At 72.2% G+C, this 57489-nt stretch carries 48 protein-coding genes (2 of these 48 running past the window's edge); 21 read left to right on the forward strand and 27 right to left on the reverse strand.

All coding sequences use genetic code 11. From position 1 onward, the window contains the following. From ACFC1R_RS12695 to ACFC1R_RS12735, 9 genes are all read right to left on the reverse strand, one after another. On the reverse strand, positions 1-3164 hold the 5' portion of the coding sequence (locus tag ACFC1R_RS12695; protein WP_375937100.1) for an SDR family NAD(P)-dependent oxidoreductase. The gene continues 7582 nt to the left of window position 1, outside the view; 3164 of the gene's 10746 nt are visible here — the first part of the coding sequence; its start codon is at positions 3162-3164; the stop codon falls past the left edge of the window. Positions 3165-3312: 148 nt separating this feature from the next. After that, on the reverse strand, positions 3313-4602 hold the full coding sequence (locus ACFC1R_RS12700) for a methylaspartate mutase (RefSeq protein WP_375937103.1): 1290 nt from the start codon (positions 4600-4602) through the stop codon (positions 3313-3315). Next, positions 4599-5063: a cobalamin B12-binding domain-containing protein gene (locus tag ACFC1R_RS12705; protein WP_375937106.1), complete on the reverse strand. Its 465-nt coding sequence runs from the start codon at positions 5061-5063 to the stop codon at positions 4599-4601. Before ACFC1R_RS12705 ends, ACFC1R_RS12700 begins: the two co-directional genes overlap by 4 nt. Then, positions 5063-6301, reverse strand: coding sequence for a type III PLP-dependent enzyme (locus ACFC1R_RS12710; protein WP_375937108.1), 1239 nt, complete (start codon positions 6299-6301; stop codon positions 5063-5065). Before ACFC1R_RS12710 ends, ACFC1R_RS12705 begins: the two co-directional genes overlap by 1 nt. Further along, on the reverse strand, positions 6298-7842 hold the full coding sequence (locus tag ACFC1R_RS12715) for an AMP-binding protein (protein ID WP_375937111.1): 1545 nt from the start codon (positions 7840-7842) through the stop codon (positions 6298-6300). Before ACFC1R_RS12715 ends, ACFC1R_RS12710 begins: the two co-directional genes overlap by 4 nt. Positions 7843-7873: 31 nt before the next feature. Further along, positions 7874-9400: an amino acid adenylation domain-containing protein gene (locus ACFC1R_RS12720; protein WP_375937114.1), complete on the reverse strand. Its 1527-nt coding sequence runs from the start codon at positions 9398-9400 to the stop codon at positions 7874-7876. A 30-nt stretch (positions 9401-9430) separates the two neighbouring features. Further along, positions 9431-9682: a phosphopantetheine-binding protein gene (locus ACFC1R_RS12725; protein ID WP_375937117.1), complete on the reverse strand. Its 252-nt coding sequence runs from the start codon at positions 9680-9682 to the stop codon at positions 9431-9433. Between the two features lie 54 nt (positions 9683-9736). After that, a complete protein-coding gene (locus ACFC1R_RS12730) occupies positions 9737-10672 on the reverse strand; it encodes an ACP S-malonyltransferase (protein WP_375937120.1) in 936 nt (311 codons plus the stop codon). Continuing rightward, positions 10669-11607: a proline iminopeptidase-family hydrolase gene (locus tag ACFC1R_RS12735; protein ID WP_375937123.1), complete on the reverse strand. Its 939-nt coding sequence runs from the start codon at positions 11605-11607 to the stop codon at positions 10669-10671. Before ACFC1R_RS12735 ends, ACFC1R_RS12730 begins: the two co-directional genes overlap by 4 nt. A gap of 329 nt (positions 11608-11936) precedes the next feature. Between ACFC1R_RS12735 and ACFC1R_RS12740 the strand changes: the two genes are divergently transcribed. From ACFC1R_RS12740 to ACFC1R_RS12750, 3 genes are read left to right on the forward strand one after another with little or no spacing between them, the layout of a single operon-like run. Then, positions 11937-13166 (forward strand): cytochrome P450, encoded by a 1230-nt coding sequence (locus ACFC1R_RS12740; RefSeq protein WP_375937125.1) that lies wholly within the window; start codon positions 11937-11939, stop codon positions 13164-13166. A gap of 50 nt (positions 13167-13216) precedes the next feature. Then, complete coding sequence (locus tag ACFC1R_RS12745; protein WP_375937128.1) at positions 13217-14449, forward strand: cytochrome P450; 1233 nt, start codon at positions 13217-13219, stop codon at positions 14447-14449. A gap of 41 nt (positions 14450-14490) precedes the next feature. Next, on the forward strand, positions 14491-14682 hold the full coding sequence (locus tag ACFC1R_RS12750; RefSeq protein ID WP_375937131.1) for a ferredoxin: 192 nt from the start codon (positions 14491-14493) through the stop codon (positions 14680-14682). A 111-nt stretch (positions 14683-14793) separates the two neighbouring features. On the opposite strand, the gene ACFC1R_RS12755 is transcribed toward ACFC1R_RS12750, so the two are convergent. The 3 genes from ACFC1R_RS12755 to ACFC1R_RS12765 all read right to left on the reverse strand — a co-directional run bounded on the left by ACFC1R_RS12755 (position 14794) and on the right by ACFC1R_RS12765 (position 16569). Further along, complete coding sequence (locus tag ACFC1R_RS12755; RefSeq protein ID WP_375937134.1) at positions 14794-15867, reverse strand: ADP-ribosylglycohydrolase family protein; 1074 nt, start codon at positions 15865-15867, stop codon at positions 14794-14796. A 149-nt stretch (positions 15868-16016) separates the two neighbouring features. After that, positions 16017-16184, reverse strand: coding sequence for a hypothetical protein (locus tag ACFC1R_RS12760; RefSeq protein ID WP_375937137.1), 168 nt, complete (start codon positions 16182-16184; stop codon positions 16017-16019). 28 nt (positions 16185-16212) lie between these two features. Then, complete coding sequence (locus tag ACFC1R_RS12765; protein ID WP_375937140.1) at positions 16213-16569, reverse strand: PRC-barrel domain-containing protein; 357 nt, start codon at positions 16567-16569, stop codon at positions 16213-16215. A gap of 373 nt (positions 16570-16942) precedes the next feature. Between ACFC1R_RS12765 and ACFC1R_RS12770 the strand changes: the two genes are divergently transcribed. Continuing rightward, positions 16943-17746 (forward strand): maleylpyruvate isomerase family mycothiol-dependent enzyme, encoded by an 804-nt coding sequence (locus ACFC1R_RS12770; protein ID WP_375937143.1) that lies wholly within the window; start codon positions 16943-16945, stop codon positions 17744-17746. 211 nt (positions 17747-17957) lie between these two features. On the opposite strand, the gene ACFC1R_RS12775 is transcribed toward ACFC1R_RS12770, so the two are convergent. The 8 genes from ACFC1R_RS12775 to moeZ all read right to left on the reverse strand — a co-directional run bounded on the left by ACFC1R_RS12775 (position 17958) and on the right by moeZ (position 25621). Continuing rightward, on the reverse strand, positions 17958-18626 hold the full coding sequence (locus tag ACFC1R_RS12775) for an enoyl-CoA hydratase-related protein (protein WP_375937145.1): 669 nt from the start codon (positions 18624-18626) through the stop codon (positions 17958-17960). 9 nt (positions 18627-18635) lie between these two features. Further along, positions 18636-20267, reverse strand: coding sequence for an AMP-binding protein (locus ACFC1R_RS12780; protein WP_375937148.1), 1632 nt, complete (start codon positions 20265-20267; stop codon positions 18636-18638). Between the two features lie 79 nt (positions 20268-20346). Beyond that, on the reverse strand, positions 20347-20766 hold the full coding sequence (locus ACFC1R_RS12785) for an acyl-CoA thioesterase (RefSeq protein WP_375937151.1): 420 nt from the start codon (positions 20764-20766) through the stop codon (positions 20347-20349). Beyond that, complete coding sequence (locus ACFC1R_RS12790) at positions 20720-21196, reverse strand: holo-ACP synthase (RefSeq protein WP_375937154.1); 477 nt, start codon at positions 21194-21196, stop codon at positions 20720-20722. Before ACFC1R_RS12790 ends, ACFC1R_RS12785 begins: the two co-directional genes overlap by 47 nt. Continuing rightward, positions 21172-22122: a ferritin-like domain-containing protein gene (locus ACFC1R_RS12795; RefSeq protein WP_375937157.1), complete on the reverse strand. Its 951-nt coding sequence runs from the start codon at positions 22120-22122 to the stop codon at positions 21172-21174. The genes ACFC1R_RS12790 and ACFC1R_RS12795 overlap by 25 nt, the downstream gene beginning before the upstream one ends. After that, positions 22119-22412 carry a hypothetical protein gene (locus ACFC1R_RS12800; protein WP_375937160.1) on the reverse strand — a complete coding sequence of 98 codons (294 nt, stop codon included), beginning with the start codon at positions 22410-22412 and terminating at the stop codon, positions 22119-22121. The genes ACFC1R_RS12795 and ACFC1R_RS12800 overlap by 4 nt, the downstream gene beginning before the upstream one ends. 575 nt (positions 22413-22987) lie before the next feature. After that, positions 22988-24409, reverse strand: a complete 1422-nt coding sequence (locus ACFC1R_RS12805) for an MFS transporter (RefSeq protein WP_375937163.1) — start codon at positions 24407-24409, stop codon at positions 22988-22990. A 30-nt stretch (positions 24410-24439) separates the two neighbouring features. Beyond that, the gene (gene moeZ, locus ACFC1R_RS12810; protein WP_375937166.1) at positions 24440-25621 is read right to left on the reverse strand and encodes an adenylyltransferase/sulfurtransferase MoeZ; all 1182 of its coding nucleotides are present in this window, start codon (positions 25619-25621) and stop codon (positions 24440-24442) included. A gap of 433 nt (positions 25622-26054) precedes the next feature. Here moeZ and ACFC1R_RS12815 point away from each other — a divergent pair, with 433 nt between their 5' ends. From ACFC1R_RS12815 to ACFC1R_RS12830, 4 genes are read left to right on the forward strand one after another with little or no spacing between them, the layout of a single operon-like run. Then, complete coding sequence (locus ACFC1R_RS12815) at positions 26055-27779, forward strand: fatty acyl-AMP ligase (protein ID WP_375937169.1); 1725 nt, start codon at positions 26055-26057, stop codon at positions 27777-27779. A gap of 49 nt (positions 27780-27828) precedes the next feature. After that, the gene (locus ACFC1R_RS12820; protein WP_045304901.1) at positions 27829-28095 is read left to right on the forward strand and encodes a MoaD/ThiS family protein; all 267 of its coding nucleotides are present in this window, start codon (positions 27829-27831) and stop codon (positions 28093-28095) included. A gap of 6 nt (positions 28096-28101) precedes the next feature. After that, entirely contained in the window at positions 28102-28932 is an 831-nt protein-coding gene (locus tag ACFC1R_RS12825; RefSeq protein ID WP_375937172.1) for an acyl-CoA thioesterase, read from the forward strand. Beyond that, entirely contained in the window at positions 28929-30674 is a 1746-nt protein-coding gene (locus ACFC1R_RS12830) for an acyl-CoA dehydrogenase family protein (RefSeq protein WP_375937175.1), read from the forward strand. Before ACFC1R_RS12825 ends, ACFC1R_RS12830 begins: the two co-directional genes overlap by 4 nt. Here ACFC1R_RS12830 and ACFC1R_RS12835 read toward each other — a convergent pair. Further along, positions 30671-30859 carry a hypothetical protein gene (locus ACFC1R_RS12835; protein ID WP_375937178.1) on the reverse strand — a complete coding sequence of 63 codons (189 nt, stop codon included), beginning with the start codon at positions 30857-30859 and terminating at the stop codon, positions 30671-30673. The genes ACFC1R_RS12830 and ACFC1R_RS12835 overlap by 4 nt on opposite strands. Between ACFC1R_RS12835 and ACFC1R_RS12840 the strand changes: the two genes are divergently transcribed. The 4 genes from ACFC1R_RS12840 (at position 30777) to ACFC1R_RS12855 (ending at position 35910) form a co-directional block, all read left to right on the forward strand. Further along, positions 30777-30980: an acyl carrier protein gene (locus ACFC1R_RS12840; protein ID WP_375937256.1), complete on the forward strand. Its 204-nt coding sequence runs from the start codon at positions 30777-30779 to the stop codon at positions 30978-30980. The two genes, ACFC1R_RS12835 and ACFC1R_RS12840, sit on opposite strands and share 83 nt — an antisense overlap. Then, entirely contained in the window at positions 30977-33415 is a 2439-nt protein-coding gene (locus ACFC1R_RS12845; RefSeq protein WP_375937181.1) for an acyl-CoA dehydrogenase family protein, read from the forward strand. Before ACFC1R_RS12840 ends, ACFC1R_RS12845 begins: the two co-directional genes overlap by 4 nt. 876 nt (positions 33416-34291) lie before the next feature. Continuing rightward, positions 34292-34954, forward strand: a complete 663-nt coding sequence (locus ACFC1R_RS12850; RefSeq protein WP_375937184.1) for an LmbU family transcriptional regulator — start codon at positions 34292-34294, stop codon at positions 34952-34954. A gap of 305 nt (positions 34955-35259) precedes the next feature. Continuing rightward, positions 35260-35910, forward strand: coding sequence for an FMN-binding negative transcriptional regulator (locus ACFC1R_RS12855; protein WP_375937187.1), 651 nt, complete (start codon positions 35260-35262; stop codon positions 35908-35910). A gap of 304 nt (positions 35911-36214) precedes the next feature. On the opposite strand, the gene ddaH is transcribed toward ACFC1R_RS12855, so the two are convergent. Continuing rightward, a complete protein-coding gene (gene ddaH, locus ACFC1R_RS12860; RefSeq protein ID WP_375937190.1) occupies positions 36215-37075 on the reverse strand; it encodes a dimethylargininase in 861 nt (286 codons plus the stop codon). A 129-nt stretch (positions 37076-37204) separates the two neighbouring features. After that, positions 37205-37432, reverse strand: coding sequence for a hypothetical protein (locus tag ACFC1R_RS12865; protein WP_375937192.1), 228 nt, complete (start codon positions 37430-37432; stop codon positions 37205-37207). Positions 37433-38134: 702 nt separating this feature from the next. On the opposite strand from ACFC1R_RS12865, the gene ACFC1R_RS12870 reads away from it, so the two are divergent. From ACFC1R_RS12870 to ACFC1R_RS12890, 5 genes are read left to right on the forward strand one after another with little or no spacing between them, the layout of a single operon-like run. Continuing rightward, a complete protein-coding gene (locus tag ACFC1R_RS12870) occupies positions 38135-39571 on the forward strand; it encodes a DUF6002 family protein (RefSeq protein ID WP_375937195.1) in 1437 nt (478 codons plus the stop codon). Positions 39572-39601: 30 nt separating this feature from the next. After that, the gene (locus ACFC1R_RS12875) at positions 39602-40825 is read left to right on the forward strand and encodes a hypothetical protein (RefSeq protein ID WP_375937198.1); all 1224 of its coding nucleotides are present in this window, start codon (positions 39602-39604) and stop codon (positions 40823-40825) included. Continuing rightward, on the forward strand, positions 40825-41700 hold the full coding sequence (locus ACFC1R_RS12880; protein WP_375937259.1) for an LLM class flavin-dependent oxidoreductase: 876 nt from the start codon (positions 40825-40827) through the stop codon (positions 41698-41700). Before ACFC1R_RS12875 ends, ACFC1R_RS12880 begins: the two co-directional genes overlap by 1 nt. Before the next feature lie 42 nt (positions 41701-41742). Continuing rightward, a complete protein-coding gene (asnB, locus tag ACFC1R_RS12885) occupies positions 41743-43569 on the forward strand; it encodes an asparagine synthase (glutamine-hydrolyzing) (RefSeq protein WP_375937201.1) in 1827 nt (608 codons plus the stop codon). Continuing rightward, positions 43566-45230 (forward strand): DUF885 family protein, encoded by a 1665-nt coding sequence (locus tag ACFC1R_RS12890; protein WP_375937204.1) that lies wholly within the window; start codon positions 43566-43568, stop codon positions 45228-45230. The genes asnB and ACFC1R_RS12890 overlap by 4 nt, the downstream gene beginning before the upstream one ends. 49 nt (positions 45231-45279) lie before the next feature. Here ACFC1R_RS12890 and ACFC1R_RS12895 read toward each other — a convergent pair whose 3' ends face one another. From ACFC1R_RS12895 to ACFC1R_RS12910, 4 genes are read right to left on the reverse strand one after another with little or no spacing between them, the layout of a single operon-like run. Beyond that, on the reverse strand, positions 45280-47055 hold the full coding sequence (locus tag ACFC1R_RS12895) for an amino acid adenylation domain-containing protein (protein WP_375937207.1): 1776 nt from the start codon (positions 47053-47055) through the stop codon (positions 45280-45282). Beyond that, positions 47042-48403 carry a lysine N(6)-hydroxylase/L-ornithine N(5)-oxygenase family protein gene (locus ACFC1R_RS12900; protein ID WP_375937210.1) on the reverse strand — a complete coding sequence of 454 codons (1362 nt, stop codon included), beginning with the start codon at positions 48401-48403 and terminating at the stop codon, positions 47042-47044. The genes ACFC1R_RS12895 and ACFC1R_RS12900 overlap by 14 nt, the downstream gene beginning before the upstream one ends. 39 nt (positions 48404-48442) lie before the next feature. Next, positions 48443-50212 (reverse strand): amino acid adenylation domain-containing protein, encoded by a 1770-nt coding sequence (locus ACFC1R_RS12905; protein WP_375937213.1) that lies wholly within the window; start codon positions 50210-50212, stop codon positions 48443-48445. Next, positions 50209-51384 (reverse strand): cytochrome P450, encoded by a 1176-nt coding sequence (locus tag ACFC1R_RS12910; RefSeq protein WP_375937216.1) that lies wholly within the window; start codon positions 51382-51384, stop codon positions 50209-50211. The genes ACFC1R_RS12905 and ACFC1R_RS12910 overlap by 4 nt, the downstream gene beginning before the upstream one ends. A 561-nt stretch (positions 51385-51945) precedes the next feature. Here ACFC1R_RS12910 and ACFC1R_RS12915 point away from each other — a divergent pair. The 4 genes in view from ACFC1R_RS12915 to ACFC1R_RS12930 are tightly spaced (at most 36 nt apart) and all read left to right on the forward strand, a layout consistent with a single transcriptional unit that may run on beyond the window. After that, complete coding sequence (locus ACFC1R_RS12915) at positions 51946-53409, forward strand: condensation domain-containing protein (protein WP_375937219.1); 1464 nt, start codon at positions 51946-51948, stop codon at positions 53407-53409. Continuing rightward, entirely contained in the window at positions 53406-54632 is a 1227-nt protein-coding gene (locus tag ACFC1R_RS12920) for an MFS transporter (RefSeq protein WP_375937222.1), read from the forward strand. The genes ACFC1R_RS12915 and ACFC1R_RS12920 overlap by 4 nt, the downstream gene beginning before the upstream one ends. After that, on the forward strand, positions 54629-54811 hold the full coding sequence (locus ACFC1R_RS12925; RefSeq protein ID WP_375937225.1) for an MbtH family protein: 183 nt from the start codon (positions 54629-54631) through the stop codon (positions 54809-54811). Before ACFC1R_RS12920 ends, ACFC1R_RS12925 begins: the two co-directional genes overlap by 4 nt. 36 nt (positions 54812-54847) lie before the next feature. Then, a protein-coding gene (locus ACFC1R_RS12930) for an amino acid adenylation domain-containing protein (protein WP_375937228.1) crosses the window boundary here: on the forward strand, positions 54848-57489 show its start. Its footprint extends 6853 nt past the window's final position; the window shows 2642 of its 9495 coding nt (coding positions 1-2642); its start codon is at positions 54848-54850; the stop codon falls past the right edge of the window.

Consider the following 57489-nt stretch of genomic DNA (forward strand, 5'->3'; position numbering starts at 1 on the left):
ATGAACGCGGTGCCGGGGAAGAGCACCCGTCCGGAGATGACGTGGTCGGCCAGCCAGGGCTGGGTCCGCAGGGAGAGGCGCCCGGTCAGCACCACGCCGTCGGCGCCGACCGCCACCACCGCGCCCAGCAGCGGGTGTGCGGCCGGGAGCTGGCCGAGGTCGAAGGCGTCCGAGCGGGCCGATCCGGCCTCCAGCCAGAACCGCCTGCGCTGGAAGGGGTAGGTCGGCAGGTCGATCCGGCGGGCGCCGCGCCCGGCGTGGAAGCGGCTCCAGTCGACCGGGACACCCGCCGTGTACGCCGCGGCCAGCGCCGAGACGGCCTGGTGCGGCTCGGGCCGCTCCCGGCGCAGCAGCGGGGCGAAGAGGGCATCGGGGTGCTCGGCGGACTCCTGGCCCATCGCACAGAGCACACCGTCCGGGCCGATCTCCAGGAAGGTCCGCACCCCGGCGGTCTCCAGACCGCGCACGGCGTCCGCGAAGCGCACCTGCGCGGCGACGTGCCCGACCCAGTACTCGGCCGTGGCCAGCTCGTCCGCGCACAGCTCGCCGGTCACCGTGGACACGATCGGGATCTTCGGCCTGGCGTAGTCCAGTACCCGGGCGATCCGGCGGAACTCCGCCAGCATCGGCTCCATCAGCGGCGAGTGGAAGGCGTGGCTGACCCGCAGCCGCTTGGTCCGGTACCCCTGCGCGGCCAGCACCCCGGCGATCCGCAGCACCTCGTCCTCGGCGCCGGACAGCACCACCGAGGTGGGCCCGTTGACCGCCGCGACGGCGACCCGCCCGGTGAGCAGCGGCACCACGTCGGCCTCGGCCGCCTGCACCGCGACCATCGCGCCGCCCTCCGGCAGCGCCTGCATCAGCCGGCCCCGGGCGGCCACCAGGATCGCGGCGTCCTCCAGCGAGAGCACCCCGGCCACGTGCGCGGCGGCGAGCTCACCGATGGAGTGCCCGGCCAGGTAGTCGGGCCGCAGGCCCCAGCTCTCGGTGAGCCGGAACAGGGCGACCTCGATCGCGAACAGGGCCGGCTGGGCGTACTCGGTCCGGTGCAGCAGCTCGGCCTGCGGCGAGCCCTCCGGCGCGGACAGCACCTCGCCCAGCGGCAGGTCGAGCTGCATGTCCAGGTAGGCGCAGACGTCCTCCAGCGCGTCCGCGAACACCGGGAAGGCGGCGGCGAGTTCGCGCCCCATGGCGAGGCGCTGGCTGCCCTGGCCGGTGAACAGGAAGGCGAGCTTCCCGGGGCCCGCCAGACCGGTGGGGGCGGTCTGGGCGGCGATCGCCGCCAGCCCGGCCCGCAGGCCCTCGTGGTCGTCGGCGACGATCGCGGCACGGTTGGGCAGGTCGGCCCGGGTGGTGGACAGCGAGTAGGCCAGGTCGGCGAGTTCGACCCCGGCGTCGAGCAGCGGGAGCAGGTCCGCCGCCCGGTCGCCGAGCGCCTGCTCGCCGCGCGCCGACAGCACGAACGGCAGCGTCCCGGCGGCGCCGGGCCGCTCACCGTCGTCGGTGTCGGCGGGCTCGTCGGCGACGTGCTCCAGGAGCATGTGCGCGTTGGTGCCGCTGACCCCGAAGGACGACACCCCGGCCCGGCGCGGCCGCCCGGTCTCGGGCCACGGCCTGCCCTCGGTGAGCAGCTCGACCGCTCCCGCCGACCAGTCGACGTGCGGACTCGGGGCGTCGACGTGCAGTGTCTTCGGCAGGTAGCCGTTGCACATGCTCAGCACCATCTTGATCACGCCGGCCACACCGGCGGCGCCCTGGGTGTGGCCCAGGTTCGACTTCGCCGAGCCGAGCAGCAGCGGCGCGCCCTCGGGACGCGCCTGGCCGTACGTCGCGATCAGCGCGCCGGCCTCGATCGGGTCGCCGAGTGTGGTGCCGGTGCCGTGCGCGTCGACCGCGTCCACGTCGGCGGCCGTCAGGCCCGCGTTCGCCAGGGCCTGGCGGATCAGCCGCTGCTGCGAGGTGCCGCTCGGTGCGGTGAGTCCGTTGCTGGCGCCGTCCTGGTTGATCGCCGAACCGCGCACGACGGCCAGCACCCGGTGGTTGTTGCGCCGCGCCTCCGACAGCCGCATGAGGACCAGGACGCCCACGCCCTCGGCGAAGCCCGTACCGTCCGCCGCCGCCGCGAAGGCCTTGCAGCGGCCGTCCGGGGCCAGGCCGCGCTGGCGGCTGAACGCGGTGAACACGCCCGGGCCGCCCATCACCGCGACGCCGCCGGCCAGCGCCATCGAGGACTCGCCCGCGCGCAGCGACTGGCAGGCCAGGTGGATGGCGACCAGGGAGGCCGAGCAGGCGGTGTCGACCGTGACCGCCGGACCGACCGCGCCGAGCACGTACGCGACCCGCCCGGAGATGACGCTCGGCGCGTTGCCGGTCATCAGGTAGGCGTCGAGGCCGTCGGGGGCCTCGTACAGCCGGGGGCCGTACTCCTGGACCTCGGCGCCGAAGAACATCCCGGCCTCGGTGCCGCGCAGGCCGGCCGGGTCGATCCCGGCGTGCTCCAGCGCCTCCCAGGCGGTCTCCAGCACCAGGCGCTGCTGCGGGTCCATGGCCAGCGCCTCGCGCGGGCTGATCCCGAAGAAGTCGGCGTCGAACTCCGTTGCGGTGGCGAGGAACCCGCCGCTGCGGACATAGCTCTTGCCGGGTGCCTCGGGGTCCTCGTCGAAGATCCCGGCCAGGTCCCAGCCGCGGTCGTCGGGGAAGCCGGAGAGCACCTCGCCGCCGTCGGCCAGCAGCCGCCACAGGTCGTCCGGCGAGTCCACGCCGCCCGGGAACCGGCAGCCGATGCCCACGATCGCGATCGGCTCGTCCGCGGCGTTGGCCCGGGAGACCGGGGCCGGCTCGGCGGCAACCGTACCGAGCGCTCCGGCGAGCAGCCGCTCGACCAGCGCGGCGGGCGTCGGGCAGTCGTAGACCAGCGTGACCGGCAGGTCGAGGCCGGTCGCCGCGGCGAGGCGGCCCTGCAGGTCGACCGAGGCCAGTGAGTCGAAGCCCAGTTCGGTGAAGGGGAGCGTGGTGTCCAATGTCTCGGCCGCGTCGGGGCGCGCCGCCTTCAGCGCCGCCACCGCAGTGGTGTGTACGAGGTCGAGAACCAACCTCCGGTGCTCCGACGGCGCGGCGGCGGCCAGCAGCCGGGCCAGTGCTGAATCGGAACTGGACTCATTCATCCGCGCATCTCCACTTTCGGCCGAGACCTCTTACTTAGAACAGCGGTGCCTCAGAACAGCGGTGCCCCGAGGCAGCGGCGCCCCGCAGCGGCGGTGCCCCGAGGCGGCGGCGCCGGCCGGACCGTGACGCCGAAGAACGGCTGCGCCCTCAGCCGGCCCCGTGGTCGAGCACCTTGGTGCCCGGTCCGCCGGAGACCGCTCCGGAGTCGAACTTCCGGCGGACGTAGGACAGCGACTCCAGCAGTTCGCCGGAGGTGACGGTGTGGGACTCGCCGGCCTCGACCACCCCGGCCAGCGGCAGCCTGCCGATGTCCGCCCAGCGCAGCCGCCCCTGTGCGTCGAGGTAGCTCCTGGTCCGCCCCTGGTTGTCCGGGTGCAGGCAGTAGGGGATGTCCAGGTACCCGCGCTGGAACGCCAGCAGCATGGCCCGGCCGACGTCGGGGGCCAGGTTCAGCACGGCCGCGACCAGCGCCGCGGCCTCCGCGTAGGTCTGCGAGTCGCCCTCCGCGGCGCCGGTCCGCCCGGTTGCGGCCGCCGTCGCCGCCGCGTACTCCAGCGCGCTGACGTTCTCCTCCGTCGTCGGGATCCGGACGGACTCGGCGACCGTCTTCACGATCAGCCGCTCGGAACCGGTCGACGCGGCGAGTTCGGCCGCCCGGCCGAGCAGCCCGTACGCGCCCTCCGGCGTGGTGGGGTAGACCCCCATGTACGCGTAGACGACGACGTGCCAGTCCGCCTCCGGCAGCAGTTCCGCGCAGAGCCGGCGCAGCGCGAACACGGCCTCCACGTCCTGCTGCTGGTGCGTCTGCTGGGCGTAGCTGGCCGAGATGCTGCGCAGGCCGTGCTGGTAGAAGAAGAGCGCCTCCAGCGCGCTGATCGCCACCAGCTGGCTCGGCGGGCAGAGCTGGCCGAGCATGCAGCCGCCGAAGGTCTCCAGGTGCGGCTCCCGGCCCAGTTCGCGCAGCCGGACGAACAGGTCGCACGAGCGCGACCAGTTGTCCACCGACTCGTGCAGCGGAATCCGCCCGTACGGCAGGCAGTACGAGACCGGGCCGCCCTCCGAGGCGTCGAGACCCACCGTCATCAGTGCCCGGAAGATGTCCATCGGGGCGGCCGAACCGTGCCGGACCTGTACCGGGAAGTCGTCGCCGCGGATCCCCTCCAGCACCCGCTCGGTGGTGGCCACGTCATGGCTGACGATCGGGTAGCCGTTGAGCGACACCCCTTCCAGCAGGGCGAGGCCGGCCGACTCCAGGTCGCCGACCCGGGTGTAGCTGTCCAGGGTGATGGTGCCGACCGTCCGCCCGGCGGCGGCCTTGGTCGCCTGCAGTCCGGCCCGCATCCGGTCCGGCTCGCTCATGCCCATCCGGGGCTGGACCACGAGTTCGCCCGCCCGGTGGACCCGGCGGACGAACTCCCCGAACCCCGTCCCGATCACGTCAGTACCCGTTGCGGGAGCGAGTCGAGCAGCCGCTGGAAGGAGGCGATCCCCTCCGCTCCGTCGTCGAAGACCGCGTCGTAGCCGGCGTTGACCAGTTCGGCGAGCTGCTCGGCGCTCTGGCCCCCCGAGATCCCCAGCTTCCCGCCGATGACCGCCGGGACCGCCGCCAGCTCCGCGCGCTCGCGCAGCTTGCTGATCATCCGGATGCCGTCCTGGTAGCCGTGTCCGTTGACGCTGCTCACCACCAGCAGGGCCGGCCGGCGGGCCAGGCTCTCGGCGATCAGCAGCTCCGCCGGCACGCAGGGACCGAGGTTCACCACCTCGAAGCCCATCTCCTCCAGCAACAGCTGCAGGAAGACCAGGTTCCAGGTGTGCGAGTCCGACGTCCCCCCGGCGACGATGACACTCGCCCCCCGGTCGGCGACGGCGGGCGCCTCCTTCTTGGCCGGCAGGCTCATCACAGCTCCCGGCCGTGCTCGTAGGCGCGCACGTGCTGGATCCGGGAGACCGAGACGAGCTCCTCGCCCCGCACCACGATCTCGGTCGGGGCCGGCCGGCCGAGGAACATCAGCAGGCTGGCGGTCGGGCCGTAGGCGCCGGCGTTGGGGATGCTGACGGTGTCCCCCGGCGCCAGTGCGGGCAGCTCCACGTCCCGCCCGAGCACGTCGCCGGGCGTGCACAGCGGGCCGACCAGGCTGGCGATCTGCTCGTGCGGCACCCCGTCGTCGTACGGGCGCACCGAGACCGGGAGGATCCGCCCGAGGCCCGACATCCCGCCGAAGGTATTGATGCCGCCGTCGAGGATCACGAATCGGCGGCCGCGGCTCTCCTTGAGGTTGACCACGCCGACCATCAGCGTGCCGCTGTCGCCGACCAGGTAGCGCCCCGACTCGCAGGCGATCCGCGGCTCGCCGCCGCGCCAGCCGGGGAAGTGCTCGTCCAGCGAACCCGCCAGCGCCGCACGGAGGTTGCCGTACACCGGCCGCTCGCCGGTCACCGCGTAGGGCGCCGAGAAGCCGCCGCCGATGTCGACGAAGCGGAACCGCACGCCGAGCTGCTCCTGCAGCTGCGCGGCCAGGCCGATGGTGTGCTGGAACTCGGCGATCAGGCTCGCCTCGTCCTTGGCGTTGCTGAGCGGGAAGAAGTGCGCGCCCGCCACCTCGGCCCCGGGCACGTCGAGCAGCTCGTCCCTGAGCTCGGGCAGCGTCTCGCTGTCGAACCCGAACTGGGAGGGCAGGCCGGTCATCCGGATGCTGGAGGTCGCGCTGGCGCTGGCGCTGTTCACCCGCAGCAGGCAGTCGGCGACCACGCCCAACCGGGTGGCGACCGCGCCGACGTTGCGCAGGTCGCCGGGCGACTCGACGGAGAACAGCCGGACGCCGGCGGCCAGCGCCTCGGCCAGCTCTCCCTCGGTCTTGCCGGGGCCGGTGTACAGGATGTCCGCCGCGTCGAAGCCGGCCGCCAGGACGGCCGCGAGCTCACCGGTGGAACTGATCTCGGCCCGGCAGCGCCGGCCCTCGCCGCTGCGCATCTCGCGCAGCAGCTCCGGGTGCGGGTTCGCCTTCGCCGCGTAGAACAGCTCGACCTCGTCGGGCAGCGCGGAGAACAGGTCCTGCCGGGCGGCGGCGATGCGGTCGAGGTCGTAGACGTACGACGGGGTGCCGAAACGCTTGGCGAGCTCGGCGTAGCCGATCACGGGGTGGTCCCTTCGAAGAGTAGTGCGAGCTTCCGGCGCTCGTGCTTGCCGTGCAGGGTGAGCGGCAGCTCGTCGACCACCCGGCACAGGCCCGGCACCTTGGCCGGCTCCAGCCGCAGCGACAGCTCCCGCAGCACGGTGTGCGGCGCCAGGTCGCCCTCGACGCACACCGCCAGGTCGCGGTCCTCGGTCGGCGGCAGCACCGCGGCGGCCTGGACACCGGGGATGTCCATCGCGGCCGCCTCGATCTCGATCGTGCTCATCCGCACGCCCTTGCGCTTGAACATGTCGTCCCGGCGGCCCTCGTAGTAGAGGAAGCCGTCCTCGTCCACGCTCCCGAAGTCACCGGTGTGCAGGCGCCGTTGCCCGCTGACCGGGTCCACCCGGAAGGCCTTCGCGGTGAGCTCGGGCGCCCGCCAGTAGCCGGGCATCACGTGCGGGCCCTCGACCACGATCTCGCCGCTCTCACCGGTGGGCAGCTCGTGGCCGGCCTCGTCCAGGATGAGCACCCTGGTGCCCGGCAGCGGCCGGCCGACCGAGGTGGGCTTGCGGTCCTCGAACTCCGGCGGCAGCACGGAGATCCGCTTGCACTCGGTCTGGCCGAACTGGCGGATCACCTCGGCCCCGGGGAACGCCGAGCGCAGCGCGTCGACCGTCGTCTTCGGCAGCGCGGCACCGGTGTTGGTGAACATCCGGACCCGCGAGGGCCGCCCCGGCTCGTGCTGCCGGGGTTCACGCTCGGCCAGCGCGCAGATCATCGCGGCCAGCGACGGCACGATCGGCACCACGGTCGCCCCCGACTCGCGGATCCGCTTCAGCAGCACCAGGTCCGAGTCGCCGTCGGCCAGGACCAGTTCCGAGCGGCCGAGCGCGGCCAGCAGGATCTTGTAGAGCCCGTAGTCCCAGGAGATCGGGAACCGGCAGAACACCACGTCGTCGGGCCGGTAGCCGAGTTCGAGGTTGATCGCCTTCGAGGCGAAGACCATCTGGCCGTGCGGGCAGATGACGCCCTTCGGCGCGGCGGTGCTGCCGGAGGTGTAGACCAGCACCGCGACGTCGTCGGCGGTGACCTCCACCGCGTCGGCCCGCGCGCCGGCGGCGTGCAGGTCCGTCACCTCGCGCCAGACCTCGCCCAGGCCGAGCACCGGGACCGGCGAGAAGTCGCCGAGCCGCGCCACCGCGGCGTCGGCCGCGACCACCAGCCGGGGTTCGGCGTTGGCGAGCACCGAGCGCAGGTGGTACTCCTTCATGCCCGGGTTCACCGGCACGAGGACCGCACCGCGCCGGGCGGTCCCGTAGAACAGCGCCACCAGCTCGCGGGTGCTCGGCAGTTGCACCAGCAGCCGGTCGCCGGGACCCACCCCGCGCGCGTCCAGCCAGGCTTCGACGGCCCGGCTGTACTCGCCGAGCTCCCGGTAGGTCCACCGCCCATCCCGGTCGGCGACCGCGACGGCCCCGGGCGCGGCGTCCGCCGTCGCCTCGTCCAGCACCTCGTGCACCAGCACGGCGGAGCGGACCTCCGGTATCGAGTTACGACTCACTGCGCCCCCACAGTCCTTTTCATCAGAGCCCTCAATCGGTTGTCGTCGCGGCCTGGAGTGCGAGCTGCTTGCGGTCGATCTTCCGGTTCGAGTTGAGCGGGAACTCGGCGAGGTGGTGGTACCGCTTCGGGACGATCGCGACCGGCAGCACCCGGCGCACGTCGCGGGCGAGCTGGACCAGCGGGACCACCTCGCCGGTGTAGAACACCACCAGCTCCACCGAGCGGTCGGCCGCGACCGCCACGGTGACCGCGTCCTGCACGCCGGGGCAGGTCCGCACCGCGGCGTCCACCTCCGCGAGCTCCACCCGCACCCCGTGCACCTGGACCTGGGCGTCGTCCCGGCCCAGGTAGTCCAGCGCACCGTCGGCCGACCGCCGGACCCGGTCCCCGGTGCGGTAGAAGCGCCAGCCGTTCCGCTCGAAGAACCGGCCCTCGTCGTCGCCGGCGTCGAGGTAGCCGGCGGTCAACTGGGGTCCGGCGATGCACAGTTCGCCCTCGGTCTGACTCTCCTCGCCCGCGCGGTCGAGCAGCAGGACCCGGTGGCCGCCGTGCACGGAGCCGATCGGCACCATGCCGTTGAGCCCGTCCTCGCCCGTCCACCGGTGCGCGGCGACGGTGATCGTCAGCTCGGTCGGCCCGTACAGGTTCTCCAGCACCGAGCCGGCCGCCGCGTCCTGCCAGTCCCGGGCGTCCTGGCAGCTCAGCGCCTCGCCGGCGAAGAAGCTCCAGCGCAGTGACGGCATGGCGCCGGGTCGCAGGCCGCCCATCCGCCGGACCAGCGCGATCGCACTGGGGGTGGAGAACCAGACGGTCAGCCCCTTCGCGGCGACGAACTCCGGCATGTCCCGGTACGCCTGCGGCGGCGGCACGGTCAGCGTGCCGCCGGAGCCCCAGGCGCAGAATAGGTCGAACACCGCGCAGTCGAAGTTGAGGTCGAAGTTCTGCGAGAACACGTCCTCGGGACCGAAGTCGTACCGCTCGTCCAGCAGGCCGAAGTAGTGGTGGGTGTTGGCGTGGGTGACCGGGACGCCCTTGGGCCGCCCGGTCGAGCCCGAGGTGAACAGGACGTAGGCGACGTCCTCGCCCCGTACCGGCACCGGCGCCGACAGCGCGTGGGCCGGGTCCACCGGCACGGCCGGCATCGGCTGACCGCCCGGCGGGAACAGCACCGGCAGGTCGACACCGGCCTGCCGGAGCCCGGCGAGCACCGGCAGCGAGTCGTCGTCGGCGATCAGCGCGCCGACCCCGCTCGCCTCGATCATCTGCCGGGTCCGGGCGGCGGGAAAGGCCGGCTGCAGCGGGACCATGGTGATCCCGGTGTACAGCCCGGCCAGGACCGCCACGTACGCCGAGGCGCCCTTGCCCGCCAGCACGCCGACCGCCGTCGGCCGCGACGGCAGCCCCGCCAGCAGCGAGCCCGCCAGCAGCAGCGCGCGCTCGTGCAGTTCCCGGTAGGTCAGTTCGATCCCGCCGGCCCAGAGCGCCGGCCGGTCCGCCGACTTGGCGAGTCCGCGCAGAAAACGCCCGGACAGCGCGACGTCCACGGTGTCGTCCATCGTGGTGGCCCTCCGTGTCCCTCGGTCCCGTCAGGCCGAGGCGCCCGGCAGCAGGCTCTGCACGGTCTTCCAGAGCACGCCCGGGGTCTCGAAGGTCTCGAGGGTCAGCGCGTCGTCGAGGAACCGCACGTCGTAGGCGTTCTCCAGGGTTCCCAGCAGCTCGATCGTGCCGAGCGAGTCCAGCCCGAGCTCACGCAGCCGGGTGTCGTCCTCCAGCCGCTCGCCCGGGGGCAGGAAGGGGAGGAACTTGCGCAGGGTCTCTTCGAACGTCTCGTCCCACATGATGACTCCATTCGTCGGGTGTGCTCGGACGGCGCAGGGGTCGGCGCCGGGTGCTCAGGCGGCGGCGGACCGGCGCCGGGGCGCCATCGCAAGCCGCGGGTTGGCCGGGATGACCTCGAAGTTGCTCGTCGTGCAGGGGACTCGGCCGAACAGGCTGTCCGGTCCCGCGACGCAGACCCGCTGGACGCCGAACCGCTTGAGCCCGGCCACCGCGTCCGGCCAGCGCAGCGGGCGGACGATGCTGTCCAGCAGCATGGTGCGGATGCCGTCGGCCGAGGTCAGCAGCGCGCCGTCCTGGTCGGCCACCACCGGCAGCTTCGGGTCGGTGAACTCCAGCGTGGACAGCACCTCGCGCTCGGCCTTGTCCCGCAGTCCGGCGAACGCGGGCGAGTGCAGCGGCGGGCGCATGGTGTACAGCGACATCCCGCCGATCGCGCGCAGCCGTTGCTGTACCCACTCGACGCGGCTCTCGCGCAGCGAGAGCATGTAGAAGCCCTCGTCGATGTAGCAGGAGATGTCGTGCCACTCGCCCTGCTCGTCCAGGTCGGCGAGGATCTCGGAGAGCCTGGCCTCGGGGGTGCGGACGAAGGAGAGCGTCACGATGTCGGTGTGCTCGTGGCTGAAGTACTCGTCCATGCAGCGCGCCAGCTCGGCGGTCATCCGCACGGCCTCGTGCACCGGCAGGGACTCGACGAAGGCGATCGCCGCCTTCTCGCCGAAGCTCGGCCCCAGGACCGCCGCCGGCTCGATGCCGAGGCTGTCCTGCGCCCAGCGGGCGGAGGCCAGGCAGTTCACCAGGAACGCGACCTGCGCCGCCTCCGAGTAGTCGCCCTCGGCCTCCCGGAACGCGTCGACCAGGGAGTAGCCGAGGACCTCGTCGGCGACCGCGACCAGTTCCCTGGCGTGCCGGTTCACCACCATGAACCGGCCGACGTCGGTGAAGGCGGACGGGCCCATGCCCGGGAAGACGACTGCGGTCTTGTTCGTCATGACTGGACACGCCCTTCCGCTGCGGGCTTCGCGAGCCCTGCCAGGTCCTTCAGAAAGGTGACCATCACCTCGGTGAACCGTTCCGGTTCCTCCAGGTGCGGACAGTGACTGGAGTTCTCGAAGGTCTCCCAGCGCACGTCGGGGATGCGGTCGAAGTAGGGCTGCATGGTCACCGGGGTGGCCTCGTCGTACCGGCCCCCGATCAGCAGCGTCGGCGTCCGGATGCTGTCCAGCTCGTCGATGATCGACCAGTCCTTCAGGGTGCCGATCACGTGGAACTCGTTCGGCCCGTTCATCGTGTAGTAGACGGTCGGGTCGTTGTAGATCTCCATGAACGAGGACAGGAAGTCCCGCGGCCACGGCAGGACCCGGCAGACGTGCCGGTCGTAGAAGACCCGCATCGCGGCCAGGTACTCGGGCGAGTCGAAGGTGCCGGCCGCCTCGTGCCGCAGCAGGGTCTGCTGCACGTCCGGCGGCAGCTGCGCCCGCAGCACCGCCATCTCGCTGAGCCACAACGGGTACGAGGCGGGCGAGTTGGCCACCACCAGGCCGCGCAGCCCGGCCGGCCCGGCAGTCGCGTGCCTGGCGGCGAGCAGACCGCCCCACGACTGCCCGAACAGCACGTAGTCCCCGGCGATGCCGAGTTCGGTGAGCAGGTTCTCCAGCTCGGCGGCGAAGAGGTCCACCGTCCAGAAGTCGGCGCCCTTGTCGGGCAGATGCGTCGAGCCGCCGTTGCCGAGCTGGTCGTAGTGCACCACCGGCCAGCCGTGCTCGGCGAGTCGGGACATCGACAGCAGGTAGTCGTGGGTGCTGCCGGGGCCGCCGTGCACCACCACGACGGCGGGCCGGCCCGCGTGCAGGTCGCCGGTGACCCGGTACCAGGTCCGGTACTCCCCGAACGGGACGGTTCCCTTGGTGCTGGGGTCCAGGGGCACGGTAACCACCTCAGTCGGCAGACATGTTCGGGGTGCACGGGGTCGTGATCCGGTCCGACGCTAACCCGCTGCGACGGCCCCGCTGGACCCCTAACGGCCCCTAGCCCGGCAGGGGTTGCGACCGACCCGGGGGCCGGCCGGGCCGGAAATTCCGGCCTGCCGGACGACTAGGGGTCGCCAGGGGTGTGATCCGGCGATCGGGGTGCCTAACGTCCGAACAGCGGTCGAATGCGCCGTGCTGACGGCGGCTCCGTGCACCCCGAGTCAGCGTGCCCGCGCATACGACGTATGCGAGTTCGAGTCGAGTTCGACGAGTTCGAGAGGGCACCATGACCCAGACTGCCGATCAGGACCACCCGGCCACCGGGCTTCCGGCCTTCCCGATGGCCCGGAGCTGCCCGTTCAGCCCGCCCGAGGAGTACGCCAAGCTCCGCGAGAACGAGCCGGTCTCCCGCGCGGCCCTTAGGGTCAACGGCAAGCCGGCCTGGCTGGTGAGCACGTACGAGCACGTCAAGAAGGTGCTCGGCGACTCCCGGGTGAGCGCCAACCTCAAGCTGCCCGGCTACCCGCTCCAGGTCCCGGTGCCCGAGGAGATGCTCCAGGCGGTCCCGCTGACCTTCCTGTCGATGGACCAGCCCGAGCACACCGTCCAGCGCCGCCTGCTCGCCCCCGAGTTCAGCCTCCGCCAGATGCGCGCACTGCGGCCGCGGATCCAGGAGATCGTGGACCAGCAGATCGACGCGATGCTCGCCAAGGGCGGCCCGCTGGACCTGGTGACCGCGCTCGCGCTGCCGGTGCCCTCGCTGGTGATCTGCGAACTGCTCGGCGTCCCCTACGAGGACCACCCGCAGTTCGAGATCTGGGCCGGCCAGATCATGAACCACGACATCAGCGACGAGGAGCGCGGCCGGGCCCACTACGAACTCGACCAGTACGTCGACCGGCTGGTCACCGCCAAGGAGACCGAGCCCGGCGATGACATGATCAGCAGGCTGGTCGCGCAGAACCGCGCGGAGCCGACCGTCGAGCACGCCGACATCGTGAGCATGGCCCGGCTGATGCTGGTCACCGGGCACGAGACCACCGCCAACATGATCGCCCTCGGCACCCTCGCGCTGCTGGAGCACCCCGACCAGCTCGCCGCCGTCAAGGCCGACCCGGCCCTGCTCCCCCGCGCGGTGGAGGAGCTGCTGCGCTTCTTCAGCATCTCCGACTCCGGCACCGCCCGGGTCGCGCTGGAGGACATCGAGATCGGCGGCACCACCATCCGGGCCGGCGAGGGCATCCTCCCGCTCAACAACTCCGCCAACCACGACGAGAGCGTCTTCCCCGACGCCGACACCCTCGACATCCACCGCGAAGCCCGCAGCCACCTCGCCTTCGGCTACGGCATCCACCAGTGCATCGGCCAGAACCTCGCCCGGATCGAGCTCGAAATCGTCTACGGCACCCTCTTCAAGCGCATCCCCGACCTCGAACTCGCAGCTCAGTTCAGCGAGTTGAGGTTCAAGGACGACGCCATCGTCTACGGCATCTACGAACTTCCCGTCACCTGGTGACCGAGGCACGTCCCACCATTCGACCCCGAGTCCGAGTCCGAGAGGGCACCATGACCCAGACTGCCGATCAGGACCAGCCGGCGGCGCAGCTCCCGACCTTCCCGATGACCCGCACCTGTCCGTTCAGCCCGCCCGAAGAGTACGCCAAGCTCCGCGAGAGCGAGCCGGTCTCCCGTGCGAGCCTCAAGGTCAACGGCAGGCCGGCCTGGCTGGTCACCACGTACGAGCACGTCAGGGCGGTCCTCGGCGACTCCCGGGTGAGCTCCAACCTCAAGCTGCCCGGCTACCCGCACCAGTTCCACATCCCCGAGGAGATGCTGCAAGAGGTCCGCCTCATGCTGCTCTCGATGGACCCGCCGGACCACACCGCGCAGCGCCGCATGCTGATCCCCGAGTTCACCGCCCGGCGGATGCGGGCGATCCGGCCCCGGATCCAGGAGATCGTGGACGCCCGGATCGACGCGATGCTCGCCAAGGGCGGGCCGGTGGACCTGGTGACCGCGCTCGCGCTGCCGGTGCCCTCGCTGGTGATCTGCGAACTGCTCGGCGTGCCCTACGAGGACCACGCGCAGTTCGAGGAGTGGTCGGCGCTGATGATGAACCACGACATCAGCCCGGAGGAGTACGGCGCGGCCGTCGTCGGCCTGGACACCTACCTGGACAAGCTGATCACCGCCAAGGAGAACGAGCCGGGCGACGACCTGATCAGCCGGTTCATCGAGAAGAACCGCGCGGAGCCGATCGCCGACCACACCGACATCGTGACCATGGCCCGGCTGATGCTCGTCGGCGGTCACGAGACCACCGCCAACATGATCTCGCTCGGCGTCCTGGGCCTGCTGGAGCACCCGGAGCAGCTCGCCGCCGTCAAGGCCGACCCGACGCTGCTGCCGGGCGCGGTGGAGGAGCTGCTGCGCTTCTTCAGCATCTCCGACTCCGGCACCGCCCGGGTCGCGCTGGAGGACATCGAGATCGGCGGCACCACCATCCGGGCCGGCGAGGGCATCCTCCCGCTCAACAACTCCGCCAACCACGACGAGAGCGTCTTCCCCGACGCCGACACCCTCGACATCCGCCGCGAGGACGCCCGCAGCCACCTCGCCTTCGGCTACGGCATCCACCAGTGCATCGGCCAGAACCTCGGCCGGATCGAGCTCGAAATCGTCTACGGCACCCTCTTCAGGCGCATCCCCGGCCTCAGGCTCGCCGCCCCGCTGAGCGAGTTGAGGTTCAAGGACGACGCCATGGTCTACGGCATCTACGAACTGCCCGTCACCTGGTGACCGGTCCGATTCCCGAAACACCCGAACGGAGGTTCGCCACCATGCGTGTCAGCATCGACTCCGACCGGTGCGTGTCGGCCGGCCAGTGCGTCATGCTCGCCCCCGACGTCTTCGACCAGGACGACGACGGCATCGTGATGCTGCTCCAGGACGAGCCGCCCGAGGACCTGCACGCCGTGGTCCGCCAGTCGGCCTCGCTGTGCCCGGTCCGGCTCATCCAGCTCTCCGAATAACCCCCGGAACCGCTGTGCCCCACCGGACACCCCTGCGTCCGGCGGGGCGCAGCGGTTCCCCCGTCCCGCCGGGCGGGCCGCCGGGTCGCCGGCCCGCCCGGGGCCGGCCCGTCAGCCGGTGCGGACGTCCTGCGGGTAGCGGTCGCCCAGGCGGCCGCGCTCGCCCTGGACGAAGTTGGCCACCAGGTCGTCGGCGACCTGGAGCACGGTGTCCCGGCCCTCCACCGTGGCGGCCCACTCGGGCGGAAGGGCGGCCAGCCCGAAGGCGGCGCCGAGCAGGTTGCCGCAGACGGCGCCGGTGGAGTCCGAGTCGCCGGAGTGGTTGACCGAGAGCAGCAGGGCCTGGCGGACGTCGCCGGTCCCGGCCGCGTGCAGGGCGCAGTAGACGGCGATCGCCAGGCACTCCTCGGCGATCCAGCCGAGGCCGACCTGCTCGACCCCCTCCGGGGTCGCCGGGCCGCCGTCGGCCACCGCGACCGCCCGCCGCAGGGCCGTCACGGTCTCGGCGCCACCGGGCTTGGCCTCGACCTGGGCGATGGTCTCCTGGAGCGCCCGGCGCAGCTCGGTGCCGGTCGCCACCCGGTCGACCAGGGCGGCGAAGGCGCCGGCCGCGAGGTAGCCGGTGGGGTGGCCGTGTGTCAACTGGGCGCAGGTGGCGGCCAGTTCGAAGGAGTGATCCGGACCGAACCGGGCCAGACCGAACGGCGCCGAGCGCATCACGGTGCCGCAGCCCTTGGAGTTGGAGTTGACCGGGCCGACCCTGCCGAACTCCACCGGAGTCTTGAAGCTGCTGCGCTGGTCGGCGAGACCGCTCATGCACGCGTTGCCGGGCGCCCGGCTCGCGTACAGGAAGGGCTGGGCCAGCAGCCAGCCGTCCGGCGCGGCCTCCGGCTTCGACAGACGCTGCGTCAGCATCCAGCGCTGGTAGGCCTCGCACATCACCGGCGCGAGATGGGCGCCGGGCGGGCAGCGCAGCAGACCCTCGGCCGTGAACAGCGTCATCTGGGTGTCGTCGGTGACCTCGACGGGCCGGTCGACGGGGAACCCGGCCAGGCCGTGCGGGCCGAAACGGTCCCGGATCTGGTCCAGCCGGAGGAACTCGACGGGCCACCCGAGGGCGTCCCCTACCGCACCGCCGAGCAGCGAACCGCGTACCCGGTCGGCGAACTGTGCGAGGTCAGTCATACGAAGATCTTCCCAGACGCCCTCCCGGCCGTACTCGGCCCCGATGCCCCGACGCCCCGCCCCGCCGACGACCCGCATCCGGCCGTCGGCGGCCCGGCCTCGGCGAATCCCAACCGACCCCGGCTGACCCCGGCTGACCCCGGCCGGCCTCAGCGGCCGGGCTGCCGACGGCCCCGCGCGAGCCGCGCACCCGCGTAGACCAGGTCCGCCAGCAGGAGCACCACGCCGATGACCAGCAGATAGAACAGGCCCTTGACGGCCACCCCGATGATCCCCAGGGCGATGGCCACGATGACCACGAACAGGAAGAGTGCCACGGCCGACCTCCTTCGACACCACGGGCCGTCAACGGCGTGCGAGGCGCCGCTCGCCGCCCGCACCCTGGACGTAGCTCAACTTGTAGTGGGCGAAGACGGCCTCTTCGTCCCCGGCCGGCAGCTCGCCGTCGGTGTCGATCGCGGGCGCCCCCTTGACCTGGCCCTTGGGGTGGGCGACCTTCAGGTAGCCGGGGCCCACCGTGGCCCCGGCGAGCGGCACGAACACCAGCCGGTGCCGGGCGAGCAGGCCGACCGTGACGGTGGCGAACGCCGGCTGGTCCGTCGCGGTGTCCACGTAGACGGACTCCAGCGTGCCGATCTTGTGGCCGTCGACGTCGACCACGTCGTGGCCCCGCCACTCCCGGATGTCACTCGCTTCGAACATCACTGACCTCCAGCCTGCCGCTGCCTTCCGCCCACCTACCAGGCTGCTACCCGCAGGGCGCGACGCAAACTGATCATTCCCGCCCGAACCGTCAGGCCCGCGCGGCGGCGGCCCGCGCGGTGGCGGGCGGGACGGCGGTCGGCAGGACGGCGCCCGTTGCCGCGCGCACGCGGGCGGGTGAGACGTACGTTCGAACCGCGGACACGGCGCGCCCCCGGGCGACGACCGCTCGTCCCGACCGGAGTGCCGCGGCTGCCCGGGGCCGCCGGCCCGGCCGCCGGCACGTCTGCGAGAAGATACCGGTCCCGGCGAGAAGATACCGGTCCCGGCCGAGCAGCCCGCCGGGGACCGTCGCACTGAGGAAGGCACGAGTATGAGCACATCGGACCACGGACCGGCTCCCATCGACCACCGCGCGGCCGTCGCGGCGGAGAGCGCGCAGTTCGTGCGCGCGGCCGAGGGCGCCGACCTGGCGACCCCGGTGCCGTCCTGCCCCGGCTGGACGCTCGCCGACCTGGTCAGGCACGCCGGCAGCGTTCAGCGCTGGTTCGCCGTACTGCTGCGGCAGCGGATCCAGGAGCGGCCGCTCAGCCGTGACGTGGACCTGCGCCTTCCGGAGCAACAGGACGGCTACCTCGACTGGTTGGCCGCGAGCGCGGCCGAGGCCGCCGAGGTGTTCGCGACCACCGACTCCGCCGCGCCGATGTGGGCGTGGGGCGCCGACCAGCACGCCGGTTTCTGGATCCGCCGGATGCTGTTCGAGACCCTGGTGCACCGGGTCGACGCCGAACTCGCGCTGGGTGTCCGACCGGTGGTCGACCGCGCGCTCGCGGTGGACGGCGTGGACGAGTTCCTGGTCAACCTGCCCTACGCCGCCCCCTTCGCCCCCAAGACCGCGCTCCTGCGGGGCGCCGACCGGACCGTCCGCTTCAGCTGCACCGACGGGGACGGTGACTGGCTGGTCCGCCTGCGGCCGGACGGCTTCGGCCTGGAGCCGAACGGTCCGGAGGCGGACGGTCCGGAGGCGAAGGCCCTCGCCGCCGATGCCACCGTCCGCGGGACCGCCGCGGATCTGCTGCTGCTGGTCTACGGCCGCCTGGACCGCACGGCGGACCGCTTCGAGCTGCTCGGCGACCAGGAGCTGCTCGCGCACTGGTTCGCCAACTCCGAGTTCTGAGGCGGCAGACGGGCCGTTCCGAGGACGCGGTACGGGCTGCGCCGGCCTTCGCCGAGGTCCCGTCACCGCGCAGACCTTCACCGCGCAGACCGTCTGCCCGCAGGCCGTCACCCCGCAGGCCGTCTGCGGGCAGCCGAACCGAACGCCCGGCCCCACCGGGATCGCTCCCCGGGTGGGGCCGGGCGTCAGCCGACCGCCTGCGTGGACCGGCTCACCCGGCGGTCGGCGTGCGCAGCGACGCGAGCGTCTGCGCGTACAGCATCTCCTTGATCTGGCCGCGGGCCGGGTTGGCCTTGCCCGCGAGCGGCCGCGCGAGATCCACGGCGGCGGCCAGGAGTTCGTCGGCGCCGGCGACCGACTCGACGATGCCCGCCGCGAGTGCCTGCTCGCCGCCGTAGCGCCGGCCGGTGGTCATCGCCTCGTGCGCGGTGGCCGGGGTCAGGCGGGCCCGGAGCAGGTCCGACATGCCCTGCTGGAAGGGCAGGCCGAGGTCCACCTCGGGCAGGCAGAAGAAGCCCCGGTCCGAACGCATCACCCGGGCGTCGTGGGCCAGCGCCCACATCGCCCCGGCCGCGAAGGTGTGCCCGTTCAGGGCCGCGACGGTGACCACCGGCGAGGCCAGCGTGCGGGCCAGCAGCGCGTGGACCCGGTCGAGGTAGGCCGCGTACTGGTCGCCGTTGGCCAGGAGCCAGTCCAGGTCGAGGCCGTTGGACCAGAACTTGCCGCTGCCCACCGTGACCAGCGCGCGAGGACCGGTCGCGGCGTCCACCTCGTCGAGTGCCGCCTCCACCGCGGTGAGCCAGTCCGGGTGGAACCGGTTCTCGTTGTCCGCGTCGAGGTGCAGGACGAAGACCTCGCCGTCTCGCTCCAGCTTCGGCATGCATTGCTCCTATCGGGTTGTGGCTTCCTCACCCGCACGCGCGGGCGAGCCCAGAGTCAGACCTTCGAGCTGCCCCTGCTCGTACGCCGCCACGATCGCGCGCCGCTGCAGCTTGCCGCTGCTGGTCCGGGGGAGCTGCCCGGGACGCAGGTAGTGCACGTCCGCGGCCTGCACCGTCACCCCGATCGTCTGGATGAGGTGCTCGACGATCTGGGCCCGGCTGCCCTCGACATCCTCGCGCGCCGGGCGGTCCACCTCGGCCAGAACGACGATTTGTCCCCCGATCTGCGCGACGGCGGTACGGCCCTCGCGCACGAACGACAGCTGTTCCACCGCCTGCTCGAAGTCGGCGGCGAAGAAGCTCTGGCCGTTGACCTTGATCCGGTCGCTGATCCGGCCGGTGATGAACAGTTCGCCGTCGTCGACGAAGCCGATGTCGCCGGTGGCGTAGAAGCCGTCGTCCCCGCCGAGCGGGCGCGGCTGGTCGAAGTAGCAGGCGGCCAGGCTGCCGCCGGCCAGCTCGATCTCACCCAGCTCGTTCTCCGCGCACTCCCGCCCGTCCTCGGCGCGCAGGCGCACGGTGAACTCCGGCATCGGCCGGCCCACCGAGATGGACGGCACTCCCGAGGGGGACGGCACCACCCTGATGTCGCTGCCCACCGGGCGGCTGGCCACCAGCAGCACGACCTCGGCCATGCCGTAGCACGGCATGAACACATCGCGCCGCAGCCCGGCCGGTGCCATCAGGTCCAGGAAGGCGTTGAGGTTCGGCAGGTTGATGGGCTCGCTGCCCAGGTAGATCGACCGCATCCGGGACAGGTCGATCTCGGCGAGCTCCTCGGGGTCGAGGTCCTGCATCATCTTGAGCGAGTAGTCGACCGCGAAGTTCGGGATCACCGTGCCGATGGCCCGCTCCTGGCCCATGTGCTCCCACCAGCCGCGGGCGTCGAACAGGAAGGTCACCGGCTCGGCGAGCAGCAGGTCGCACCCCACCGCGAAGCACGACAGCATGCCACCGACCAGACCCATGTCGTGGTACAGCGGCAGCCAACTGCTGACCCGCTCCTCGGGCTTGCGGCCGTCGGTGCGGGTGATCATGGCGAGGTTCGCGCGCAGCTGCCCCTGCCGGACCGGGATCCCCTTGGGGAACGACGTCGATCCCGACGAGAACTGGACGAACGCCAGCTCGTCGTCCCCCGGGGTCCGCAGCCGGGCGTCGGTCCCTTCCGCCCTGCGGATCCCGGCCGGCGGGAGCGGCAGGGCGGCGACGGGCAGGTCGATCGTGGCCAGGCTCGGGACCTGGAGCACGCAGGACGCGTCGAAGTCCTGGGCGACCCGGCCGAGGAACTCCTGGTAGGCGTCCCTCGGCGTGTTGAGGACGAACGGCTTCACCGAGAGCGGCACGGCGCCGATCTCCATGAGGCCCAGGAACGAGAAGATCACCGCGCTGGAGGTCTCGAACGGGAACAGCACCCGGGTCCCCGGCTCGATCCCCCGGTCGCGGAAGTAGTCCGCGTAGGCGGCGACCTGCTCCGGGAAGTCGCGGTAGGCGACGAACTCGGGTGCGTCGACGAACTTCTCGTACAGGCGGAGGCCCCGCTCCGGCGGGCACTCCTGGTTGCGCTGGATGTACTCGAGCACCGCGCCCCTCCTACTCCTTGGTTGTCTGTTCTGCGGCGATGCCACCCGGGCCTTGCCACCCGGGTGCAGGTCCCGGTGTTCAGCCCCGGACGGCGGCCGCCAGGAAGTCCTGCATCGGGACCAGGCAGCGCTGCTCGGCGTCCAGGAAGGCCACGGTGACCAGGGCGTCCACCGCGAGGCGGTCGGTCTCCGGAAGGTGGACCCGCTGCCGGAACCGGGCCCGGTAGGTGAGGCCGTCCTCGTCGAACTCCTCGGCCGTCGGCGACTCCAGGACGGTGCGGACCTCGACCCGGCCGCGCGGGATCTCCGCCAGGTAGTCGATCTCGGTGCGGGCGACCACCGCGATCATGCGGTCGCCGGGTTCGATCCCCTGGCTGCCGAGCCAGTCCCACCGCCCGGTCTCCAGGTACTCGAGCGCGACCGCGTTGTTCACGTGCCCCAGCGCGTCGAGGTCATTGGGGCGTACCGGCAGGATGAGCCGTGATTCGCCGAAGAACATGTCGGACCGCCCGATCGATCGTGCCGAAGAAACCTGTTGCCGCCGCGGCCTCGCCGGTGACGATGACCACGGAGGAGACGAACCCGCCGCTGTGCGAGATCGAAACGCTCACCCGCAGGCGCCGGCGGGCCAGGTGGCCCGCCAGCGCACCGCGGGTGTGGAACTGCGGGGCGCCGTGGCGGTCGTGGACCAGCTCGGCGTCCGTCCAGAACCAGGTCTCGTCCGCCGCCGGAAGCGCTTTGAACAGCGCCTCCTTGGCCGCGAACCCTCCCGCCAGGCTCTGCAGCGGGACGACGGCCGAGGAGAAGCGGCGCAGCTCCCCGGCGGTGAAGAAGACACCGGGCTCACGGAGGGCCGAGGCGACCTCCAGTTCACTGATCAACTGGAGGTCGTGCCCCAGGCCGATCAGCTCCCGATGAGATCCATCCACGTGTCCTCGACCTCTTCGCGGGAGTGGACCTCGATCCCGGTGATCTTCTTGAGGGCGCCGCAGATGAGCTGCTCCTTCTTCTCCAGCGCCTCGGGACGGTAGTCGGTCTCCGCGGTGTCGAGGTGGTCCCACCAGTTCACGTGGGTCCCGCGGTCCTCCTTCTGCTCCCGGGCGCTGCCCTGGAGCTCGCCGTCCTCGCGGAGGAAGAGGTGGGCCACCGCGAAGGCGTCCTTGGCGTGGTACTCACCGCTGTCGACCAGCGCCTTGGCGAACGCGATGAAGTAGTTGCGGTGCTGGATCTCGTCGGCCGCGACCTGCTTGAAGATCCGGCGCAGCCCCGGGTCCTTGACGACGTGCTGGCACTGCCCGTAGTTGACCGCGGCCGTGATCTCGGAGATCGCGAGCAGCATCAGGGTGCGGAGCATGTCGTCGTCGGGGAAGACCTGGCGGAACGCGATGAAGGTCTCGTCGGAGATCGGCTCCATCCCGCTCAGGTCGGCCAGGCGGTTGAAGACGGTCTCGTGGTGAGCCTCTTCCTCGTTCCAGTAACGGCTCCAGGTGCCGCAGGCCTCCATGATCGCCGCGACCGCCGGGTTCTTCTCCTGCCAGCGGCGGCACTCCGCCTCCGCCTGGCGCTCCAGCCGGTCGGCGCCCGGCTTGGTGGTCAGCTCGGCCCGGCCGGCGTTCCAGACCAGGTTGCGGTCGATCGGCGTGAGGGCGTCCAGGTCGACGTCCGCCAGCATCTCCACGACGCTCCAGCGTCGGGACTCGTGCAGCCGCTGCTGCTCCCAGGTCACGTCGACCAGGGACATGCCGCGCTTGGTCACCGCGTCGTAGAGGTCGGTGATGATGGCGGGCGGCCCGGCGGGCTCGGCGGCCCGCTGCGCGGCCCGGTTCAGGGCGGTCTCGGCTTCGGTGAGGCTCATACGGCCGCCTCCTTCTGCCGCTCGAACTCCTCGATGAAGACCTTCAGCACTGTCGACGTCGGCGTGTCGAGCGGCAGTGCGGGCAGGCGTACGCGTACGCCGTGGTCCTTGCGGAGGGCGTTGGCCGTCCGGGCGAACGCCTCCATGAGATCAATACTGTTGGTCATTCGCGGGCTGCGGCTGATCACCACGGCCAGCGTCACGTCGTCGACGAATATCTGCTCTTCTGTAAGACCTGCATGATCGGCGAACTTCTGCCGAATGTAGGACTCCACCCCAGGCGTCACCATGGCTCAGAATCATACAAGTTGGCGACTGAGGCCGCCAAGTAATGATGATCACAAGGAAAGTTGACGGTGCATCGGATGACAATGGGAGATCATGTCGAATAACTACGCCTGGAGATCGGCTGGTTGAGCGGCGTCCCTACGTCCGATGACGGACGCCCGGCCCGTCTGATGTCCGATCGGATTCACGCCGGACACCGCGTACCGGACACCGGACGAAAAGCGCTCCGGGGCCGTGCCGCCGCACGGCCGGCGGCACCGGAACTCGACCGGAACCTGTCAGAAACGGCGGCGCGCCCCGGTTGTCCGCGCCGCGTCGCAGGGCATTGGGAAAGGCCCCGGAAGTCCTATTGCTCCCGGGCCCGGCGGGACTTCTCCCCGCACCGGCACCGACGGCCCGGAAGTCCCTTCGGAGCCGGCCGAATTGCCCGCCGGAACCCCGCGGGCCCGCGTTCGGCAGGGCGTTCCGGCGGCGCGGTGACTCCGTGGACGAAGTACCGGACACCAGGGGCCAGGATGGCCCCGCTCCCCCGGTCCGGCGGCATCGGGGAGCCGGCGGCGTCAGCGGGCCCGCGGCCTCAGAGCGCCTGCGGCGTGCTGCGGCGCACGGTCACGGCAACCAGTGCCGCGACGGCGACGGCGAAGCAGATCGCGAGGTACCAGGTGTCGCGGGCCCCGCCGAGCGCGTCGGTGGCGGACGAGGTCAGGATGGACACCGTCAGGGCGGTTCCGAGGACGGCGCCGAGTTGGCGGAAGGCGGCGTTGGCCGCGCTCGCGGTGGCCAGCCGGCTGGGCTCGACCCCCGCGAGGGCCACCCCGCCCAGCACCGGCCACACCAGGCCGGCGCCGACGCCCATGACGGCCGCTCCGGGCAGCCAGTGGGCGACGAAGTCCGGGCCCTTGCCGCCGCCCCAGGACAGCAGCAGGGTGCCGCCGATGTAGATCAGGCAGCCGGCCACGACGACCAGCCGGTCGCCGAACCGCTCGGCGAGGCGGCTGGCCGGCCGGGCGACCAGGGCGGTGGCGATCGGCGGCGGCGTGGTGGCCAGGCCCGCCGTGAGCAGGGACCAGTGCCAGTGGCTGGTCAGGAACAGGATGTTGTTCAGGATGACGACGTAGAAGGTCACCGAGAACAGCATCGAGCCGATGTTGCCGCCCACCGCGTTGCGCGAGCGGAGCAGGTCGAGCGAGACGACCGGCGCCGGGTGGCGGGCGCTGCGGACCGCCACCGCCACCGCCAGCAGTACGCCGCCGGCCAGGCAGCCGATGGTGGCCGCGCTCGCCCACTTCCAGTCCGGGCCCTTGACCAGGCCGAGCGCCAGCAGACCGAGGGAGGCGCCGAGCAGCACCGCGCCGAGGATGTCGGGGGTCGGACCGCTGCGTTCGCGCTGCTCGGTGAGGTACCGGGTGGCCCACACGGCGACGATCCCGATCGGGATGTTCACCAGGAACACCGCCCGCCAGGTCCAGTGCTCGGCGAGCAGTCCGCCGAGGCCGGGCCCGATACCGGCGGCCAGCGCCGCGGCCGCGCCCCAGATGGTGATCGCGACCAGCCGCCTGGCCACCGGGAACATCGGTATCAGCAGCGCGAGCGAGGTCGGGACGAGGATCGCGGCGCCGACCGCCTGCACCAGCCGGGCACCGATCAGGACCGCCGCCGAACCGGCGATCCCGCAGACCGCCGACGCGACGGTGAACGTGGTCAGCCCCACCGCGAAGGACCGCCGGCAGCCGAGCCGGTCGGCCGCCCGGCCGGCCGGCATGAGCAGCGCGGCGATCACCACGTTGTAGCCGTTGAGCACCCAGGACAGCGTGGGCAGGTCCGAGGCGGAGAACGTCCTGGCGATGTTGGGGAACGCCACGTTCACGATGGTGCTGTCCAGGAACGCCACGAAGGCGCCGAGGCAGCACAGCAGGACCAGCTTGACCGGCAGCCCGGCTGCGGGTTCCTCCCCCACGGCGTCCCGGGCTCCCTGGGCGGCGACCGGAGTGTCGGCCATGCGTGCGTCCTTTCCTGGCGGGCAGGTGGTCTAGTACACCGGCAGGGACGTGTCGATCTGGCTCGCCCACGCGAGCACGCCGCCCTGCAGGTGGGTCGCGTTGGTGAAACCGGCCTTCCTGAGCGCCGCGAGCGCCTCCGCGGAGCGCGCGCCGGACTTGCAGTGCAGCACGATCGGCTTGTGGTGCGGAAGTTCGGCCAGCGCCTCGCCGGACAGGATCCGGTCCTTGGGGATCAGGGTGGCGCCGTCGATGTGCGCGATGTCCCACTCGGGCTGCTCCCGCACGTCGATGATCGCGACGTCGGTGCCGGCCGTCAGCATCGCGTGCAGTTCCCGCGCGGTGATCGTCGACTCGGCGGCGGCCGCCTGGGCGTCGGCGGAGACCACGCCGCAGAACGCGTGGTAGTCGACGAGCTCGGTGACGGGCCGCCGCTGCGGGTGCCGGCGCAGCTTCATCGTCTGGTAGCTCATGCTCAGCGCGTCGTACACCAGCAGGCGGCCGAGGAGCGACTCCCCGATGCCGGTGATCAGTTTGATGGCCTCGGTGACCATGATCGACCCGATCGAGGCGCACAGCACGCCGAGCACGCCGCCCTCGGAGCAGGACGGCACCAGCCCCGGCGGCGGCGCCTCGGGGTAGAGGTCGCGGTAGGTGATCCCGCGGTCGTCCGGGGCGTTCTCCCAGAAGACCGAGACCTGACCCTCGAAGCGGAAGATCGAGCCGTACACGTAGGGCTTGCCGGCCAGCGCGGCGGCGTCGTTGACCAGGTAGCGGGTCGCGAAGTTGTCGGTGCCGTCGACGATCAGGTCGTACTGGGAGAACAGCTCGACCGCGTTCTCCGGGTCCAGCTGCACTTGGTGCAGCCGCACCCGCACGCCGCTGTTGATCCCGAGGATCGCGTCCCGCGCGCTCTCCGCCTTCGGGCGCCCCACGTCGGACTCGCCGTGGATGACCTGCCGCTGCAGGTTCGAGGTCTCCACCTCGTCGAACTCGACGATGCCGAGCGTGCCGACGCCCGCGGCCGCCAGGTACAGCAGGGCCGGCGAGCCGAGTCCGCCGGCACCGATGACCAGCACCCTGGCGCTCCGCAGCCGCCGCTGGCCCGCCACCCCGACGTCGGGAATGATCAGGTGGCGGCTGTACCGGGAGACCTCGTCCCTGGTCAGCTCCGCGACCGGCTCGACAAGCGGCGGCAGTGGCCTCGTCGACACATACGCTCCTTCACGTCCGGACCGCACCCGTTCCGGCAGGCCGCCCGTGCTTCCCGGGCCACGCGCCGATCGGGTGAGTGGGAATGACCCGGAGGTGTGCAGGGAAGAGCGGAAACCGGCCCCCACTGCGCAGAGTCGGCCACAAGATGCCACAACTCCCCGCACTGGTGGCCCTGTTGATCCCCCGTCCGACCGTGCTCGGCCTGTCGCACCCCCCGGCCGACCTGATCACCATGCTCGTTGTTACCCGCCAGTGTCAATCCCTGTCAGGTCGGTCGGCGGCCATCCGAAACCGCTCCTCATCACCCGGGCGGCGCGCCCGAAGAAGATCATTGACCGCCGCCGACCATTGCTGTAACACTGCTCGCCTCATCAAGTGCGGGGGAGGGCACGGGGGTTGAGAGGTTCATTTCGGCACGGGGCGGAGAGCTTCGTGCAGCTGCTGCATGAGCGGGCGATCCGGTCGCCCGATGTCGTCGCCTACCGGTTCGTCGCCGAGGACGAGTCGGCTGACGAGATCACCTACGCCGAACTCGACAGGCGGGCACGGGCGGTCGCGGCCCGGCTGACGGCGGCGACCCGAGGACGGCCCGAGCCCGCGCTGCTGCTCTTCGCACCCGGCCTGGACTACCTCGCCGGCCTGTTCGGCTGTTTCTACGCGGGAGTGCCCGCGGTGCCGGCCTTCCCGCCCGACCCCACCCGCCTGGCCCGGACGATGCCCCGGCTCGCCGCCATCATCGAGGACACCGGCTCGGACACCGTCCTGACCACCTCGGACATCGCGCCGCTGATGACCGAGTGGCTCACCACCGCGCTGGGCGGCCGCACCCCCAGGGTGATCGCGACCGACGTGATCGAGGACGCCGGCGAGGGACCGACGACGACGGTCCGGCCGGATCTGCTGGCACTGCTGCAGTACACCTCGGGGTCGACCTCGCTCCCGCGCGGCGTCATGCTCAGCCACGCCCAGCTGATGAGCAACTGCGTCGAGATCGCCCGCGGCTTCGGGATGCACGAGGGCAGCGTGGGCGGCCTCTGGCTGCCGCCCTACCACGACATGGGGCTGATCGGCGGCATCCTCACCCCGCTGTTCTCCGGCATCCCGGTGACCCTCATGTCACCGGTGACGTTCCTGCGCCGTCCGCTGTCCTGGCTGCGCATGGTCTCCCGCTACCGCGCGACGATCACCGGCGGCCCGAACTTCGCCTTCGACCTCTGCGTGCGGCGTGCGACCGACGCCGACGTGGCGGAACTGGACCTGTCCGGCGTCGAGCTCACCTTCACCGGTGCGGAGCCGGTCCGCGCCGAGACGATCGCGCGCTTCGTCGAGCGCTTCGGGCCGAGCGGCTTCCGGGCCGAGTCCTTCTACCCGTGCTACGGGCTCGCCGAGGCGACACTGTTCGTGACCGGCGGCCGGCCACTGGGCGGCTGGCGCTCGGTGTCGGTCGCCCGGGACGCGCTCGAACTGCACGGCACGGCCCGCCCGGCCGAACCGGAGGAGCCGTCGAGGTCGCTGGTGAGCTGCGGTGCTCCCGGACCACGGACCCGGCTCGCGATCGTCGACCCGGCCACCCTGGAGCCGCTGGGCGACGGGACGGTCGGCGAGATCTGGATCGACTCGCCGAGCGTCGCGGACGGCTACTGGAGGCGCCCCGAGGAGAGTGCCGCCACCTTCGGCGCGACGACCGCCACCGGGGACGGCCCGTACCTGCGCACCGGCGACCTCGGCTTCGTGCAGGACGGCGAGCTGTTCATGGCGGGGCGGATGAAGGACCTGATCGTCGTCAACGGCCGCAACCACCACCCGGTCGACATCGAGCGGGTCTGCGAGTCCTCGGTCACCGGCGTCCGCCGCAACTGCGGCGCCGCGTTCGCGATCGAGGACGACGCGGGAGCCGCCGAGCGGCTGGTCCTGGTCTACGAGACCGACCCCGGCGACGAGGAGCAGTACCAGGCGGTGCTCGACGGGATCCGGCGGACCGTCTCGATCGAGCTGAGCGTTCCGCCGCACACCGTCGTCCTGGTGCGGCCGCGGACGATCCCCAAGACGTCGAGCGGCAAGGTGCAGCGCTGGCTGGCCCGCCGCCAGTTCCTCGCCGGAGAGCTGGAGGAGCTCGCCCGCTGGCAGGCCCCCGCCCGGCCCGCCCCGGCGGCGTGAGACGGCACGACGATCGACACATGACCACATCAACGAAGGGGGACGGACGATGATCGTCAAGGTCAGGGGCATCCTGCTCCGGTTCACCGACTACGAGAACGAGATCGAGGTCGACGGCAGCACGGTGCGCGAGGGTCTGGCCGCGCTGACCGAGCGCTACCCGACCGTGGGCGAGGTGCTGATGGACCGGGAGGGAAGCGTCCGCGCGACCCACCTGATCGCCCTCAACGGCGAACAGCTCGCCCTGGACGAGCTGGACCGCGAGGCCACCGAGGACGACCGGGTGGACATCGTCACCGCGGTCTCGGGAGGCTAGTCCCCGATGCCGCGCAGCTCCACCTACGAGGTCGTGCTCGACGCGAGCCTCTTCACCCCGACGCAGCTGCAGACCACCGCCGTCGGACGACTCGCCTTCCAGGCCGGTACCCGCTGGATGCGCGACCACGTGTGCAGCCACCGCACGCTGGTGTCCGAGCACCAGGTGGGACTGGTCCTGTGGGCGTGGCAGCTGGAGTACGAGCAGCCGTTGCGGTTCCTGGACGCCGACGAGGTGCTGGTCGACGTCCGCGCGCGGGTGCGCGGGCCGAAGTCCTCGCAGCTGGAGATGGAGATGACGCTCTCCGGCCCGGCCGGCGTCGCGGTACGCACCCGCGCCGCCTCGGTGCCGCTGCGGCTCAGCGGCGACCTGGCGCTCTCCGGCGCGCCCACGACACTGCCCCCCTCGCTCGTCGCGGCCTTCCACGACGACGAGGTCGAACGCTCCCCGTACCTGTCCCCGGTCCGCCGGCTGGTGGGCGCCTTCGAGCGGGACGGCGAGCTGATCGCCTCGGACACCACGGCGTTCCGGGTGCACCGGCACCACTGCGAGGTGGCCGACCAGTGGTACTGGGTCGAGTCCCTCGGGTTCGCCGGCGGCGCGCGGGAGGAGTTCGTGATGCGGCACGGCCGGAAGGCGCCCGAGCTGCGCCGGGCCATGACCGAGGGGATCCGCCGGGTCGACGTGACCTGGCTGCGGGCCGGCCAGCTGTGGGACCTGCTGGAGGTCCGCACCACCGCCTACCGCCAGGGCGAAGAGCTCGCGTTCGTCCATGAGTTGGGACTCGCCGACGAGGACGGCGGCGGGCCGTACGCGATCGTGGTGGAGCGCACATGACCGGCACCGGAATACCGTCGACCGCCCCGGTGGGGGCGGCACCGTCCACGTTCGGGGCGGCGGAGGAGCTGGAGCAGGCGCTCGGCTGCCCGTTCGATCCCGGCACCGGCATGTCGCTGGCGCGCGGTGTGCGCGCGGACGACCTGGAGACCGAGCCCACCGCGGCGTACGAGGCGGCCTGGTCGGCCGGCCTGCACGAGCACCTGGTGCCGGTCAGCGAGGGCGGCCGGCTCGCCTCGTTCGAGTCGCTGCTGGCCGTGGTGCGGGCGGCATCGCGCCGCGAACTGGCGGTCTCGGTCGGCCTCGGGTCGACGCTCCTCGCCACGACACCGGTGTGGATCTGGGGCGACGACCGGCAGCGGCAGCGGGTCGCCGAGCTCGCGCTCGGCCGGGCCTGGGGCACCGCCGGCATCAGCGAGGAGGCCGCCGGCAGCGACCTGCTCGCCACCGGCACGCGGGCCACCCCCACCGACGGCGCCTTCGTGCTGAACGGGCGGAAGTGGCTGGTCGGCAACGGCCGGCGGTCCTCGTTCGCCACCGTGCTCGCCGCCTCCGACCCGTCGTTCGGGCTGTTCCTGCTCGACTTCGACGCCATCGGCCCGCACGGGGTGCAGCGGCTTCCGAAGGTCCGCACCCACGGCCTGCGCGGCCACGACCTGAGCGGCTTCACCCTCAGCGACTGCCGGGTCGGCGGCGACGCCGTGATCGGACGGCCCGGCCGCGGCATCGAGATGGTCTCCGGCATGCTCCAGTTCACCCGGACCCTGGTCGGCGGGAGCAGCCTCGGCGCGGCCGACACGGCACTGCGCATCGCACTGCGGCACGCGCGCGGACGGGTGCTGTACGGCGAGCCGGCGCTGGCGCTGGCGCCGGTGCGCTCGCTGCTGGCGCGCGGCTTCGCCGACGTGCTGATCGCGGAGTGCACCGCCCTGGCCGCCGCGCGCGGCCTCGACGTGGCCCGGCAGCGGATGCCGCTCTGGTCCGCGGTGGCGAAGTACGTGGTGCCGCAGCTCTGCGTGGACGCCGTGAACGCCTGCGGCGAGGTGCTGAGTGCCCGGGCCTACCTGCGCGAGGGGGTCGCGGACGGCGCCTTCCAGAAGCTGGCGCGGGACGTGGCGATCACCCCGGTGTTCGAGGGCACCCAGCTGGTCCAGCTGGACACCGTCCGCGCCCAACTGGTCAGCGGGGCACGGCGACGGAGCACCGCCCGCCCCGAACTCCCGCTGCCGCTGCTGTTCGGATTCGGCGAACCGGTGCCGCCGGTGGCGCCCCGGGAGCAGCGCCCGGCGATCACCTACGGCGGCGCCGACGAGGTGGTCGACCTGCTCGACGACGCGGTCGAGGCGCTGCGCGACGACGCGGAGCTCGCCCGGCTCGCCCGCAGGCTGCTCACGGTCCGCGACGAGACCCGGGAGACGTTCCGCAGGCTCGGCACGCTCCGCACGTCCGAGGCGTACGAGTCGGCCCGGCGGCACTGCCTGGTGCACGCGGGCGCCTGCTGCCTGCACACCTGGCTGCAGCGCCGGGAGGCACTCGGCGACCTGGCCGCAGACCGGGCCTGGCTCTCGGTCGCGCTGCGCCGCGTCGTGGAGCGGCTCGGTCTGCCGGTCGAGCCCGACCTGGCGGCCGAGGACCGGCTGGTGCACCGGCTCAAGCACCTTGACGACGACGACCGGGCGTTCTCCCTCGTGCCGCTGCGGCTCGCGCCGCAGCACCGAGGGTCCGCGCCGGCCCGAACCTAGGAGAACGCCATCACCACCGCAAACCTCACCGGCACCGCCGAGTCCACCGGCAGCTGGCTGTCCTCGCTGATCGGAGAGCTGCTCGGCATCGACGCGCAGCAGATCCCCACCGACCGGCCGCTCGGCGAGATCGGCATCGACTCGCTCACGGCCGCCCAGCTCTCCGTCGAGGTCGAGGAGCGCACCGGCGCCAACATCCCGCTCGAACGCTTCCTCGGTGACGAGTCGCTCGACGACCTGGTGCGCGAGATGACCGGCGGCGCGGCCGCGGCGGGCGGCGGCGACGCGCCGGAGGCCGGGGCATGACGCCCCGCGCCCACGCCGTCGACGTGATGAACCGGGCGGACCCCGGGCACCGCACCCTCGACGCCGAGATCGAACAGGTCCGGCGCGAGGCCCGGCGCCGGTTCGGGAGCTTCGTCCTGGACCTGGCCAACCCCGGCTCGCACTTCCGCAACAAGGAGTGCCGACCGCTCGACAACCGGATCTTCGAGCAGGCCGGCGACCTCGGGCTGATGCGGTTCTCGCTGCCGGCCGAGATCGGCGGCGAGGGGCGGGACAAGCTCGCCTGGGGCGTGGTGGTCGAGGAGATCGCCCGGCTCTCGCGCGATCCCGGTTTCGCCGTACTGCTCGACATCAGCGTCGAGATCACCGAGCTGATCCTCTCCAGCGGCAGGCCGGAGCTGATCGAGCGCTACGTTCCGGACCTCGTGGCCGGCCGGCGGTTCGGGGTGCAGGGCGCCTACGAGAGCCGGGACCCGTACGACTACCGCTCCACCGCGCGGCTCGAGGGCGACGAGTGGGTGCTCAACGGCGCCAAGCGCTTCCTCGCCGGCGCCAGCTTCGCCGACCTGTTCATCGTGTTCCTGCGCGACGAGGCGTCCAACGACATGCTCGCGTTCGTGGTCGAGAAGGACGACCCGGGCGTCACCCCCGTGCACATGGACACCATGGGCATGCACACCATGGGCCTGGGCCAGGTCCTCCTGGCGGACGTGCGGCTGCCGGCCTGGCGGCTGGTCTGGCGCGCGGACGCGCTCAGCGAGCTCAACACCTACGCGCGCATCCGCCGGACGATGAGTGCCTGCGGGGTGCTCGGCGCGCTGGACGGGGTGATCGAGAACTGCGTGGAGTCACTGTCCCCGCGCAGGCGCAGCGGGCGCCGCGTGCTCGACTACCCCAACGTCGAGCGCTCGGTCGGGGAGATGCGTGCCCTGCTGCAGACGGCCCGCGCGAGCGTCTACCGGGCACTCGACGGCACCCGGTCGCCCGACCGCGACCCGCACTTCGACGAGTTCGCCACCGTCGCCAAGCACCACGCCTCGGAGTGCGCGCTGCGGGTCGGCCAGCTGGTGATGAGCCTGCAGGGCGGCGAGGCCTACATGTCCGCGTTCCCGTGGGAGCGGTTCATGCGCGACATCCTGGGGCTGATCTCCGGTCAGGGTTCCCAGGAGATGCTGCTCATCCAGCTGGGACAGCGCACCATCGTCGGCCTGGAGGGCAAGCGGGTCAGGGAGGACGCCGCCGAACGCGCCGTCGCCAAGCTGGCGGACGCCTGGTGGGCACTGCACGCCGCCGAAGCCTCGGCGGCCGAATCCTCCGCAACCGGCGTTTCCGCTGCCGGAGCCTCGAACGACGGTGCCCTGGAGCAGTTCCCCGATCCGGTGCGCGACGCGGTGCGCACGGTGCTGTCGGCGGCCGGGGTCGAGGCCGTCGGTCCCGACCGGCGCGGCGAGTTGGCCGCGCTGCTCGACCGCGCCCACGCCCTGCTGGCCGCCGTCCGGTCCGGACGGGTTCCCGACGCGCTGCCGCAGGGGCCGGCCGGTCTGTTCGACGGACGGCTCGCGGGCGTGGCCGCCGGGGCATGGGGCCTGCTGGCCTGCGCGGTGGCCCAGGAGACCGGTCTGCTGGCCCGGCTGCTGGAGCCGTGCACCGTGCAGGAGGCGGCGGCCGACCTGCCGGAGGGGCTCACCGCCGAGCTCCTCGCCGTCCTGGTGGACGCCTCGGTGGTACGCGTCGACGGTGACGACCGCCATGCCGTCGACCGGGGCCTGGAGCGGGTGCTCATCGGCGGCCCGCGCGCCTCGGCGTTCGCCGCCCGGCTGCGGCGTGCACTGGCCGGCGGAGCCCTGCTGCGCGCTGGGAAGCCGGTCACGGGCCGCGATTCGGTGGCCGGCTGCGGCGGCGAGGCGGCGGCGCTCGCGGACGTGCTGGTCAACTCCCTGCTCGGACGGCTGGAAGGGCTGCCGGAGGTGCTGGACCGCCCCGGTGCGAGGGTGGGCTGCGCGGCCGGCGACGGTGGCCGGTCCGCCGTCGAGCTGGCGCGCCACATCCCGTTCGTACCGGTGCTCGCGCTGGAGCCGGACCGGATGGCCGTACCCGTGACCGACGGGTCGGTACGGGTCCGGACCGGCGGCCTCACGGGCTTCGAGGAGAGCGACCGGCTCGCGCTCGCCTGGCTGCCCGCCGCCGGACTGCCCGCCGCCGATCTGCGGCAGGCGGTCACGGCCGCCGCGGCGGCACTGCTGCCCGGCGGCTGGCTCGTCGTCCCGTGCCCGCTCGCCCCCAAGCGCCCGCTCGGTGCCGCGGCGACCCGGCTCGACCTTGTGCTGGCCGGCGGAACGGTACCGGCGGACGGCGAGATCGAGGGCCTGCTCCGCGCTGCGGGGCTGGGCCAGGTCCGGATGGCGTGGGAGGACTCCGCCCTCGGCATCCGGCTGATCGCGGCCCGGCGTCCGTAGCCGACACGGCCCCGGTCGGCACGGACGGGCCCGTACCCGCGCGGCGGCGCCGCGCGGGTACGGGCCGCCTCGTTCCTCGGCTCCGATCGGCGTCGACAGGAACGGCGGGCGCCCGGGGCGGCCTGGCCGGCTGCGCCGCGTCCTGCCGCCCACCCCGCCGGGAGTGTCGGCAGGCCGTCCGCCGTCGACCGCGGCCTCACGCCGCAGGACACCCAGCCGCAGGACACCACGGCGCCGGACACCTCCCACACCGTCGGCAAGCTCGCCGGGGAACACCTCGGCCACCTCTGCGCCCACAAGCACGGCCTCGAAGTCGTCGCGGTCCGCATCGGCTCCTTCCGCGAACTCCCCGCCGGACCACGCCGCCCCCACCCCGGCCGAGCCCACGCGACGCCCCCGCGCTCCCGCACTCCGCCGCGGTCGTACCGCCGGCCGCCGTCTCCTCCCCGGGTACTCGGCCGAAGAATCCCTGCTGATCTGGCCTCATGGCCACTTCGGCACCGTACGGAAGATCTTTCCGGACGGAAACCGGCCGGCCGACCGGAATCCGGCCGTGCGCACTTTTCGGTGCATGGTCTGTGTAGATCTCCCGGGGATTTCATGTGCGGAGAATGAATCAGACGTACCCGACACAATGTGGCATTCTTCACCCGGATGCACAGGTTGCGCCCGCCGCTGTACCGCCGGCGGGACAGCAGTGAAGAGGGGGGCGGATAGGAACGTGCGAGGCTCTTGACTTGCCAATGCCTAGATCGTTTAAAGTTGCAGGGCACATTGAGAAGTGACTATGCGTCAACTGCAGGGAGCAACAAGGGAGATTACCGCAAGAAATTCCTTCCTGAATCCGGCTGGGTGAGGTATGGGGGAGATTGGACAGTGGTCGCAGCCTCGATCGCCAAGATTGACAGGGCCAAACATTCGGCTGTCAACGGCAGACAAACCATCCCGCACTCTCGTATTGGAAATGAACCCGCCGAAGAGGGATCCGTGCTGGTCACACGGGTCGGCCTGCGGATAGTAAATGCCCTTGCCTTCAACGTCTGGGAGCAGGCGGGCCTGAAGATCGCACGGGCGCACGACTCTTCGGCGTGGTGCCTTGGAGACTGGATCGTCTACGGCCAGTCGCGTTACGAAAATCGCTACCGTGAAGCGGTCGACGCGGCCGGACTCGACTACCAGACAATCCGCAATTACGCCTGGGTGGCGCGCAGGTTCGAACTGGCTCGGCGTAGATCGAAATTGAGCTTTCAGCACCATGCCGAGGTGGCGTCCCTCGCTCCGAGCGAGCAGGACGGCTGGCTGGACCGTGCGGAGCGGGAAGGCTGGTCGCGCAACGAACTCCGGCGCCAGGTACGCGGCCGGAAGCACGAGACCAGGTCGCCGGCCGGGCTCGATCTCCTGCGTCGCCTCGAAGTGACACCCGAGCAGGCCGAGCGGTGGCGGGAGGCCGCGACCCGATCGGGCAACAACCTGCAGGAATGGATCCTCGCCCAGCTCGACGAGGCGGCGTGCAGCGCGCTCCGGGGACCGGACGCATAACGCCGGAGGCCGCACGCCCACGACCGGCCGCGAAGCACACGGTGGAGTACGGTCGCCCGGCTCCGCGGCCGTTCGGAGTCCTCGCCCGAGCGCGGCGGGGAGTTCCCGGTCCCGCTTCCCTCTCCCGCTTTCCTCTCCCGCTTCCCTTTCCGCTTCCCTCTCCCGCGAAGCGGGCTCCCGGCTCCGTGTCTCCCCCGCTCAGGCGGGCTCGCTGCGGCACCGCCCGCCGCGCCGGAGGCGCGCCGGTCATCCCGCTGGCGGGACGGGGCCACGCCCATTCGACCAGCACCCCGTGGAGGACGGCCATGTTCGTTCCTGAGCTGTACCGCCCCCAGGACCCTTCCTGGGTCCTGGAGATCGTGCGCGGACACCCCCTGGCGACCCTGGTGAGCAACGGCACGGCCGGTCCGCTCGCCACGCACCTTCCGATGATTCCGCAGGAGGCTTCACTGAGCGGCGGAACCGGCGAGACCGGTCTGGTGGGCACGGTGTTCCACGGTCACCTGAATCGGATGAACCCCCATTGGACCGCGCTGCTGGAGGCACCGGAGTCGGAGCAGGCGCTGGCGGTGTTCCACGGTCCGAACGCCTATGTGACCCCCACCGTTTACCAGACCTCTCCAGCCGCACCGACCTGGAACTTCGCCGCGGTCCACCTGCGCGGGACGATCCGCCCGATCACCGGTCGCACGGAGACTCTGGAGATCGTCAAGTCGACGGTGCGCGCCTACGAGCGCGACCACGGGACCGACTGGGACATGTCCGGCTCCCTCGCCTACTTCGAGCAGATCGTCGGCGGGGTCGGCGCCTTCCGGTTCGAAGTGGCCTCCGCCGAAGGCATGTTCAAGCTGAGCCAGGAGAAGACCGACGAGGTGCGGGAGATGGTGGCGGAGTCGTTCGCCGCCGGCACTCCGGGAGGCCGTCAGGTCTCCGCTCTCATGCGGCGTCACGACTGAGGTGTCGGCTCCGAACGGAGTCCTCGGCGCGGAGTCCTCGGCGCGAGGTCACTCGGCAGCGGCATCGGACCCGGGCCGGACGTCACTGGACCTCGTCCCTGCCGGGGTGACCGGCCGCCGGCCTCGCCGTGGCGGTCGGCGGACGGCCTGGGGAGACGGGCCGGAAGCAACTCCGGCACCGGCCCCAGGCTCCGGCCGATCACCTCGGCGCCCGGCCGCCCCGCCTCCGGCAGGCGGGTCCGCAAGCACGGACGGCGGCAGACCGCCCAGCGGCCGTGAGCGTCGCGGGCCGCCCGGGTGGCGGTCATCTCCCGCGCAGCTCCAGGGTGCAGCACTTGACGCTGCCGCCGGCCTTCAGCAGTTCCGCCAGCTCCACCCCGATGGCCTCGAAGCCGCGGCTGCGCAGCTGCTCGATCAGGCCGGTGGCGGCCTCCGGGAGCACCACGTGCTTCCCGTCCGAGAGCGCGTTGAGCCCGAAGACGGCGGCGTCCTCGGCGGCGGCCAGGATCGCATTGGGGAACATCTCGCGCAGCACCGACTGGCTGCCCGCGCTGAACGCGTCCGGGTAGTACATGACTTCATCGTCGGAGAGCACCGCCAGCGCGGTGTCCAGGTGGTAGAAGTCGGGGTTCACCAGCGTCAGCCCGGTGACCGGGAGCCCGAAGAACTCCTGCGCTTCGGCGTGCGACCGCGGATCGGTCCGGAACCCGGTCCCGGCCAGCAGCCGGCGTCCGACCACCAGGTAGTCGCCCTCACCCTCGTTGATGTGCTCCGGCCAGTGGACCTCGCGGTAGCCCTGCTCGACGAACCACGACAGGTAGGCAGGACCCTCCGCGGTGCGCTCCGCGTGCCGGAAGCGGGCGCCGAACACGCGTCCGTCCACGACGGTGGCGCCATTGGCGGCGAACACCATGTCAGGCAGACCGGGGATCGGCTCGATGGTCTCCACGGTGTGCCCCAGCTCGCGGTACAGGTCACGGAGCTGTTCCCACTGGGCGAAGGCGAGGCCCCCGTCGACCGGCTTCTTCGGGTCCATCCAGGGATTGATGGAGTAGCTGACCTCGAAATGGCGGGGCGGGCACATCAGGAAGCGGCGGTGCGTGGCGGTGCGCTTACCGCGCCGGTCCGCCGGCCGACTGTCACGGATGGGGTCGGTATAAGGCACGTGTCCTCCTCTGGACTGCGTGTCCGGCCGTAGCCGGAAATATCCCGCTGAACGGTCGACGGAATTTCAGGTGGATTGCTCGGGAGATGACCGGACAAGCCTCCCGGCGCAGTCCGGTATTACCGGGCTTCACCCATCCCGGATGAGCTTGGGGAAGATGTCGGAACGCCCGTCGGAGACCGGCGTCTCGAACATAACGAAAAGGAGGATGTCCGCTTCGAGGCGCAACATCTGTTCGGTGGCAATCCGACTCGTCACGAGGGAGGCCAACGCCGAACTCCGGTCGAAGTGGCTGGACTTGGCGGCCTGGACCGCATCTCCTGCGAGAGTCTGGCAGAACATGGAGTGGCTGTCCACGATTGCCTGTTCCCGCCGCACCGCCTTCCCCGCCCGCCGGTGGAATCACGGATCCGGCCGGGCATGCGATGCAATAGCGCGAGGCGTTCCGGAACTCGTCCCCGACACTGTTCCGGTCTCTTCGCAGACGGCGGACGGTGGCCCGGGATATAGTCTGGGCCGTACGCCGCGGCGGGCCCTTCCGTGACCGGTGGGCCCTTCCCGGGCGAATCATTGTTGCAGTCGCAGCAGAGGGGTGAGTGCCCTACCGAAATGGCCGCATCGGATACCCGTATGCGGACTGAACGCCGTTCCGGAGCTGTTCCCGCTTACGCCTCCCGAGGTGGTTCCGGGCACACCGCGAGCCGCCTTCCGAGCGCGTGCGGCTGCGGCTCGGCCACCGGGCGGGCCGCAGGTCCGGCTTCCACCGGAACCCCGGTGGCCGCCCTCCGGCCGGGCACCGCCGCCGGCCGGGTACCGGATCGGCTCCGCCACGGCCCCGGGGCCCGCCCGCGACCTCGGGGCCCGTCGGGGCCGTGAGCCTCGCGACGGGCGGAGCGACGCCGTCGCGACCCGCGGCCGCGGAGTCCGGTGGCCCGGGTTCCCGTCACGTCACGTCACGTCACCAAGGCTCGTGGGGCCCGGGCTCCGGCGGAGGCGTCCGGGGCGAAGCAGTCGGACCAACTACTCAGCAGACCGACACCATCACCGGGGAGATATCCAGTGTCGCGCACAGCCAACACGCCGCTCGCCCGCATCGCGGCCGCAGAAGCCGCCGCCCTGACACCGGGTGGCTCGGCGAACCTGATCACGGACTTCTACCGCACGCTGAACGAGGTGGCTGCGTCCTTCGACGCCGGGAGCACCGTCCGGCCGCAGCCGGGGGTGGTCACGCCCGGCTTCGCGCTGCCCGAACTGACCCCGCAGGTCGCCGAGTTCTTCGGCGCGGCCGAGGCGCGGTGGCTGGACTTCGGCAGCTACCGGGACCAGTCGCTGACCCTGCTCAACCTCGCCGCGAACCCGGGCACCAACACCACGAAGACCTTCCCCTCGCTGCTGATCGTCGCCCGGGCCGTCGAGCACATCCGCCGGCACGGCGAGCCGGTGATCATCTTCACCCCGACCTCGGCGAACAAGGGAACGGCCCTGCGGGACGCGGTCCAGCGCGCGCTCGCCTGCGGTCTGGCCACCCCCGAGCAGCTGCGCGTCGTGGTGCTCGCACCCGCCTCGTCCGCCGGGAAGCTGCGGGCCGGCGCCCTCTCCGAGGACCCCGCCCTGGCGGCACTGAATCCGGTGCTCACACTGCGGAGCCCGGTGGCGGAGGAGGTCAAGGCACTGGGCCGCGAGTTCGTGGCGGAGCACGCCGAGGAGGTCCACCGGAGGACCGGCGCGCGCGTCTGGTTCTCGCTCGACCTGAACAACTACCTCCTCGCGGACGTCTCCCGTGCCCTCTTCGAGCACGCGACCGCTCCCCTGGACCAGGCCCTGCGTCCGAGGACGCACGCCCACGCGGTGTCGAGCGCGTTCGGCATGCTCGGCTACCACCGAGGCCGCTCGCTGCTGGAGGAGGCGGGGATCTCCTCGCCCGCCAGACGACCGCACACGCTGCTCGTGCAGCACCTCGGCACTCCGGACATGGTCCTCGACCTGCGGTTCGGGAGCTTCGACCGGAGCCACGTCCCGCAGTACCGGGCCGACCCGGCGGGTGGCCGTCACCACCAGCAGCTCGACCCGCACTTCCCCGCGACGACGGACGACCCGGCCGAGATCCTCGACAGCACCTTCTACACCCACGCGCCGGTGACCGCCGCGACGATGACCGGGATCATCAACACCTACGGCGGAGACGGCATCGTGGTGTCCGGTCACGAGTGCCGGGAGCGCTACCCCGAGCTGCGGGCCGGGCTCGAAGGCGCCGGCTTCAGCGCCCCCGCCGATCCCGCGGGCGTCCGTGAGTGGTCACTCGTCATGGCGTTGACCGGTGTTCTCAACGCGATCGACCGAGGTCTGGTCAAGCCCGACCACGACGTCGTGGTGCACGGCTCCGGCTGGTACACCGACGCGGACTACACCCCGCTCGGGCCCGGCGCCCGGCCGGTGGCGTCGGCAGCGGACATCGCCCGGATCGTCTGCGGCGAGAGCCCCGCGGACCCGGCCTGAGCCCCTTCGACCCGCAACGAGAGGACGCGCATGGGTACTTCCCGCCGGCGCCGGTGGCGTCCGCCGCCCCTGAACGCCTGGCCGCTGGAGTTCAGGTTCGCCTGGGGCACCAGCCCGAACCCCCTCTTCGCCCGGACCCGGCACTGGCTCAGGGGGGAACTGCCGCGGCGGTTCCCCTGCGTGGCCTCGTCCGTCGGCGGCGGGGCGCCGAGCCTCGCGTACGCCGGTCCCGTGGAGGGCCTCAGCCACGTGCTGCCCTTCCTGGAGGAGCGCCGCGGACCGGCCGGCCGGACACCGCTGCGCGTGGCGGGCCGCATCCGCTGGACGTCCCTGGCGGCCCGTCGGAACCTGCCGCCGGTCGACCTGCTCGCGGTCGGCTGCACGGCGCGGCGGGCCGCCCGGCTCCCCACCCGCGCATCGCTGGTGCTGCCGTTCCGGCTCCACCTGGTGGTGCCGCTGGCGCCGGACCCCGCCGTCGTGCGGCAGCGGGTCTCCCGCAAGGACCGCCAGCAGTTCGCCCGGCAGCAGAGGGCCCTCGACTGGCGGCTCGAGACGGCGACGACCCGGGCGGACTTCGACGACTTCTACGAGCGGTTCCATCTCCCGACGATGCGGCGGCGCCACGGCGAGGCCACCCGCAGTCTCGACCGGGAGAGCGCCTACCACTGCGTGCTGAGCCGGGGCGAGCTGTTCTTCGTCACCCAGCGGGGCGAGCGGGTGGCCGGGATGCTGTGCCGCTGGGGACCGGGGCGGCGGACGCTCACCCTGCGGCTGGCCGGTGTGCTGGACGGCGCCGAGGAGCACTACCGCTCCGGTGTGCTCATGGCCGTCTACCTCCTCATCCAGGAGTGGGCGGCACTGCGGCACGTGACGAGCCTGGACCTGTCGGGCTGTGAACCGTTCCTGAGCAAGGGCATCTTCCAGTTCAAGCGGAAGCTGCACCCCGTGGTCACCCGGCCGGCCGACCACTTCGCCGGGAAGCGGCTTTGGCTCCAGGTCCAGCGGGACTCCCCGGAGGTCCGCGACTTCCTGGTGGCCAACCCGGTGATCGCCGAGGACGACGCCGGCGGACTCGAGGCCGTGTACTTCTTCGACCGCGAGCGGCCCGCCCGGCTCGACTACCGCTGGCAGGGGACCGGCCTGAGCCGCCGGCGGCTGATCGAGCTGGACGCGTTCCTGGCCGACCTACCCGCAGGCGCCGCCGGACGGGGCGCCCGATTCACAGGGAGCGCATCATCCGTATCGGCGTCCTGATCCTTCCCGCCGCCTCGTGGAGCGAGGCACGGCACAGCTGGCAGCTCGCGGACGAGCTGGGCTTCGCCCACGCGTGGACGTACGACCACATCGCCTGGCGCGACCTGGTGGGCCGCACCTGGTTCTCCTCCGTCCCCACCCTGGCGGCCGCGGCGGCGGTGACCCGCCGGATCCGGCTCGGCACCCTGGTGTCCTCACCGAACTTCCGCCACCCCGTCCCGTTCGCCAAGGAGATCATCACCCTCAGCGACATCTCCGACGGCCGGTTCATCCTCGGGGTCGGGGCCGGCGCCGGCGGCGCCGATGCCGAAGTCCTCGGCGCCGCCGCCTGGTCCTCGGCCGAACGCTCCCGCCGGTTCGCGGAGTTCGTCGACCTGACGGACCGTCTGCTGAGCTCGCCGGTGACCGACTTCACCGGGGAGTACTACCGGGCCAGGCGGGCGCACGTGGAGCCGTCCGGCCGGGCCAGGTCGCGGATTCCGTTCGCGATCGGCGCGAGTGGACCGCGCGGCATGAGGGTCGCGGCCAGACACGGTGACATCTGGGTGACCAACGGGACCTCCTCGGCACCCGGGCTGATCGCGCCCGCCGCGTCGCCGGAGCTCGTCCGCGAGCAGGTCGCACGGTTGCAGGACGCCTGCGAGGCCGTCGGACGCGACCCCGCGGGACTGCGGACCCTGCTGCTCAACGTCAACCGGACCGATCCCCCGCTGGCCTCCGTGGAAGCCTTCGCCGACGCGGTGGGCCGGTACGGCGAGGCGGGGATCACGGACATGGTGGTGCCGTTCCCGCGGCGGGAGCCCCCGTTCGTCGGCGACCCGGCGGTGCTGGAGCGGATAGCCGGTGAAGTGCTGCCCGCGCTCGGCGACAGGTGATCGAGGCCCGACCCGTGGTGTCGGCCGGAAACGGAGGGGCGTATGTGCGGAATAGCAGGCTGGGTCGACTTCACCCGGGATCTGCGGGACGAGCAGGACGTGTTCACGGCGATGACCGGGTCCATGATCGACCGGGGCCCGGACGCGGGCGGTGCCTGGACGTCGGCGAGGGCCGCCATCGGGCACCGGCGGCTGGCGGTCATCGACGTCGAGGGCGGCCGCCAGCCCATGTCGGCCGCCTCGGCCGCCGGCCGGCCGGTGGTCCTCAGCTACAGCGGCGAGGTCTACAACTTCCGCGAGCTCAGGTCGGAGCTGGTCCGGCTCGGCCACACCTTCACGACCAGGTCCGACACCGAGGTGGTGCTGCGGGCCTACCTGGAATGGGGCGCCGCGCTGGTGGACCGCCTCAACGGCATGTTCGCCTTCGCCGTCTGGGACGCCGGGCGCGAGGAACTGCTGCTCGTCCGCGACCGGCTGGGGGTGAAGCCGCTCTACTTCCACACCTACGCCGGCGGGCTGCTGTTCGGGTCCGAGCCCAAGGCGATCCTCGCCAACCCGCTCTTCGAGCGGCGCATCGAGGAGTCCGCCTTCCCGATGCTCTTCAACCAGCGGCTGGCACCGCTCGGGACGACCCCGCTCCAGGGACTGTCCGAAGTGCGTCCCGGCCACCTGGTGCGGTTCGGCGCGAGCGGGGTCACCGAGACCAGGTACTGGCAGCTGACGCCCCGCGAACACACCGACGACTTCCGGACCACCGCCGGCACGGTCCGGGAGCTGCTGACGGAGATCACCGCGAGTCAGCTCGTGGCGGACGTCCCGCTGTCCGGGCTGCTCTCCGGCGGCCTGGACTCGAGTGCGCTGACGGCCCTCGCGGCGCGGCAGGTGCACGGGTCCGGGGCCGGCCGGCTCACCACCTTCTCGGTGGACTTCGAGGGCGCCGACTCGGACTTCCGGCCCACGCCGCTGCGTCCCGAGCGCGACGCGCCCTACGCCCGGCTGGCGGCCCGTCACCTCGGAACCGACCACACCGAGGTCCGGCTCTCGGCCGACGCCCTCTCGGACACCCTGGGCGCCGCCCGGCGGGCACGGGACCTGCCGGGGCTCGGCCAGTTCGACACGTCGATGTACGGCCTGTTCGCCGCGGTCCGGCAGAGCTCGACGGTCGCCCTGTCCGGCGAGGCCGCCGACGAGATCTTCGGCGGCTACCCCTGGTTCCACGATCCCGCGATCGTCCGGCGGGACACCTTCCCCTGGCTCGGCGACGGCGTCCGCCTCACGGACTGCCTGGCACCCGACGTCCGCGCGCGGATCCGTCCGGACGAGATGGAGAAGGACCTCTACGCGGCGCTGCTGGCCGAAGTGCCCCGCCTGGACGGGGAGACCGGGCTCCAGGCGCGGATGCGCGAGGTGCTCTACCTGAGCATGCAGGGACCGCTGGCGCTGCTCCTCGACCGCAAGGACCGGATGAGCATGGCGGTGGGCCTGGAGGTCCGGGTGCCGTTCTGCGACCACCGGCTGGTCGAGTACGCCTGGAACGTCCCCTGGTCCCTGAAGACCGCCGACGGCAGGGAGAAGAGCCTGCTGCGCGCCGCCGTCGCGGACCTGCTCCCCGAGCCGGTGCTGCGGCGCCCGAAGAGCGCCTACCCGGCGGCCTTCGCCCCCGCCTACGCCGACGCCGTCGTGCGCCGGGCGCGCGCGCTGGGCCAGGACCGGCAGTCCCCGCTGTACGGGCTGCTGGACGGCCGGCGGATCGACGCCCTGGTCGAGCGCGCAGGCTCCTCCATGGTCCACGCCGGTGTCGCCCACGTCCTGATCCCACTGGTCGAAGTCGACGCCTGGATGCGGGACTTCCGGGTGGGCATCGCATGAGCGGCGCGAACGCGGGGCACCGCACGGACCTGGCACGGCTGGCGGACGACTTCTGGACCTGGCGGTCCCGCCAGCAACCGCGGACCGGCGACGACATCCCGCGCATCCGGCGCCCGGCCGGGTGGACGCCCGACTGGTCGCCGGAGGCGGTGGCACGCTACCGGAGCGAACTCCCCGCCTTCGAGGCGGCCTGCCGAGCCCTCGCCGATCCCGGAGCCCCGGTCGGCCGGCAGATCGACCACCTGCTGCTGTCCTCGGCCATCGCCCGGGTGCGCTGGGAACTCGAGGTCCTCCGCCCGTGGCAGCGTGACCCGGGGTTCTACGTCGACCAGTCGCTCGGGGTGGTCTTCGACCTGCTCCTGCCGCCGCCCCCCTTCGACCGGCGGCGCGCCGCCGACGTGCTGCGCCAGCTCGCGGCCGTCCCGCAGATCCTGGCGGCTGCCGAGCTCAACCTGGCCGGGCACGCGGTGGCCGAGTTCGCCCGGTGGACCGTGCGGCGGACCGCAGGGGTGGGCGGCCGGCTGACGGCGGCGATGGCGGCACTGGTGCCGTTCCTCCCCGAGCGGGAAGGGCGTCTCCTGGTTCCGGCCGCGGAGCGGGCCGCCCAGGCGCTGGAGGCGTTCCGCGACCTGCTGTCGGCGGGCGCGGAGTCGATGCGTCCGGTCGTCCCCCTGGGACCCACGGCGTTCCGGTTCTTCCTCGGCCGGGTGGCACTGCTGCCGTTCACCCCGCAGGAACTCGTCGCCCTCGGCCGGCACGAGTTCGACCGTGCGGTGACGCTGGAGCTCCTCGAACGCCACCGCGCGCGGAACCTCCCGACGCCCGCACCGCCCCCGTCCGTTCAGGAACAGATCGAGCAGCACCGCCGGGACGAGCTCGGCATCCGCGCGTTCTACCGGGAGCAGCGGCTGCTCACGCAGCCCGCCGCACTGCGTCACTACCTCGTCAGGCAGATTCCGCCGTACCTCGCGCCGCTCGACTGGCTGGGGATCACCGACGACCTGACGTCGGAGTCCCGCCTGCACCAGGACGCCGTCCGCTACGTGCCACCGCCCTCGCCGGACCTGCCGTACTTCGACCTGGCGGCCGCGTCGGACCCGAGGCTCGGCATCGCCCACGAGGGGGCCCACCACCAGCAGTTGGCCCGTTCGTGGGCCAACCCGGCGCTGTCCCGCCGGCGGTACTACGACTCGGCCCCCAACGAGGGGATCGCGCTCTACAACGAGGAGTTGCTGCTCGCCACGGGGCTGTACGACGACGCCCCGCACTCCAGGGCACGGGTGCGCAACTTCCTGCGCCTGCGGGCCCTGCGCGTCGAAGTGGACGTCCGCCTCGCCATCGGCGACCTCACGATCGCCTCCGCCTCGCGGCTGCTCCAGGAGCAGACCCCGATGGACCGGGCCACCGCCGACCACGAGGCCGTGTACTTCGCCTCGACTCCCGGCCAGGCCCTGTCCTACCAGGCGGGGAAGACCCAGGTCCTGGGCTTCGTGGCGGACGCCGCACGGAGGGACGGGACGGCGTTCGAGCTGCGGTCGTGCCACGACTACCTGTGGGAGAACGGAAACGTTCCGCTGTCGCTGCTGCGCTGGGAGTACCTCGGGGACCGCTCCGCCCTCGACCGGGCACTGGCCCTGGCGGACGGCACCTCCACGCCATGAGCGCGGTGGCCCTCCCACGCCGTGGGAGGGCCACCGTGTCCGCTCCCGGTCACGGCTCCTCGGCCGCCGGCAGTGCCGCCGCGATCTCCTCCGCGCCGAGTGCCCGGATCTCCGCGACGACGGCCGCCTCCACGGCTCGGGCCAGCCCGCGTACGGTCGGCTGCTCGAAGACGGTCCGCACCGGCAGTCGCACGTCGAACTCCCGCAGGATCCTGGTGACGATCCTGGTCGCGGCGAGCGAATTCCCGCCGAGCTCGCCGAACTCGTCGTCGACACCGACCCGTTCGGTGCCGAGCACCTCGGCGAAGATGCCGCAGATCACGGTCTCCTGCTCGTTCTCCGGCGCCGCGTACGGCGCGGCGGTCCGCCGGTCCGCCGGTGGCCGCAGGGCGGCCCGGTCCACCTTGCCGTTCTCGTTGAGCGGCAGGGACTCCACCATCTGGAAGGTCGCCGGGACCAGGTAGTCGGGCAGCCGCTCCGCGAGGAAGGCGCGCAGCTGCGCCGGTTCCACCCGCCCTGCCACGTAGGCGTCGAGCCGCCTGCCGCCGTCCGGCTCCTCGTGCGGCACGACGGCGGCCTCACGGACCTCGGGGTGAGCCGCGATCGCGGCCTCCGCCTCGGACGGCTCGGCCCGGAAGCCGCGGATCTTGACCTGGTCGTCGATCCGGCCGAGGAACTCCAGTTGCCCGTCCGGGGTACGGCGCGCCCGGTCGCCGGTGCGGTACATGACCGCGCCCGGCCGCCCGGCGAAGGGGTCGGGGACGAACCGCTCGGCGGTCAGCAGCGGCTGCCCGACGTAGCCGCGTGCGACACCGCGGCCCCCGATGTAGAGCTCGCCGGGATTCGCCGGGGCCAGCCGCTCGTCCAGCAGGTGCACGGTCACGTTCCGGATGGCCCGTCCGAGCGGCGGGTCGGCGGACCAGCCGGCGGGCGGGCCGGACAGCCGGTTGGCCGTGGCCTGATGGGTCTCCGAGGGCCCGTACTGGTTCTCCAGGCCGGCGCCCACCTCGGTGAGGAAGCGCCGGACGTCCTCGGTGACGCGCAGCGGCTCGCCCGCCGCGATCACCTCGCGCAGGGCGAGCGGAGTTCGGACCGGCCGGCTCAGGTGGGCGCCGGCCAGCTGGCGCAGGAAGCTCGGCGACAGGTAGATCCGCTCGACCCGTTCCCGTGCCAGCAGTTCCAGCAGCAGGTACGGGTCCTTGCGCTGTTCCTCGTCCACCACGACCAGGCTGCCGCCGCCCAGCAGCGTGCCGAACACCTCCTGCAGCGACATGTCGAAGCCGAGCGAGCAGAACTGCGCGCAGACCCGCGGGCCCGGTGTGCGCAGCGCCCAGTCCGCGACGTTCTCGACCGTCCTCGACGGCAGGCCGATGCCCTTGGGCCGTCCGGTGGACCCGGACGTGAAGATCACGGACACCAGGTTGTCCGGCCCCGAACGCCGCTCCGGCGGGGTGCCGGGCAGGGTCTCGACCTCCGGACCCGGCAGCAGGCCGGGGACCTCGAACGCCGTCCCGCCCAGGACCAGCCGCGCGCCGGAGGCGGCGACCAGGTACGCCAGCCGGTCGTGCGGGTGCGCGGGGTCCATCGGCAGGCAGACCCCGCCCGCCTTCATGATCGCCAGCAGGCCGACGATCGCGTCCCGGCCCCGGGGCAGGCACATCCCGACCACGACCTCGGGGCCGACGCCGTGGTCGCGCAGGTGGTGCGCCAGCCGGTTCGCCCGCTCGTCCAGCTCGCGGTAGGTCAGCCGGTGCCCGTCCGCGACCAGCGCGACCGCGCCGGGGCTCCGGTCCACCTGCCGGTGGAGACGGTCAACGAGATCCATCGGCACTCCCCCGCGGCGCACCCGGTGAGGTCTCGGTGCGCCGGGCGCACTCCTTCGTCCGCAGCACCGAGTCGACGATCTCACCGGCGCGCACGGCGGTGGTGGACAGCAGCGAGGCGGAGATCCCGTGCGTGTGCTCGGTCCCGCCCTGCAGGTAGATTCCCGCGCGGACGTTCGCGCCGGTGGTCACCCGGTAGTCCCGCTCGACCCGGAACCGGCCGGACGCGGTGCGCTTGCACAGCTCCGCCGCCCCGCCGAGCACGGCCGCCGGGTCCATCGGCCGGTACCCGGTCGCGCAGACGACCACGTCCACCTCCAGGTCGCGCGTCAGCCCGTCGATGAGCGTCTCCACCCGGAGCACCGCACCGTCCCCTTGTGCCGCCACTCCGGTCATCCGGGACATGCCGTGGATGTGCAGCCGGGTGGTGCCCCGCACCCGCTCGGCGTAGACGCGGCGGTAGAGCTCGTCGATCAGCTCCAGGTCGACCACCGAGTAGTTCGTGTTGGCGTGGTAGTCGTAGAACTTCTTCTTGACCGGATCGGGCGAGGCGAAGAACTCGTCCACCGCGCCCGGGTCGAACACCCGGTTGACGAAGCCGGAGTCGTCGGCCGGGCTGTAGCCGTAGCGGGTCAGGACGGCGTGCACCTGCGAGTCGGCCACGGTCTGGTGCAGGTACGCGGCCACCTCGGCGCTGGACTGCCCGGCGCCGATCACCGCGAACCGCCGCGCGCCGACGGCCGAGGGCAGCCGGTCCAGCAGCTCGCTGCTGTGCCAGACCCGGTCGGACCGCTCGACCCCCGGCGGCATCGTCGGCACGATCCCGGTCCCGACCACCAGGTTGCGGGTGCGGCGCACGATCTCCGTGCCCGGATCCGCCGCCGAGCGGGCGACCACGTCGAAGAAGGCCACCGAGTCGCCGTCGAGCACCGGGCGGACCTCGACCGCCTCGGTCTGGTACTCGACCAGATCCGCGAACTTCTCCGCCGCCCACTCCAGGTAGTCGTGAAACTCAACCCTGCTCGGGAAGAGGATCTTGTGGTTGATGAAGTCCACGAGTCTGTCGCGCTCGTGCAGGTAGGTCAGGAAGGTGAACCGGCTGGCCGGGTTGCGCAGGGTGGCGAGGTCCTTGAGGAAGCTGATCTGCATCGTCGCGTCCTCCAGCAGCATCCCGAGGTGCCAGCCGAAGGCCGGCTTGCGCTCCAGGATCCCGAGGGTGAGCCGGTCCTGCTCCGGCACCGACGCGTTGTACTCGTGCGTGGCGATGGCCAGCGCGAGGTTCGACGGTCCGAATCCGACCGCCAGCAGGTCGTAGGTGTCCGGCGGGCGGGTGGTGGTGAGCGATGCCATGTCGGTTCCCTTCGGTGGTGTGGGGTCAGGCATCGGGGGTCAGGCACCGGGGCCCGGAGGGGCCGCCGTCCCGGCGCGCACCTCGTCCGCCATCGCCCGGACGGTCTGGGCGCGGAACAGGGAGCGCAGCGGCAGCCTCGCTCCGAACGCCTGGTTGACCCGGTGCACGACCTGGGGGATCAGCAGCGAATGACCGCCCAGCTCGAAGAAGTTGTCCTGGATCCCGATGACCGCGCGGCCGAGCACCTCCTGCCAGACCTCGACGATCCGCCGGTCGATCCCGTCGCGGGGCGGGACGTACCGGACGGCGTCGAAGCCGGGCTCGGGCAGGGCCTTCCGGTCGACCTTTCCGGTCGCGGTCAGCGGCAGCCGGTCCAGGACGACGCACGCCTGCGGGACCATGTGGTCGGGCAGCCGCCCGCGCAGGAACTCCAGCAGTTCGGCCGGTTCCGGCGCCCGCCCGCCGGGGACGGCCGAGACGTGGGCCGCCAGCCGCAGGCCCGAGGCCGCGGGGTGCGCGGTGACCGCGGCCCGCGCGACGCCGGGGTGTTCGCGCAGCACGGTCTCGATCTCGCCGGGTTCGACCCGGTAGCCGTGGACCTTGAGCTGGAAGTCGGCGCGTCCCAGGAACTCCAGGGTCCCGTCCGGGCGCCACCGTCCGCGATCGCCCGTCCGGTACATCCGGGCCCCGGGCTCGGCGGCGAACGGGTCGGGCAGGAAGGACGCGGCGGTCACGTCCGGACGGCCGAGGTAGCCCCGCGCCAGCTGGCCGCCGCCGACGTACAGGTCGCCGGGTACGTTGACCGGCACCTGCCGCAGGTGCTCGTCCAGCACGTGGATCCGCCCGCCCGAGACCGGGGACCCGATCCGCGGCGAGGCCGGCCAGGAGTCGGCCGGCGCGGTGAGCCGGAGCGCGGTCACGACGTTGACCTCGGTCGATCCCCACTGGTTGTCGAGCGTCGGCCCGTCCGGCCCCGCGCACATCGCGCGCAGGTGCGCACCGATCGTCAGCCGGTCGCCGGTGGTGACGATCTCCCGGATGCCCGCGACGTCCTCGGGGTGCTCGCGGCCGTGGCGGGCCAGCTCCTCCAGCACGGCGCCGGGCAGCAGGACGGTGCCGATCCGGTGTCGGCGGACGAGTCCGGCCAGGGCGGGAACGTCCATCCGGTCGGCCTCCTGCGCGATGACGGCGCAGCCGCCCGCCCACCAGGTCGAGAAGAACTCGTAGCTGCAGACGTCCGAGGTGATCGGGAAGTACTGGAGCACCGTGCCGTCGAGACGGTAGCGCCGCCCGGCCCACCGCATCAGCCGTGCCGTCGGGCCGTGGGCCATCACCACGGCCTTCGGCTGTCCGGTCGAACCGGAGGTGTACACCACGTAGAGGGCGTTGCCGGGACCGGCGGCGAGCGGCGGGTTCCCGTCCGACGGTCGGGCGAGCTGGCCCGTGGTCAGCGTGGGTACCGTCCGGCCCGCGTCGGACCCGGCCTCGCCCACGACGCAGACCGCGCCGGAATCCTCCACCAGGTACCGCAGCCGGTCCTCGGGGTGCTGCGGGTCCAGTGCGACGTACGCGGCACCGGACTTGGCGATCGCGAGCATGGCGACGGCGAGTTCCACGCTCCGTTCCAGGCACAGGCCGACCAGGGACTCCAGGCCGACGCCCTGTGCGCGCAGGCCCCCGGCCACCCGGTTGGCCCTCTCGTTCAGCTCCGCGTAGGTCAGCCGCTCGTCGCCGCAAACCACCGCGGGCGCGTCGGGACGCCGTCCGGCCTGCTCCTCGAACCGCTCGACCACGGTCCGCCCGGTCATGCCGCCCCGCCCGGGGTGAAGGCTGCCGGGACCTCGGCCGGTCCGCGCAGCATCGGACCGAAGGTCCACACGATCTCCTCTGCCGGGACGGTCAGCCGCAGGTCCGGCAGGGCTTCGAACAGCGTGGCCAGGGCGACCTCGCCCTCGGCCCGGCCCAGGTGGGCGCCGAGGCAGAAGTGCGTGCCGTACCCGAAGCTCAGGTGGGTCTGCCGGGGCCGGTCGATGTCGAAGGCGTCGGGGTGCTCGAACCGGGCGGGATCGCGGTTCGCCGCGGCCAGTGACATCAGGACGGTGCTGCCCCTGGGCACCTGCACGTCGCCGATGGCCAGGTCCTCCAGGGCGTAGCGGTTGGCGGACGCCTGGACGACCGAGTCGTGGCGGAGCAGTTCCTCGACCACGTCCGGCCAGCGTCGCGGGTCGGCCACCGCCTTCCCCAACTGGTCCGGGTGCTGCAGCAGTCGGACGATCCCGCTGGCCAGCAGCGGGATCGTGGTGCTGTGCCCGGGGCCCAGCATCGCGGCGAGCATGCCGCGCAGTTCGGACTCGTCGCGCAGCTGACCGCCGTCCAGCGCGCGGAGCAGGGCGGTGGTCACGTCGTCACCGGGATGAGCGCGTTTGTGGTCCAGGATCCGCGTGACGTAGCCGTCGACGAACTCGGTGGCCTCGGGCTCGGGCTCCCGCGCGACCACGGCCCGCCAGAACATGTCCATGAACACGGCCGGGTCCTCGCGTTCCGCCGGCGGGACACCGAGGATCTCGTGGATCACGGCCACCGGGACGAGCAGCGCGTACTCGGCCATCAGGTCGGCCTGCCCGCGTCCGGCGAACGCGGCGATCGCCTCGCGGCAGATCTCCGCGATCCGCGGCCGCAGCGCATCGACCGCGCTCTGGCTGAACGCGTGGTTGACCACCCGCCGCATCCGGCCGTGGTCGGGCGGATCGGTGTCCAGGACGCTGCGGTCACCCGCCGCCGCGGCCGGATCGGCGCTCCCCGACCTGCGCGGGTCCACGCTCAGCCGCTGGTCGAGGAGAGCGGCCCGGGAGAGCTCGTACGAAGTGACGAAGCAGGTGGCCTCGTCCGTTCCGGCACTGGCCATGAGACAGGCCGGGGCGTTCTCCTGCAACCACCGGTAATTCGGGTACGGGTCGGGATCTGCTCGGTAGCCCCTCATTCGGAACAGCCTCCTCGTCAATTCAGGTATTCGGCACGGCTCGAACCGTCTGACCGGGATCTGAACAGGATGCCGGAGCAGGATCCGAACGGGGTTGCGGCCTTATCCGTGAGAAAGGCTGATCCGCGGGGGCGGCGCCGGCAAATCGGCGAGAACGTCAGAACCCCGGGTCAGCCCAGTGATGATCTCGGACAGCATGAACCAGGTCCCGAAAGGCTGTCAAGGCTTGTGCCGCCACCGCGAACCGTTCCGGAAATGTGTCGACATCCGGCCCACCACCCGTTTACGGTCGGGGAGTTGACAACGTCTGGAACAGTTGTACAGACTCACCAACGCTCGATGACCCGACCGATCGACCGTCCGGGTAGGCGCCCGGGGTTGGCACTGACCGCCCCCTTCAAGAGTCCGGTTCGACCGCCTACATTCCACAGGGTCCGGTTCGGTCGCTGCCAATCGAGAAAGTCTGGGAATGATCTTCAGGAATCTTCTGACATCGCCGGTAAGCGCCATTCCGACAAACCTGCCGGAATGCGGGGACGACTGTGTGGCTCGGGGGGTGCGATGACGGGGAACCGTGAGGAGTTGCTGCGGCGCCGGCTGTCGGGGCGCGCGGGCGGACGGGCGGTCCCGCCGACGGCCGCGCGGCGGGCCGAACGCCCCGAACTCTCCTTCGGACAACGGCGGATCTGGTTCGTCGACCAGGTGCAGAGCGACAACGCCGCCTACACGATTCCCATCGCCTACCGGGTGCGCGGCGACCTGGACGTCGCCTCGCTCCGGGACGCCCTGGCCACCGTGGTGGAACGGCACGAGGCGTTGCGCACCCGCCTTCCCGCCTTCGGGGGAGAGCCGTACCAGTGCATCGAGCCGGCCGGCCCGGTGCTCCGGTGCGAGGACCTGAGTCCGGAGACGGACCCGGAGGCCCTCGCGGCGGAGATTTTCGCCAGGGAGGCGGACAGCTCGTTCGACCTCGACGCCGGGCCGTTGTTCCGCGCCCGGCTGTTGCGCCTGGCCCGGTTCGACCACGTGCTCCTGCTGACGGTCCACCACAGCGTCTTCGACGGCTGGTCGCTGGGCGTGCTCACCCGCGAGCTGTCCGACGCCTACGCCGCCCTGCACCAGGGGCGACGCCCCCAGCTCTCACAAGTCCCCCTGCAGTACGCGGACTTCGCCGCCTGGCAGCGCGCTCACCTCACCGCCGACACGCTGTCCCGTCATCTGGACTACTGGCGCGGAAAGCTCGCCGGGGCGCCGGCCCTGCTGGAGCTGCCCACCGACCGCCCCCGCCCGGAGGTTCCGTCACACCGTGGCGGAGCGGTCCGGTTCACCGTCCCCGCCGAGACGGCCGGGCGCCTGCGCGAGCTGGCGCGGTCGCAGTCGGCGAGTCTGTTCGTGGTCACCCTGGCCGCCTACCAGGTGGTGCTGAGCCGGTACACCGCGATGGCCGACCTCGTGGTCGGGGTCCCGGTGGCCGGACGCGACCGCCGTGAGCTGGAAGGGCTGATCGGCTTCTTCGCGCACACCCTGCCGCTGCGGGCGGATCTGGGCGGAGACCCGAGCTTCGCCCGGCTTGTCGCCCAGGTCCGCGAGAGCGCGCTGGACGGGATGTCCCACCAGGAGCTGCCGTTCGAGCAGTTGGTGGAGCAGCTGGCGCCGGCCCGCGAGCTCGGCCGGAACCCGCTGGTGCAGGTGCTGTTCAACCTGCTGACCCGGGACACCGGCATCGAACCCGATGCGCTGGTACTGACCGGACTGGAGGTCACCGACTTCTCCCCCGGTCCCGTCAGCACCCGGTTCGACCTGGAGCTGCACCTGTTCGACCACGGGAGCGAACTCACCGGCAGGCTGATCTACGCGGCCGAGCTGTTCGACCGAACCACGATGAGCTGGTTCACCGGTCACTTCCTGAACGCGCTCACCGCCGTGGCCGCCGATCCCGCGATACCGGTTTCGGCCATCCCGCTGATCACCGACGCCGAGCTGGATCTCATCGCCCGCTGGAACGCCGAGGGCGAGACGCGGTGACGACCTCCCTGCCCGACGAAGTCCCGGGCATCCGCGGCCTGTTCCGCGACCGGCGGGCCCGGTTGTACTTCCCCGGCCTGCTGGTCTCCCTGTTCGGCGACAACGTGCTCATCCTGGCGGCCGGGGTGTGGGTGAAGAGCCTCACCGGGAACAACGGCGCGAGCGGACTGGCGATGTTCTTCGTGCTCACCCCCACGGTGTTCGCCCCGCTGTTCGGCATGCTGGCCGACCGGGTCCGCAAACGCCGGCTGATGATCGCCACCAACGCGGTCATGGCCGTCGTCCCGCTGCTGCTGCTCTTCGTCCGCACGGGCGCCGACGTGTGGCTGATCTACCTGGTGATGCTGGCCTACGGCGTGGCGACGGTGACGCTCAGCTCCGCGCAGAGCGGCCTGTTCGTCGCCATGTTCCCGGAGCAGTTGCTCGGCACGGCGACCGGCCTCATCACCTCACTGCAGGAGGGGATGAAGGTCCTCGCACCCGCGGCCGGGGCGGCACTGTTCGTCTGGCTCGGCGGTGGAACGGTCGGGGTGATCGATGCGCTGACCTTCGCCGTCGCCTGCGGCGCACTGCTGCTGCTGACGGTTCCGGAGTCCGCCGCGCCGCCCCGCGAACGCGAACTGCGCACCGAGATCTCGGCCGGGATCCGGCACGTCGGAGCCGTCCGGGAGCTGCGCACGGTGGTGGCCTCCGCCGCGCTGATCATGTTCTCCGTCGGGTTCATCACGCCGGCCCTGTTCGGCGTCGTGCAGTCGGACCTGCACCGGACGCCGGCGTTCCTCGGCGTGGTGGTCAGCATGCAGGGCATGGGTTCGGTCGTCGGCGGGCTGCTGACCACCACGGTGCTCACCCGGCTGGGAGAGACCCGGCTGGTCGGTGTCGGTGCGGGGCTGACCGCACTGGGCACCGCGCTCCTCGCCGTGCCCACCCTCGTCACGGTCCTGCTGGGCAACGGGGTACGCGGGATCGGCCTGGGCTGGATGGTCATCGGTGCGTACACGCTGATGCAGCGCCGCACGCCGTCCCACCTGCTCGGCCGGGCCGCGGCCGCACTGAACATGCTGATCTTCGCTCCGTCGGCGGTGTCGCTGCTGTTCGCGGCCGGGCTCAGCCAGCTCGTCGGACACCGGGTCCTGCTGCTCATCACGCCGGTCGTCACCACCGCCGTCTGCATCCACCTGCTCACCACCGTTTCCCCACCCCCCGTCGAGGAGGAGCAATGATCTACCGAGTCGTGGTCAACCACGAGGAGCAGTACTCGATCTGGCCCGCGGACCGGGAGAACCCGGCCGGTTGGACCGACGTGGGCGTGTCCGGCTCCAAGGAGGACTGCCTCGCGCACATCCGCGACGTGTGGTCCGACATCACCCCGCTCAGTGTGCGCCGGGCACTCGCCCGCTGACCCGCTCCCGACCCGGGACTCGATCTTGGAGGGTGCATGACCACCGACCGCTCCCCGTTCTCCACGGAACAGGCCGCGTTGCTCGCGCGGCGCCTGCGCGGCGGGCGCCGCTCGACGGGTGACGGGCCGGGGCCCGTCCGGCGTCCCGAGGGGGCGCCCGCCGAGCTGTCGCTCGCACAGTTGCGACTGTGGTTCCTGGAGCAGTTGCAGCCCGGCTCGATCGGCTACGTCATGCCGGACACCACCTACCGGCTGCTCGGCCCGCTCGACGTCGCCGCGCTCGAAACGGCACTGCGTGCCGTCGCCTCCCGGCACACCGTGCTGCGTTCCCACTTCGAGGACGTCGACGGGCAGCCCCGGGTGGTCCTCGAGGAGGCCGAACGGATCAGGCTGGACCTGGTGGACGTCAGCACCGCGCCCGTTCCCGAGCGGGCCGTGGCGGATTTCGTCCGGACGGCCGCGCGCACCCCGTTCGACCTCACCACCGGGCCCCTGCTGCGCCCCACCCTGCTCCGGCTCGGCACGGACGACCACGTCCTCCAGGTGACCGTGCACCACAGCGTCTTCGACGGCTGGTCCATCCAGCTGTTCGAGGCCGACCTCACCACCGCCTACCGCGCCGCCCTGGCCGGCACCTCGCCGAACTGGCCCGCGCTGGAGCTGGACTACGCCGACTTCGCGTCGTGGCAACGGGAGTCGCTGTCCCCGAAGGCCACCGCCGACCACCTCGCGTACTGGCGGGACCGGCTGGCGGACGCCCCGCCCGCGCTGGAACTGCCCACCGACCGCTCCCGCCCGCCGGTGCCGTCCCAGCTCGGACACACCGTCCCGCTCGTCGTCCCCGCGGACGTCACCGGCAGGCTCCGCGAGCTGGCGCACGCGCACCGGGCCACGCTGTTCATGACCACGCTGGCCGCCTACCACGTCCTGCTCGGCCGGCACGCGCGGACCGAGGACGTCGTGGTCGGCTGTCCCTCCGCCGGACGGGACCGGCCGGAGCTGGAACAACTGATCGGCTTCTTCGTCAACTCGCTGCCGATCCGGGCGAACCTGGACGCCGACCGGCCGTTCACCGACCTGCTGGACCAGGTCCGCGACACCACCTTCGACGCCTTCGCCCACCAGGACCTCGGGTTCGACCGCCTGGTGGAGGAGCTCGCCCCGCCCCGCGACCTCAGCCGCAACCCCGTCATCCAGAGCTGGTTCGACCTGTTCACGCCCGGCTGTCGGCTGCACCTGGAGAAGACGGCGGTGGAGAAGTTCCCCGCCCGGTGGTACACCACCCGCTTCGACCTCGAACTGCACCTGGTCGAGCACGAGGACGGCACGCTGCACGGACATCTGGTCTACGCCGTCGACCTGTTCGAAGAGTCCACGATGGAGCGTCTCGCCGAGCACTACGTCACGCTGCTGTCCTCGATCGCCCACGAGCCGCGGCGTCCGCTGCGCGAACTCGCCCTGTCCGGACCCGACGAGCTGGACCGCCTGCTGCACGGCTGGAACGACACGGCCACCGACTTCGACACCGACACCACGGTCATCGACGAGTTCGAGCGGCAGGCCGCCCGGACCCCCCAGGCGCCGGCCCTGGTCTTCGGCGACGAGCAGCTCTCCTTCCGGGAGCTCAACTCGCGCGCCAACCAGGTCGCCCGGCAGCTCCAGGACGAGGGCGTGGGCCCGGAGACGGTGGTGGGGCTGCTGCTGCCGCGCGGGACCGGCCTCGTCGTCGCGCTGCTGGGTGTGCTCAAGGCCGGCGGGGCGTACCTGCCGCTGGACCCGCAGCATCCCGAGGACCGCATCGCGTTCATGCTCGACGACACCCGGGCCCGGCTCGTCCTCGCCGCGCCCGAGCTGGCGGACCGCCTGCCCCCGGGCGTCACCGCCCTCCCGCTGCCGGTCCCGCACGACCGCCCCCACCCCGATCCGCGGCGCGGGACCACACCCGACAACCTGATCTACGTCATCTACACCTCCGGCTCCACCGGACGGCCGAAGGGCGTCGCGATGACGCACCGGCCCCTGGTGAACCTGCTGCGGTGGCAGCTGGACCGCTGCGAGGCGGCAGGTCCGACGCTCCAGTTCTCCGCCATCAACTTCGACATCTCGTTCCAGGAGATGTTCTCCAGCTGGCTGGCCGGCGGTTCGGTCGTGCTGGTCACCGAGGAGCAGCGGCGTGACCCCGGCCAACTCCTCGACACCATGCAGCGCGCGGGGACCCGGCGGCTGTTCTGCCCGCCGATGGTGCTGGAGCAGATCGCCCAGGCAGCTGGCGTGCGCGACGAACTGCCGCCGCTGACCGAGATCCAGACCGCCGGGGAGCAGCTCCACCTCAGCGGCGACATCCTGGACCTGCTCGACCGCCTGCCGAACGTGCGGGTGGACAACCAGTACGGGCCGACCGAGGCGCACGTCATCACGGCGCACCTGATGACCGGCGACCCACTGGACTGGCCGGCCGCACCGCCGGTCGGACGGCCGATCGCCAACACCCGGGTGTACGTCCTCGACGAGGGGATGCGGCCCACCCCGGTCGGGATCCCCGGCGAGGTGTACGTCGGCGGGATCTGCCTGGCCCGGGGCTACCTGGGCCGGGCGGACCTGACCGCGGACCGCTTCCTACCGGATCCCTTCGCCACCGAGCCCGGCGAGCGGCTCTACCGGACGGGTGACCTGGGCTG

It is taken from the genome of Kitasatospora sp. NPDC056138 (assembly GCF_042264695.1).
Taxonomy (GTDB): Bacteria; Actinomycetota; Actinomycetes; order Streptomycetales; family Streptomycetaceae; genus Kitasatospora.

What these genes read in the sequence shown, in the direction of transcription:
- ACFC1R_RS12705 (WP_375937106.1), bottom strand. Translation starts at nt 5,063, where the DNA reads ATGAGCCTGCCGGCCAAGAAGGAGGCGCCCGCCGTCGCCGACCGGGGG.
- ACFC1R_RS12720 (WP_375937114.1), bottom strand. Translation starts at nt 9,400, where the DNA reads ATGGACGACACCGTGGACGTCGCGCTGTCCGGGCGTTTTCTGCGCGGA.
- ACFC1R_RS12725 (WP_375937117.1), bottom strand. Translation starts at nt 9,682, where the DNA reads ATGTGGGACGAGACGTTCGAAGAGACCCTGCGCAAGTTCCTCCCCTTC.
- ACFC1R_RS12730 (WP_375937120.1), bottom strand. Translation starts at nt 10,672, where the DNA reads ATGACGAACAAGACCGCAGTCGTCTTCCCGGGCATGGGCCCGTCCGCC.
- ACFC1R_RS12740 (WP_375937125.1), top strand. Translation starts at nt 11,937, where the DNA reads ATGACCCAGACTGCCGATCAGGACCACCCGGCCACCGGGCTTCCGGCC.
- ACFC1R_RS12745 (WP_375937128.1), top strand. Translation starts at nt 13,217, where the DNA reads ATGACCCAGACTGCCGATCAGGACCAGCCGGCGGCGCAGCTCCCGACC.
- ACFC1R_RS12750 (WP_375937131.1), top strand. Translation starts at nt 14,491, where the DNA reads ATGCGTGTCAGCATCGACTCCGACCGGTGCGTGTCGGCCGGCCAGTGC.
- ACFC1R_RS12755 (WP_375937134.1), bottom strand. Translation starts at nt 15,867, where the DNA reads ATGACTGACCTCGCACAGTTCGCCGACCGGGTACGCGGTTCGCTGCTC.
- ACFC1R_RS12765 (WP_375937140.1), bottom strand. Translation starts at nt 16,569, where the DNA reads ATGTTCGAAGCGAGTGACATCCGGGAGTGGCGGGGCCACGACGTGGTC.
- ACFC1R_RS12770 (WP_375937143.1), top strand. Translation starts at nt 16,943, where the DNA reads ATGAGCACATCGGACCACGGACCGGCTCCCATCGACCACCGCGCGGCC.
- ACFC1R_RS12775 (WP_375937145.1), bottom strand. Translation starts at nt 18,626, where the DNA reads ATGCCGAAGCTGGAGCGAGACGGCGAGGTCTTCGTCCTGCACCTCGAC.
- ACFC1R_RS12785 (WP_375937151.1), bottom strand. Translation starts at nt 20,766, where the DNA reads ATGTTCTTCGGCGAATCACGGCTCATCCTGCCGGTACGCCCCAATGAC.
- ACFC1R_RS12795 (WP_375937157.1), bottom strand. Translation starts at nt 22,122, where the DNA reads ATGAGCCTCACCGAAGCCGAGACCGCCCTGAACCGGGCCGCGCAGCGG.
- ACFC1R_RS12800 (WP_375937160.1), bottom strand. Translation starts at nt 22,412, where the DNA reads ATGGTGACGCCTGGGGTGGAGTCCTACATTCGGCAGAAGTTCGCCGAT.
- ACFC1R_RS12805 (WP_375937163.1), bottom strand. Translation starts at nt 24,409, where the DNA reads ATGGCCGACACTCCGGTCGCCGCCCAGGGAGCCCGGGACGCCGTGGGG.
- ACFC1R_RS12820 (WP_045304901.1), top strand. Translation starts at nt 27,829, where the DNA reads ATGATCGTCAAGGTCAGGGGCATCCTGCTCCGGTTCACCGACTACGAG.
- ACFC1R_RS12825 (WP_375937172.1), top strand. Translation starts at nt 28,102, where the DNA reads ATGCCGCGCAGCTCCACCTACGAGGTCGTGCTCGACGCGAGCCTCTTC.
- ACFC1R_RS12830 (WP_375937175.1), top strand. Translation starts at nt 28,929, where the DNA reads ATGACCGGCACCGGAATACCGTCGACCGCCCCGGTGGGGGCGGCACCG.
- ACFC1R_RS12845 (WP_375937181.1), top strand. Translation starts at nt 30,977, where the DNA reads ATGACGCCCCGCGCCCACGCCGTCGACGTGATGAACCGGGCGGACCCC.
- ACFC1R_RS12855 (WP_375937187.1), top strand. Translation starts at nt 35,260, where the DNA reads ATGTTCGTTCCTGAGCTGTACCGCCCCCAGGACCCTTCCTGGGTCCTG.
- ACFC1R_RS12875 (WP_375937198.1), top strand. Translation starts at nt 39,602, where the DNA reads ATGGGTACTTCCCGCCGGCGCCGGTGGCGTCCGCCGCCCCTGAACGCC.
- asnB (WP_375937201.1), top strand. Translation starts at nt 41,743, where the DNA reads ATGTGCGGAATAGCAGGCTGGGTCGACTTCACCCGGGATCTGCGGGAC.
- ACFC1R_RS12890 (WP_375937204.1), top strand. Translation starts at nt 43,566, where the DNA reads ATGAGCGGCGCGAACGCGGGGCACCGCACGGACCTGGCACGGCTGGCG.
- ACFC1R_RS12895 (WP_375937207.1), bottom strand. Translation starts at nt 47,055, where the DNA reads ATGGATCTCGTTGACCGTCTCCACCGGCAGGTGGACCGGAGCCCCGGC.
- ACFC1R_RS12900 (WP_375937210.1), bottom strand. Translation starts at nt 48,403, where the DNA reads ATGGCATCGCTCACCACCACCCGCCCGCCGGACACCTACGACCTGCTG.
- ACFC1R_RS12905 (WP_375937213.1), bottom strand. Translation starts at nt 50,212, where the DNA reads ATGACCGGGCGGACCGTGGTCGAGCGGTTCGAGGAGCAGGCCGGACGG.
- ACFC1R_RS12910 (WP_375937216.1), bottom strand. Translation starts at nt 51,384, where the DNA reads ATGAGGGGCTACCGAGCAGATCCCGACCCGTACCCGAATTACCGGTGG.
- ACFC1R_RS12915 (WP_375937219.1), top strand. Translation starts at nt 51,946, where the DNA reads ATGACGGGGAACCGTGAGGAGTTGCTGCGGCGCCGGCTGTCGGGGCGC.
- ACFC1R_RS12925 (WP_375937225.1), top strand. Translation starts at nt 54,629, where the DNA reads ATGATCTACCGAGTCGTGGTCAACCACGAGGAGCAGTACTCGATCTGG.